Genomic DNA, 57,127 nt, shown 5'->3' with positions numbered 1-57,127 from the left:
GTTGCACCGAGCGGTCGGTTTTGGCGTCCATGCCCGGCGTGTAGCCGCCGAGTGGGATCAGCTCTTTGATTTTTTCAAAGGTGCTGTACAACTCTTTGAAATTTCGCGCCGCGCGCTGCTGGGGCATGGCGCTGACCTGGTTCATGCAGCGGCTTACCGAGGCGCTGATGTCAATGGCCGGGTAATGCCCGACATCGGCCAGCCGGCGCGACAGCACAATGTGCCCGTCGAGAATGGCGCGGGCGCAGTCAACGATCGGATCTTGCTGGTCGTCGCCCTCGGCCAGCACGGTGTACAAGGCACTCAGGCTGCCGCGCGCATCGGCGCCGTTGCCGGCGCTTTCCACCAGTTCCGGAAGCATGCCGAAAACCGAGGGTGGGTAGCCTTTGGTGGCCGGCGGTTCGCCGAGGGCCAGGGCGATTTCACGCTGGGCCATGGCGTAACGGGTGAGCGAGTCGACCAGCAGCAACACATCATTGCCCTGGTCGCGAAAATAGGCAGCGATGCTGTGGCACAGCTCGGCGGCCTTGAGGCGCATCAGCGGCGATTCATTGGCTGGCGCGACCACCACCACGGCCTTGCGCAGCCCTTCTTCACCCAAGGAATGCAGAATAAATTCCTGCACCTCGCGGCCCCGTTCGCCGATCAAGCCGACCACCACCACATCGGCTTTGGTCTGACGGGTAATCATGCCGAGCAACACGCTTTTGCCCACGCCGCTGCCGGCAAACAAGCCGACGCGCTGGCCTTTCCCGACGGTAAGCAAGGCATTTATGGCGCGCACGCCGACGTCCAGCGCTTCAGTGACGGGCCGGCGTTTGAGTGGGTTGACCCGTGGCAACTCGGTGGGCAGCAGGTCGCGACCGGTGAGTTTGCCCAGCTCATCCAGCGGCTCGCCGAGGCCATTGACCACCCGGCCCAACCACGAGTCGTCGATGCGCAGCGCGGTTTCTTCTTCGGCGGGAAATACCCGCGAGCCAGCGGTCAGGCCCATGGGTTTTTTAAACGGCATGAGATAGGTGATATCGCGGTTAAAGCCTACGACCTGGGCCTCCAGCAAACTGCCATCGGCCTGTTCGACCAAACAACGCTGGCCGGTCATGCGCCGGCAGCCGAGGCTTTCCAGCAACATGCCGGACACCCGCACCAGGCGCCCGCTGACCTTGGCCAACTGCACCGCGTCGAGCGAGCGCAGCGCTTCGTCGAGTTTGAATGCGCCCAAGGCCATGGTTATTCGCCGCCCCGCACATGTTCAGTGAGCGTTTCCATGCAGCTGTCGAGCCGCTGCTGGCAACCGATATCGGCTTCGGCCTGGGCGGTGACCACCCGGCATTCGCCCAGCCCCAAACGTTCATCGGGAATCAGCCGCCAAGAGCTGGCGCGCTCGGGCGCCAGCTCTTTAATGCGCGCGCACTCTTCCGGACTTAGCAGAATCTGCACCTCGCCCTGCTCGCCCGGCATGGCCGCCAAGGCTTCTTCGGCCAGGCTCAAGAGCTGGGTGGGGTGCAGGGTCAGTTCGCAGCGGATCACTTGCTTGGCGACCTTTTCCACCAGTTCGAGCAATTGCTTTTGCTGCGAGCGTTCGACGTCTTCGGCGTAGCGGCGAAACTCGGCGGCCATGGCGTCCAGCGGCTTTGCCGCGGCGTCGAAGGACTGACGGCCATCGTTGCGACCACTGCGCAAACCGTCTTGGCGGCCCTGTTCAAAGCCTTCGCGCTGGCCGGCGTCCTGGCCTTGTTGCAGGCCGTCGAGGTAACCCTTTTCCAGGCCCTGCTGAAAGCCGTCGGCAACGGCGCGCTGCAATAGCGCCGGGTCGCCATTCCACTCGCCGCCGGGCAATGCGTTGCAGCGCGGCGGAAAGCGAAACGGCCGCCAGTTGCGCACATCGCCTTTCAGCACTTTGGCGTTCACCAGTGGCGGCTTCATTCGACGGTCGCCTCACGGAACAGCTGCACTTGCAGCTCGCCTTCGGCAGACATTTCGCGCACCACGGCCATGATGTCTTTTCGCACCTGCTCGACGCGGCTCAACGGCACCGGGCCCTGGCGACGGCTGATGGATTCCATCTGCTGCGCCTGACGCTTGGGCAACGCGCCCTGAATGGCTTTGACCAGCGCCGGCTCGGCGCCTTTGAGGGCTACCACCCACTCTTCCAGCGGGATGGTTTCCAGCAGCACCTGGAGCACATCCGGGTTTTGCCGTGAGAGGATAAAAAAATCGTACATCTCGTCTTCGATGCGCGTCACCAGGCCTTCGTTGTGCGCACGCAGCAGCTCGAACATCTGGTTCCGGTCGCCCTTGAAGCGGTTCATGATGTCCGCCGCCTGCTTCACCCCACGCACTTGCGAGCCCTGGGTGGACAGCACGCTCAGACTGCGGTCGATCAACTGCTCAAGCTCGGCGATCACATCGCTGTTCACCTCGCTCAGGTTGGCGATGCGGTACAACAGCTCGTCCTGGCGGTCCACCGGCATGCACTCGAGTACATCGGTGGCCATGCCCGGCGGCAAAAAGGCGAGAAACACCGCTTGCATCTGCGCATGTTCCTTGGCGATCAAGGCGGCGAACTGGCGTGGGTCAATCCACTCCATCTTGGCCATCTTGGCGCGAATTTCTTCGCCGTAGATGCTGTCCAGCAGGTTGCGGGTGATGTCACTGCCCAGCGCCTTGCCCAGCATGCCGGACAGGTAGTTGCGCGAAGCACCCTTGATGCTGCTCTGCTCTTTGTAGTCTTCGAAAAAGCGCCCGATCACGTCAGATACCATCGGCTGCTTGATATTGGACAAGCGCGCCATGGCCTGGCTGATGCCGACGATTTCTTCGCGGGTCAGGTGCTTTAGCACGCCAGCGGAAATATCGTCACCCATACTCAGCATCAGAATCGCCGCCTGTTCCATGGAATTGATCGCACGGGTGGCAGGGCGCGGCTTGAGGGCACGGCCGTCGTTAGGCGGGTTTGAGATCTCGGTCATTTCGGCCTATCCAGTGTTTGATCACTTCCGAGACGCGCTCGGGGTCGTTTTTCGCCAGCATTTGCAAATGTTCCACCTGCATTTCCAGGCCGGAGCCCGGCGCTGGCAGACGGATTTCCGAGAGCGGATTGAGCTCGCCGAGAATATTGATACCGTGCAGCGCGTCCTCGGCCCGCGGGGTCGGGTTGAGCTGCATACGGCGCTCGCCCTCGCGGGCCAGCATCAGGTCAGGGTCGCTGGCATCGGTCAGGGCGGGCAGCTGGCTGCGCTGGGTGAGGTTGCGCACCACAGGGCGCACCACCATCAGCAACAGCAGCAAGCTGATCAGGCCGAAAACGCCCAGCTTGATCAGCGCCAGCACTGACTCCTTCTCCCACCACGGCAAGGCTTCGGCAGGTGCCAGCTCGCTGGCGGTGAAGGGGAAGACGCTGAGGGTCACGCTGTCCCCGCGCTTTTCGTTAAAGCCGACGGCACTTTTGATCATGGCTTCGAGGTCGCTGCGCGCCTTGTCGGTCCAGCCGCCCTCGGGCGCGTTGGCGGCATTGAGCACCACCGCCACACTTTGCTGACGCAAGGCGAAGGCCGGGTATTTGATGTGGGTGACGCTCTGGTCGAAATCGTTGCTGCGCGTGCTTTCGTTACGCGTCGAGGTGGCGGCCTTGTTCTCGGTTTTCAGCGCTTCGGCGGTGTTCGCCTTTTTCGGGTCGGCAGCCTTGGGGTCGGTAGCTTTAGGGACCGCTGGCGGCGTGGGAGCCGGGCGGTTGCTCAGCGAACCAGGCACACCGAGGGCCAACTGGTCGAGGGTGGTTTCTTCGCGAAGCACCTCACTGCGCAAGCGCGGCGCCTCGCCGTAGGCCTGAAAGGTTTCTTCCTTCTGGCTGAAGTCGATGTCGGCGGCCACGCTGATGCGGTAGTTGTCGTTGCCCAGAATCGGCGCCAGCACCTGTTCGATATTGGCCACGGCTTTCTGCTGGTAGTCGTCGACCACTTCCCAGTTCTGCGACGGCCCGCTCCAGGCGCCGATGCCGCGCGAGAGCAGCGCACCGTGCTGGTCGACCACGCTGACGTCTTCGGGTTTTAACTGCGGCACGCTGGCGGCCACCAGGTTGACGATGGCGGCGACCTGCTCGGGCTTGAGTTTGTAGCCGGGGTCCAGCTGCAACATCACCGAAGCTTTGGCCGGAGCGCGGTGGCTGACCACAAAGGAGCTGGTTTCTTCCAGTGCCAGGTGCACGCGAGCCTGTTCGATGCCTTTAAGGGCCATCACGGTGCGCGCCAGTTCGCCTTCCAGGCTGCGCTTGAGGCGCACGTTCTGCACAAACTGGCTGGTGCCCAGCGGCTCTTCTTTATCGAACAGTTCGTAGCCTGCCGGCACTGCCACTCTCACGCCTTTGGCGGCGAGCAACATGCGCGCCCGCGCCAGGTCGGGCTCGCGCACCAATATTTGCCCGCTTTGTGGGTGCAGGTGATAGGGCACGGCTTCGGCGTCGAGCACCTGCATGGCTTCGGCAGCCGGAAAGTTTTCCCCGGCGCCGTACAGCGGGCGGAAGGAATCGTTGTCACGCCACAGCGAATAGACCACTGCCACGGCAATCAGCGCGGCAAGCGCGGCCATGCCCAGCAGCGACAGGCGCGGGTCAAGTTTGAAGTTGGCGGGTAACCGGCTTTTGATTTGAGCTAGCACGTTGTTTATCCCACCCCCCTTAAAGGGGCATTCTCATGATGTCGTCGAAGGCACCGCTGAGCTTGTTGCGCACTTGCAACAAGGCGGTAAAGGACAGGCTGGCTTTCTGGCTGTCGATCATGGCGCCGACCAGGTTTTCGCTTTCACCGCTGTCAACTGCGGCCATCGATTCGCTGGCTTTTATCTGCTCGGCATCCACTGCGCGCAGCGCCTGTTCAAACGAGGCGCCGATGCCGGGTTGCTGTTGGGTACCGGGAAGTTGAAGCGCCGTTTTGATCGCCTCGCCCTCGGCAATCTGGCTTAGCTGATTAAGCTGGCTGAGCAAGCCCTGTTGAACCGTACTGATCGCACTCATGGTGTTTCTCCCTTGGGTTTAAACCGGCACCTGCACGCCCTGCTCACGCATGGCATTCAGGCGATACCGCAGCGCGCGGGTGGTCATGCCCAGGCACGCTGCGGCACGGGTTTTATGGCCGCCGCAACGGCGGATGGTGTCGATCACATGCTGGTATTCGGCCCACTTGCCGCTGGCGCGCAGGGCCGCCTTGCCGACCTCGCCGGGCGGCAGAATGGCGAACAGCGGCTCAGCGGCAGGCAGGCTGTCGAGGTTCAGGCCCAAGTCGCGCGGCTGAATAAACAAGCCGTTGCGCAGCACCAGGGCGCGTTGCAGGGTGTTTTCCAGTTCGCGCGCATTGCCCGGCCATTCGTAGCTGAGCAGCGCCTGGCAAGCGTCGCTGGTGAGCAGGTTATCGCTGGTTTCCTGCGGCGCGTATTGGCGGATAAACCGCCGCGCAAGGGGCAGCACGTCTTCTTTGCGCTCACGCAGCGGGCTGATGTGCAGGGGCAGTACGTCGAGGCGAAACATCAGGTCGGCGCGAAACCGCCCGGCGGCCACTTCGGCCTGCAGGTCGCGGTTGGTGGCGGCGACGATGCGCACGTTCAGTTCAATTTCCTTGCGCCCGCCGAGGCGCTCCACACGCTGCTCTTGCAGCACGCGCAGTAATTTGGCTTGCAGGCCGAGGGGTAACTCGCCAATTTCATCGAGCAGCAAGGTGCCGCCATTGGCCAATTCGAATTTGCCCGGCTGGGCAGTCACGGCGCCGGTAAATGCACCGCGCTCGTGACCAAACAAAATTGACTCGAGCATCTGCTCGGGAATGGCCGCGCAGTTCACGGCAATAAAAGGTGCGTCGGCCTTGGCCGTGGAGAAGCGGTGGATATAGCGCGCCATCAATTCCTTGCCGGTGCCGGTTTCGCCGGTAATCAGGATTGGCGCGCGGGTCGACGCCACGCGTTGTGCCATGGCCAGTAAACGGCGGCCAGCCTGCGAACAGGAGACAAAACCTTCTTCGGCGTTGCTCGCGTGCTCCTGACGGAGCAGCAGCGCCGTCACCTGGCTTTCACTAAAGGGGGCGAGCAAGTAGTCGACACAGCCGAGCTCTAACAAAGCAGAGGCCTTTTCCTGGTCGGCGTATTCAACGATGGGCACCAGGCTGATGTTCCCGGTCTGGCGCAATAAGGCACCGGCCTGGGCATACAGGTCGGTCGCGTTCTGGCCACTGACAAACACAAACAGCAACCGCGCGCTTGCCAGCAACGGTGCGTCCAGCTCGGCAAAGCTTTCGCAGCGCCGCACACAGCAACGCTGCTCGGCCAATTGCTGGCGCAACAAGGCATAACTGGCTTCATCGCCCCGCCCTATCACCACCACTTGGCGATTGGCCGCGGGCGCATCAAAGTGCACTTGGGCTGGATATTGCTTCGCTTGGCTTAGACTGTTCAAGGTCAATTACCTGAGTTCGTCGCGCAGGCACTCGCTGCTGTTTATACACGCGGCGCAAGTGTGAACGGGCAGCACGAAATTATTTCTCCATAACCCTTTAATACCACTGCAATAGGGTCGCCTTTTACATCTGCCGCGGAACTATTTATATACTCGCTACGCCCGATGACGTGCGGGATCAGCTCGCAGGAAAAATCCTACACAAGAGTGTCGCCATTCACAAAATCACTTGTGCTTAATTAAAATCAAGCCGGCGCAAGGCCTGTCAAAAACAGCATTTGATTTCTATTGATTTAAATTTTCCCCCTTCCCACGCCATGCTGCGCCCCATGCCACAGCGTCCCCACGGGGTGTCCACGGCTAAGTCGCGTTTTCGCCACTGCAGCCTTGGTGGCAGCGCATCAGTCCCCCTGAAATCTTTTGCAGCGGGTTCTGCGGGCAATTCAGGACTATGGCCTTAACTATGACTGGTCACTCTAAAGTTCATCACCATGTACCTGTGGAAAGTCTCACGCGGCTAAAGCCGCAGAAGTTGGGGCGGCATTACCACAAGGTTCCGCAACACATTAAAGAAGTGGCCAGTAAATACCCCCGTATTATCGGCGACTACTTCCTGCGCAACTACCGCATCAACCTTGAACTGGTAAAAGTCGAGGTATTGGAAACGCGCGCCAGTGATCCGGACTGCTTATATAAGGCCATTTACGGCAAGGTCGGTTTTGCCATTGACCGGCCACTCTTGACCGAGGCCCTGGAGTGTTATTACGGCGGCACCGGGCTGCCCAACGAAGAGGCGCCGCCGATCAGCACGTCCGAGCAGCGCATGCGCAATCGCCTGGGTATCGACATCACCCAGATCTTCGCCCGCGCCCTGCTGTCCAGTACCACCCTGGGCAACCTAGCGCCGCACGAAAACGACTTTGACCCGGCGGTGTGGGAGTACGTGGCCGAGTTCACGTACCTCAGTCATCTGTCGGGCACGCAGTCGTCGATCTTTTTGTATCTGGACAACCAGTTGGTCGACGAGTTGACTGCGCGCTTGACCGGTCCGGCCAGCACAGGCCTGGCAAGCGACCCAGCCAAGCATATCCAGCACCTGCCGGTGCGTTTGGATTGCGTGGTGGCGGCGTTGCAAATGCCGCTTTCGCAAGTGTTGGCCTTGCAGGTCAACGACATCCTCATGGTGCGCCTGCTGGAGCACGCCGAGGTACGAATCAACCAGCACAAACTGTTCCGCGGCACGCTCTTCGAAGAAGACGGCTCCCTCTTTGTTACCTCGCTTGAGAGTGTGAAAAACCCATGAACGGCCAACTTTCCGATAACGAATTCGAGTCCTTGATCAACGACGACGACCTGGCGGCCCCCAGCTCCAACGCTGACACCAGCACCCAGGACAGCGGCGCACACTTACCGCAACAAGACCTGAGTTTTTTCGGCCGCATTCCGGTGAACGTCACGCTGGAAGTGGCGTCCACCGAGATCTCGCTCAAGGAGTTGATGGACGTCGACGCCAGCAGCGTAATTGTGCTCGACAAGCTGGCCGGCGAACCGCTGGATGTAAAGGTCAATGGCGCGCTGTTCGCCAAGGCCGAAGTGGTGGTAATGAATGGCAGCTACGGTTTGCGCATCGTTGAGCTGTGCGGCAACGGCATAGGCGATATCACACCATGACAGCCCGCCACGTCTTCGCCTTGTTCGGCCTGCTGCTGGCGGGTCTGTGCCCGTTGATGGCACAGGCCGCCGGGGGCGAGATTTCGCTGCTGAGTCTGAGCGACACGGCCAACGGCCAGGAAGTCAGCGTCAAGCTGCAGATTTTGATCGTCATGACCTTGCTCGGCGTTTTGCCGGCCATGTTGATGATGATGACCTGCTTTACCCGCTTCATTATTGTGTTGGCGATTCTGCGCCAGGCCATCGGCTTGCAGCAGAGCCCGCCGAATAATGTGCTGATCGGCATTGCCCTGTGCCTGACCATGTTGGTAATGCGGCCGGTGTGGCAGGAGGTATACAGCACCGCCTACGTGCCGTTCGAAGCCGACCAGATCAACCTCACCCAAGGCCTGGAAAACGGCAAAGCCATCCTGTCCAAGTTCATGCTCGCGCAAACCAGCAAAAGCGCGCTGGACACCATGGTCACCCTGGCCGGCGAAACCGTGCCAGACGACCTCAACACCCTCGACTTCAGCCTATTGCTGCCCTCCTTTGTCCTCAGCGAACTGAAAACCGCGTTTCAGCTGGGCTTTATGATTTTTATCCCCTTTCTGGTCATCGACCTGGTGGTAGCCAGTGTGCTGATGGCTATGGGCATGATGATGCTCTCGCCCATGATGATTTCCCTGCCCTTCAAGCTGATGATTTTTGTGCTGGTCGATGGCTGGGCATTAACCATGGGTACGCTGGCTTCCAGCGTGCAGCCGTTTTAGGGACGCCCCGATGATTACTCCAGAAAGCGCCGTCGAGATCGTCGCCAACGCTGTGCATGTAGTGGCATTGATCGTCTGCGTGCTGGTGGTGCCCAGCCTGATTGGCGGGCTGATTGTCAGCGTGTTCCAGGCCGCCACGCAGATTAACGAGCAGATGCTCAGCTTTCTGCCGCGCCTGCTGATCACCCTGGGCATGCTGGTGTTTGCCGGCCACTGGATTGTGCGCACGCTGTGCGATCTGTTTATCCAGACGTTCAAAAATGCCGGCGGCATGGTCAGCTGACGGCCATGCCCGCGAGCGAATCGATTTTCCAGGCCGGCCATTACTTGCAGCAGTTGCAGGTGTACTGGTGGCCGTTCTGCCGAATTCTGGCCCTGTTCAGCATGGCGCCGATTTTCAGCCACAAAGCCTTGCCCAAGCAGGTGCGCATTCTGCTAGCGCTGGCCGTGACCCTGGCGCTGTCCAGCGCATTGCCAAGCATGGAGCGCATCGACCCGCTGTCGGCTAAAGGCCTGCTCACCACGCTGGAACAAATCGCTACCGGTATCTTGCTTGGCGTGGCATTGCAGCTGGTGTTCACCGTCTTCACCCTGATTGGCGATGTGGTGTCGACCCAACTGGGCCTGAGCATGGCGGTGTTCAACGACCCAATTAATGGCGTGTCGTCAAGTTCGATCATGTTCCAGCTGTATTTCGTGCTGCTGGTGTTTTTGTTTTTCGCCATCGACGGCCACCTGCTCGCCGTCAGCGTGCTGTACCAGAGCTTTGTCTATTGGCCGGTAGGCAGCGGCCTGCATTACGACGGTTTTGAAACGCTGATTTATGCGCTGTCGTGGGTGCTCGCCGCGGCCGTGCTGATCACCTTACCGCTGGTCTTTTGCATGCTGCTGGTGCAATTCTGTTTTGGCTTGCTGAACCGCGTGTCGCCGACCCTCAACCTGTTTTCCTTAGGCTTTCCGATGTCGATTCTGGTGGGTCTGCTGTGCATTTACCTGACCCTGCCCAACCTGCCCGACAGTTACCTACATCTAAGCCGTGAACTGCTGAATAGCATCGGCCAATTGCTGCGTGGAGGTGCGCGTGTCTGAGCAAAACAGCGCCCAGGAAAAGACCGAAGACGCCTCCCAGCAGAAGCTGAAAAAGAGCACGCAGGATGGCCAGAGCGCGCGCTCCAAAGACCTATCGACCACCATCTCGCTGCTGGTGACGTTGGTGACACTGAAGTTCAGCGCCATGTACTTCTATGAAGGTATTCGCCAGAGCTTTTCCCTGGCTTACCTGGACCTGCGCCACAGCGAAATGGGCCTGGACGACCTTGACCTGATCATGGGCCACAACCTGCTGCTGTTTATTCAGATTCTGCTGCCGCTGATGCTCACGCCGGTGTTGGTGGTGCTGTTCAGCCTGGTGCCGGGCGGCTGGGTGTTTTCGGCGAAAAACTTCAGCCCCAAGCTGAGCAAGCTCAACCCCATCAGCGGGCTGGGCCGTATGTTCGGCATGCAGAACTGGGTGGAGCTGCTCAAATCACTGGCCAAGATTGCCGTGCTGGTAGCGGTGGCTTATCTGCAGATTATTCATGTGGTGCCGGAGCTGATTGCCCTGCAACGCAGCGACTTGCCTACCGCCATCGGCAGCGCGTTCAGCATGACGTACGACCTGATTATGGTGCTGATGGCGGTGTTCATTCTGTTCGCCGTGATCGACATTCCGCTGCAGTTTTTCTTCTTTCGCAAAAAGCTGCGCATGACCAAGCAAGAGCGTAAGCAAGAACACAAAACCCAGGAAGGCCGCCCCGAGGTCAAGGCGCGGATCAAGCAGGTGCAACGCCAACTGGCGCAGCGCCAGATCAACCGCGTGATCAAAAACGCCGACGTGGTGGTGGTCAACCCGGTGCACTTTGCCGTGGTGCTCAAGTACGAGCCGAAAAAAGCCCAGGCGCCGTATGTGCTGGCCAAGGGCATGGACGAGACGGCGCTCTATATCCGCAAGATGGCCAACGCCCATCACCTGGACGTGATCGAAGCGCCGCCACTGGCGCGCGCGATTTACTTCACCACGCAGGTCAACCAACAGATACCTGCCCCGCTGTACAAGGCCGTGGCGCATGTTTTGACCTACATCCTGCAGCTCAAAGCGCACCGCCAGGGGCGCCGCAGTGCGCCAGTGTTGGCGCGCAACCTTGAAGTCCCCGATGAATTGCTGAGCCGAGCCCGACCATGACCCTACTGCAGCAACTGACCCTCACCCTGCGCAGCGGCCGCATTGCCATTCCGCTGCTGATTTTGGCCGTGCTGGCTATGATTATTCTGCCGCTGCCGCCCTTGATGCTGGACGTGTTGTTCACCTTCAACATCGGCCTGGCAATTTTGGTGCTGCTGGTCAGCGTGTCGTCACGCCGGCCGCTGGATTTCTCGCTGCTGCCCACGGTGATTCTGGTCACCACCCTGCTGCGCCTTTGCCTGAACGTGGCCTCCACGCGGGTGGTGTTGCTCAGCGGCCACACTGGCACCGACGCAGCCGGCAAGGTGATTGAAGCCTTTGGTGAGGTGGTGGTTGGCGGCAATTTTATTGTCGGCATGATCGTGTTCGTGATCCTGATGATCATCAACTTTATGGTGATCACCAAGGGCGGCGAGCGCATCTCGGAAGTGACCGCGCGCTTTACGTTGGACGCCCTGCCCGGCAAACAGATGGCTATCGACGCCGACCTGAATGCCGGCCTGATTACCCAGGATGAAGCCAAGCAGCGCCGCGCTGATGTGTCCAAGGAAGCCGACTTTTACGGCGCCATGGACGGAGCCTCGAAGTTTGTGCGTGGCGACGCGGTGGCCGGCATTCTGATTTTACTGATTAACCTGTTCGGCGGCGTGGCCATTGGCGTGCTGATGTACGACCTGCCGGCTGGCGAGGCCTTTCGCCAATACGCGCTGCTGACCATTGGCGACGGCCTGGCGGGGCAGATTCCGGCACTGCTACTTTCCACGGCGGCCGCGATTATCGTAACGCGGGTCAACGAGTCGGCGGAAATCACCAGCCTGGTGCAAAAGCAGATGCTGGCCTCACCGCCGTTGCTCTACACCGTGGCAGGCATTGTGCTGATTCTCGGCCTGGTGCCCGGCATGCCGCACATCGCTTTTATCGGCTTTGCCGCGCTCATCGGTTTTATCGCTTGGCGCGTGGCGCGTGCAGAGCCGCCTCTGGAAGCGGCGACCCTGGAACAGACCGAAGCCATCAGCAAGGCCATGTACCAGGAGCGCACGCAGAACCTGGCCTGGGACGATATTCCGCTGGTAGAACGCCTGTCGATTTCGCTAGGCTACAAACTGGTGGGGCTGGTCAACGAAGCCTCGGGTTCGCCGTTGCCGCAACGGGTGCGCGGCGTTCGTCAAACGCTGTCGGAAAGCCTTGGCTTTCTGCTGCCCGAAGTTCAAATCCGCGATAGCCTGCGGCTCAAGGCCGCGCAGTACAACATTCATATCAATGGCGAGCGCATCGACGGCGCCGAGCTGCATGCCGACCGTTTGATGGCGATTCCCGGCGTCGAACTGTATGGCGAAATCGACGGCATTCTGGGCACCGACCCGGCCTACCGCATGCAGGTGGTGTGGATTCTGCCCGCCGACAAACCGCGCGCGTTGAACCTCGGTTACCAGGTGATCGACTGCTCGAGTGTGATTGCCACGCACCTGAACAAAGTGGTGCGCGAACACCTGCCGGAAATCTTCAAGCACGATGACGTCGAGCACCTGATGCAACGCCTGGCGGCGCAGGCGCCCAAGCTGGCCGAACACCTCAAAGGCGCGCTGAGCTTTACCCAGCAGCACAAGGTGTACCGACAATTGCTGCTCGAAGAAGTGCCGCTCAAAGACATCGTGACCATCGCAACCACCTTGCTAGAAGGCAGCGAAACCACCAAAGACGCAGTGCTGCTGGCCTCGGATGTGCGTTACGCGCTACGCCGCAGCATTGTTGGCGGCATTGCCGGCGAGCGGCGTGAGCTGTCGGTGTTTGTGCTGGAGAACGCCCTGGAAAACACCCTGCTCAGCGCCCTGAGCATCGCCCAGCAAGCCGGGCCGGTTAGCCTGGATAATATTCCGGTGGAGCCCAATTTGCTCAACCAGCTGCAGAACGCCATGCCGGTGGTGAAAGAGAAACTGCGCAAGGATGGCCACCCGCCGATTCTGACCGTGATGCCGCAATTGCGGCCGTTGCTAGCGCGGTATGCGCGGGTGTTTAGCCCGGGGTTGCATGTGTTGTCGCAGAACGAGATTCCGGAAAAAATCGCGGTGAATATTCTCGGTAGTTTGGGGTAATCACCGTTTCGCGAAATCGGCGTAACGGCGGATATCGCCCAAGGCGATATTCGCCCTAAGGATGTTTGTTCAACCGCTGGCTACACCTTTTTGCTACGCGACAACACCAGGGTCGCCATCAACGAATCCACCAGATCGGTGTAAACCTGCGCGGGCGCTTCGAGTGCAAATCCCTGTTCAAAGCGCCCCGAGCGCCCGGTCTTGCGTGACCATTGGCAGATCACCGACACATCCACCAAACGAAACCGCGAAGCGCTGATCGGCACCTCAATGCTGAGCCCATAAACCTGGCCGACCAAAATCGGCAGCTCGGACATGAGCCGAAAACCACCCGCCGAAATATCGGCAATCAACCCCAGCGGCTCTTCTTGGCCCTGCAGCAGCACCTGCATACGGTTGGCTGGACGAAAGGTGACACGAGTTTGTTGGCGCATGCTCTGCTCTTATATTGCCCACCAGTCCGCCTTCCTGGCAGCACCGCACGGCAGTCTGTGACGACACCCCGCTGGCCGCGAGGACCCTGTGGCCTGAGCGAAACAACAGGCCCCAGGGAAATAGGCGACCCAACCGGCGCAGCATTTAAGCGCGCACGGAAAAATAATGGGCCGGCGTCGCTAGGGGTAAATGCGGATATAGCTTGTCACCAGGCGGGGCACCCGCTCTTTGCTCCAGACACCGTCCTCAATGCGCGTGCCTTTGGCGTCGGTCAAGCTCCGCACGCGAGCAGTGTCCCGCCGTCGAATGGAAGTGAGCAGTATCGATGGCTTGATGAGCACTTCTGACCGGACAAAAAACGTAGCTATAGTCCCAGAGCAGCGGGCCGAAGATCGGCGTGAGCTGTTGCAGCAACGCCTCTTGGATTAGGCGAAGGACGTAATCAAGTAGCTATTCGGTGATTTTTTAAGAGCTTGGGCCAGAACGATGCGCACAAATCGAGGCGGTCCCCATGGACATGTATACGGCCCCTATTAGACGGGCTAAAGCGTTGCCCGGATAATTTAATGTCGCGTCGCTACTGTGAGCATTAGCGCGACAGGGGCTAGGTGACCCGTATTTCAAGCTAGCGAAGAAATATTTTGTTGCAATGGCAAATACTGTCTATTTACTGAACAAAAATCTTTTTTGCGTACTCGGAGGCTGTTTGATGCTCGTAACAGTACCCTATCTCGCTCTGCCAGTGCGACGCCATATCGAACGAAGTTTTCAAAACCTTTCATTCAAGGTGGCAGCAGGAACTTCCTATACGCACATAAAGGATTCTAGAATTTCGCAATCGCAAGCTATTCATGACGCTCTTGAAAACAGGCATAGAGCCTAAACCAAAACAGACTGCGTTGATCACTCAGATTGCCGGTTGGGAAAGAGGTAACCGTCTGCCGAGCTGACCTCACAAGCTAGAAAGGACTCCAGTTAACCGTCCTGTGGTATCACTACCCTTCGCGGTAGTTTCTATAGAGACGCCGCCCTGCCAGTTGAATCAACGCCCAGGGCAGTCTTTGCCACAAAATCCGCTTTGCTTCCCCAGGTGCAACTCGTTATTGATCGCGTCGTTGACATCGCAGTATGCCGCCTTGGAGTCCACACGCTTAGTCGTTTGAAAGAAAAATAATGGCGCGCCAGGAAGGGCTTCTTCATTCTTTTTGAGCTCGTAATACACAAAGTGCACGGCCTCAGGGTCAAGGTAGCTGTTCCTCGGATCGCGCTTGGCAACAAGCAGTTGGGCGTCGCTACCATCTGATGAAACCAGCATACGAAAATCTTGCAGACGACAATCAGCGCCGCCACCGGCGGTAAGCTCCAGCTTCTCGTTACCCTTCGATTCATCGAATAGCGATACCAGTCCCCACGTGTCGTTGTTGCGGGAGTAGAAGGTCACCACATCAAATCCATGGGCGTTGTAGTTCTCCCGCCAGGCCCGGAACACTTGAAAGTCCGTGCCCAGGACTTTCAGCGTGTTGATGCCATTATTGATAAGTACTGGCGATCACTCGCTGCCCACGCACTACCCATGACCAAGGCCAGTAGCAAGCTTGCCGTTCGCTTCATTGTTTTCATCGTTGCCTCCTGCTCAACGTGTGTTAATCGGAAAGCGGAATCTACTGATCAGTTGAACTCACTAATCCAATTGGTTCATAAAGCAACGTGCACCTATCATTTCAAATTTGCCAATGCCGTTTCGCCCACTGAATTCAGCCGGGCTTCTCTCCGTGCTATGAGGTTGGTTCCACGCAATGATCGTGACTACCTGAAAAATTTGACCGTTCTGCAGCTCCGGTCGCAGCAGGGCCGGATACGACTGTGTTTCGTTCCGCAGAGATCGAAGCACAGTCGCTGATCGATAATATGCAGCAGCAAGCAATCTCTGTTCGAAGCGGAGGGATGCAGGTCAGTCCTAAATAGTGATGTGCTTTTGTTGTCCCAAGGAGACAGGAGGTATGTGGGCCGCCCGCGATGCGCATTGTTTGTTGGTGCCGCATCGGGTTCACGTTTGACTATGGCCCTGATCAACTTCCGGGGCACGCGACATGCCAGCATCTTCCTCCAGGTTCGCGTCAGGCTGGCGAATTTTTGGCCTGGCCGTGGCGCTGCCAGCTTCCCTGGCCGCATTCAGCCCGGCCACCTTTGCCACAGATGTGGTGGTCGTCACCGACAGCCGCCACCCGGTCAAGGCCATGGGCGGTGAGCGGCTGATCGAGCTGGACCAGGCACCCCGGATCGAAGCTGAGCTTTCTGCTGATCTGCCAACCGACCCGGAGCGGGCAGCAGCCATCGTCCGGCAGCGCTTAAACCAAGGCGGCACTTACCTTCAGCGCCGCATCGCCCTCGCATACCAGGGCGTCACCGACGCATGGAGCCTTGGCATCACCACCATCCCTGCCGTCGTGGTGGACCGGCGCTATGTGGTCTATGGCGAGCCGGACGTCGCGCGTGCCGTAGCGCGCATCGAACAGCATCGGAGGACACAGCCGTGATTCGCCCATTCGACCTGTTGCGCCGCCTGCGTGTCGCGCTGGCCTCGCTGCTGTTGGTCAGCGCCACAGCGAGCTACGCCCTGAATACCGCGACCATCGTCGGTTCAGTGGCATCGCCAGATTGCCTGGAGTACCAGGTGGTGGGCATCTGCTACTGGCTCTATTGCACCGTGACCGGCTGCACGGTGCGCACGTCCGTCAAAGTGCGGCATTACATCCCCGATGCGGTCGTCACCAGCTACAACAACACTGGCGAAAACCCTTGGGCCGAGGTACGGGCGATGAGCATGCCCAACTCATCGGCCCAGGCAGGTGGCGACGGTACCGCCAGCAACGACCACGAAAACAACCTCGCTAAGTTCAAGAACGCCGATGTCATCGGTCATCCCGGCGTTGAGGTGTTCAACCGGTTCGTATCGTCATCGGGCTACTTCTGCGAAGGCGCGGGCACGGCGTTCATGCCGTATCTGCTCAGCACCTTGGACACGCTCGCCTGGCGCTACAACGTGCCCGAGATGGCCTACCCGGAGGCACTGATCCCTGGGATGCGTGAGGTCGGCGCACGCTCGACGTTGAACCTCTGGGGCAATGTCTATCCGCGCGGCGGCTTCCTGCACCAAACGGACGACCACAAGACTGGTGCCGTGGTGGCCCAGCGTGCGGGCGATGTGGTCACGCGTCGCGGGCAGATCCACGTCTATCAGCCGCTGCTGGCGAATTCGCGGCCCGGCTACTGGCCTGCCGGCGCGCTGATGGAGGGTGATGCCTCGACCGGCAAGTGGCAGGAACTCACGCCCGCCCCGTCCTCGTCCTGCACGGTCTTCCCACGCGGCGGTTCCCTGACACAGGCCCAGCAAGGCGACTACGCCTGGGCGCTCTGGCGGCCCTATGCGTGCTGCGAACGCCGGGGCCAGGTGTTCCTCGGCAGCGTCGATTTCTATTGAGGAGACGGCGATGAAGCGTCCTGAACTGATGAACCTCTCCACCAAGGCACGCCGCCTGCTGCGCCCCACGGCGCTGGTTGGCGCGCTCGCCCTGGGATCCGGCCTGGCAGGGGCGCAGACTGGCTTCCAGACCGGCGGGCCCGTCATCGGCGATGAGGTGATGTACTCGATCGGCGGTGGCAGCGCGGTGTCCATGGGCCGCGCGGCAGGCATGCGTTCGATCGGCGTCGGTGCGGGCTGGAATAGCAACCTGATCTGCGGCGACATGAGCATCCAGACCACGCTGAAAAATCAGCTCAACGGTGTCACGAACGGTTTCCAACAGATCATGAGCAACGTGATCCAGAGCGCTACGAGTGCCGTGGCGTCCCTGCCTGCGCTGATCATCCAGCGCGCCGATCCAGGCTTGTACAACCTGCTCACCAATGGCGTGCTGCAAGCGCGGCTGGACTACGATCGCTCGAAGCTGACGTGTCGCGCTATGGCCGAAAAGATGGCCGACAAGGCGGGAGGACAGCTTGGATGGAGCCAGATGGCGGAAAGCATGGCGCTGCGCGATGCGGTGTCGAGTACAGACGCCGTGTCGGCGATCGAGCGGGCGGAAACCAAGCGCGGCAACGATGGCGTGCCCTGGGTGGGTGGCAGCAACGCCGGCGGCGCGGGCCAGCCGGCCATCCGAGTGGTCGGCGATGTCACTCGGGCGGGCTACAACCTGGTCAATGGCCGCGGCGTGACCGACACGTCATCCATCGATCAGACGAGTTGCTCCACTCTGTCCTGCCAGACCTGGAACTCACCACAACAGGCGATCGAATGGGCTACGCGGGTCCTGGGCGAGAAGGAGCAGCGCACTTGCGATGCTTGCACCAAGACCGAGACAGTGCCCGGCGTAGGGCTAACGCCGCTGATCCAGGAGGAGTACGAAGCCAAGCTCGTAGCCTTGCAGGAGCTGATCTCGGGGACGCGCAACACGACCTTCGGGAACCTGCGCGTAGCTGGCAGCACCTCGCTGCCTATCACCCGCGGCGTCATCGAGGCGCTACGCGACGAGCCGGATCAAGACCTGCTGGCGCGGCGCCTGGCGTCCGAGGTGGCGCTGTCGTCGGTGCTGGAGAAGGCATTGCTGCTCCAGCGGACCCTGCTGACGGGCAAGAAGGAGCCCAACGTGGCGGCCAACGAGTTGGCGGTCGAGGCCGTGAACCACGAGAGCGACGCGCTCAATGGGGAGATCCAGAACCTCAAGTCCGAGCTGGAACTGCGCCGCGAGTTGGCCAACAACTCGCCGATGGCCATCATCCAGCGCCACGGCACGCGGGCGGCGGGTTCGCGCGGCATCTACGAAGGCGACCCAGTGCCAGACCGCCTCGATCAATTGCAGAAGGGTAATTCGGGAGGCGGGCCATGAGCATGACTTGGCTGCGGCCGCGCTGGCTGTTCAGCCGGCGCGCGGCGAAGGTGCTGCTGTGGACAGTGGTGAGCATCGCGGTTGCCGTTGGGGCCAACGTTGCCGGCATCTACCTGGTCGGCAGTGTTGCCGGCTGGGAGCAGTGGCTGACCGCCTCCGCAGGCTATTTCCTGATATGGCGGCTGTGCCTGTACGGGGCGACGACCTTCGGATGGGTCTGGATGCGCCGCCGGCTGCTGGTGCGCGAGGCCGACGCGCAGGCGAGGCGACGCCTGGTGCGCAGCGAGATCGCCGGCGTCCTCGCCATCGTGGCGCTGGAAACCAGCCTGCTCATGCAGGGCTAAGAGGAGAGTCAGGCAATGACGCTTTTCACGACCGACTACCTGGAGTACTACCTCACCCTTGTCTCCTGGATCGTCAATAACGGCATCTGGGCCGTGTTGGTATCCAGCGGGGTGTTCGCCCTCCCCTTCGTGGCGATCATCGTGCAGGAATGGCTCAAGGCGCGCACGGAAGGTGCCGACGAAGGCAACAAGGGTGTGCTCTCGGCTGCGCGCATCGAGAACCGGGTGTTCGTCGCCATCGTGGTGGTGATGTTTGCCGGCATCCCTTTCATCGACATCGACCTCAACACCATCCAGTACGACAGCTCACGCTCCGCGCAGTGCCAGGTCAGCGTGCCGCAGCCTGCCGATACAGGCTGGTCGCAGTCCTTCTCGACCCTCAACAACCAAAGCGCGAAGTTGCCGGTGTGGTGGGCCTTCATGCACGCGCTCTCGCGCGCTGTCACGGGCGCGTCTGTTGCAGCAATCCCCTGCGGCACCGATCTGCGGCAGATGCGGATGGAGATCGACGCCACGCGCATCAACGATCCAGTGCTGGCCCAGGAAGTGGCAGATTTCAGCCACGATTGCTACGGGCCGGCCCGTGCCAAGCTGTTCATGCAGCGCCCGCAACTTGACGAAGAGCAGATGCACGATGTCACCTGGATCGGCTCGCGCTTCTTCACGGACACGGCCGGCTACTACGACAGCTATCGCTCCAGCACCCCGCGCGAGGACTGGCCCTACGACAGCAACCGCGATGCAGGGCTTGCGCAGGTGTCCAGCGGCGGCGGCTACCCGAACTGCCGGCAATGGTGGGCCGATGGCAGCAACGGCCTACGGGCACGACTGCTGGGCCAAGTGGATCCCAACCTGCTTACCCGGCTGGCAGGCTGGGCTGGATTCCTGAGCCGCAACCAAGTGGACGATTCGGTGATCCGCGCAATCGCCTCGCCGCGGCAACAGAAGCTCAATCAGGGCTCGGTCTATACGGACTACGGTGGCCAAATCGACAAGACTTTGCCGAACATCGTGACGCGTGCGGCAGGCGACGTGGGAATGGCCGTTGGGGGGATCGCAGCATTCCCCGCCATGGACGTGGTGCGCCAAGCGCTGCCCATGGTGCTCGCGCTGCTCAAGATGGCATTGGTGATCTGCATTCCGCTGGTATTGGTCGTGGGCACCTACGACCTCAAGACTGTAATCACCGTCAGCGTTGTGCAGTTCGCGCTGTTCTTCGTCGACTTTTGGCTCCAGTTGGGCCGCTGGATCGACAGCACCATCCTCGATGCCCTCTATGGATGGGGCTGGGGCTGGAACCGGCCGCACAACAACTTCGATCCGCTGGTCGGCTTGAACAATGCGTTTGGCGACATGCTGCTGAACTTCGTCACGGGCACGATGTTTTTGGTCTTGCCGACATTTTGGGTCGCGGCCCTGGGGTGGGTCGGTGTCAAGGCCGGGGTGATCGCTCAGAACCTTGCCGTAGGTTCCAAGGAAGCACGTGATAGCGCAGGGGCAGGTGTAAACAAGGTAGCCGGCAAAGTGCTGTGACAGACCGGCCAAACCTCAGTCATCGAAAGGATCGTTCGGATTGTGAGGGTCGATCCTCTGACCGGTGGACGAATACAAGCCAAAGCCCGCCTCGCCATTGCGCAGTTCATCCTGTTGCGCCCAGCGGTGGTCTTTTGTAGCCGAATTGCCAACCATCCACGCCGCCGCAACTCCCAACAGGAGCAACACTACCAGCCAGAAGGCAAAGTAGAGCAGCAGTCCCAGCACAGCCAGCTTGACCACCCACAACGCCAAGGCGGCTCCAACGACCGGCACCCCCTTGGAGACGAGCCAGTTCGACAACCTTCGCTCGCTGCGCGCATAGGCGCGCCATCCACGGCCAACGCTGCGGCCGAGGCGTTCTGCGGTGCTGATGCGGGTTGTCGTGTTCATGGTCGTCTCCTGCTACACGAGGATGCCTATTCCAGTTTGGTCCAATTGATTCTGCTTGGGCTTCAATATGCTCTCTTGCTGCTTCAGGACGCTTCGTCATCCGCTTCCACCGGGCCAGGGTCGGGCTCCACTCCAATGCGATACGTGGCAACGAAACCCGGCCAGTCCACATGGTCAACCAAGTCGAGGTCTTTGATAACCCTGACCTTCGCTTTCGCACGCTCAAATAGGGCGATGCTCTTGGCGGGATAGTTGTTGCGCGACGGATAGAGCACCCCGTCGAACAGTGGCTGGCCGTCGTCGCCGAGCATCGCATGCACCTGGGCGGACACCTGCTGCGTGTGCGTGTAGTCGCGGCTGGCCAATTGCTCCAGGTTCAAGCCGAAGTAGCCTGCCATGACGCCCGGTGCAGTGAGATCGGCCAGGCGCACACCGTATAGAACGCCCACGGCGCGCACCATCCGACCCTGGACTTCTTTCAGCGCGATCGAGCGCGACGTGTCCGCAAGCCACTGATGCTTATGAAACACCGATTCCATCAGCACCGTGGGTAGGTCGCGGCCCAGGTAGAGCACGCCGTAGGCCCGCGTTGGGTCATCGTAGCGGTTGGTGCTGCTGCGGCCGTAGTACAACGGGCTGCCCCGGTAGACAACGCGACTCACATGCTGGAGCAGTTCACCCGCATCGATCAGGAACGACGGCAGCTCGTAACTCATTGCAGTCTCACTTCAATGCACCTGAACGCCCAGCACGTTGAACACGGCCTCGCTCACCTTGTCGATCGAGTCTGGCGTCACCGCATCCACCGGCGAGCGCCCGCCCAAACCTTCGAGCGGTTCGGATAGCGCACCGTAGATCGTCCAGTTGTCGATGCCCTCGACCTCCTGAAGCACGGCTTGGGTCAACTGCTGCTTGACCGGGTCGAGTTGCCAGTCGGGCAGCTTCTGGCCGCGCGGCCCTACGTTCAGTGCCAGCAATCGACGGGCGAGGATGTCCTTGTAGATCTGCTGACGCGACTTATCTGCCAACTTGGCGAATTCGGGGATCGGCAGGTTATGCGGCTGGTTAAAGTTCTCCAGCAACAGGGTGCGGCCCCGCTGGACTTCGGTTTCCTTCGGTGCCCAGTGTGTGTCGGCGTGCAGGGCGGACGCCTTGCGCTCCAAGGTCCGCTCCATCGTCTCCATTTCCTGGCGGACGGGAAGTTCCACCGCCTCTACACGCTCGTGGACGAATGCCTGCAACTCTGCCGCGAAAGCCCAGGCATCTCGAATATCGACAGTGGCGGAGAAGCGGCGCACATCCTCCACCGTGACGCGCGGCAGACGGTCTGCAATGAATTCAACGGAATTGGACATGATCTTTTCCCAGGCAGGTTTGAGACAGAATCAACCCTAGTCTCGTTTGTCTCCTTTGTCAACTTTGTCGCCTTAGTGAGAGCGCGCCTGCCTTAAACGGCGTCCGCGCAGCATAGGCCGAGCGGGCACAGAGGATCCCCGCCCAATCCACATAAGCGGGTTCCACATTGACGCTGGAACCGCAACCTACGCCCCGCTATACCGAAACGGTTAAAGGCCAAAGGGCAGAAATGGCAAGGGAATGGGGGTGTAAGGGGAAAGGCCCTACCTCGAAAAGGCCAAAAGGCCTCCCGGCCGGCCCGCCACCAGGACACCCGCATGCTCTCCCTGTTCCAGCGAAAACAGGCCTCGGTCGCTGCCGCCCCGTCGCCAGCCCCCGCCACCGACCTCCCGAAAGGGCTGACGCGACCGGAGACGGCCGCGTCTTTGCTCGCCACCCCGCGCCGACAGAAGTTGTTGGAACACATCTGGCAGCGCACGTCGCTGTCTCGCCAGCAATTCGACACGCTGTACCGCACGCCTTTGGAGCGCTACGCCGCACTTGTGCAGCAATTCCCCGCCTCCGAGAGCCACCACCATGCCTACCACGGCGGCATGCTCGACCATGGGCTTGAGATCGTTGCCTACGCGCTCAAGCTGCGGCAGTCCTATCTGCTGCCAGCTGGCACAACACCCGAAGACCAGGCCGCTCAAGCCGAAGCCTGGACAGCCGCCACCGCCTACGCCGCGCTGCTTCACGACATCGGCAAGATCGCGGTTGATCTGCATGTCGAACATGCCGACGGCAGTGTCTGGAACCCCTGGCATGGTCCGCTAGAGCAAGCCTACCGATTCCGCTACCGCGAGGATCGCGATTACCGCCTGCACAGTGCAGCTACCGGCCTGCTGTACCACCAGGTGATCGATCGCTTCATCCTTGACTGGCTCAGCGGTTTCCCATCGCTATGGGCGGCGCTATTGTACATCATGGCAGGACAGTACGAGCATGCCGGGGTGCTCGGGGAACTGGTAATCAAAGCCGACCGTGCCTCCGTCGCCCAGGAGCTGGGCGGTGATCCGGCCAAGGCGATGGCCGCACCGAAACACGCTTTGCAGCGCAAGTTGCTGGACGGCCTGCGCTATCTGCTCAGGGAAGAGCTGGCGCTCAATCAGCCCCAGGCGTCAGATGGCTGGCTGACGCAGGATGCGCTGTGGCTCGTCAGCAAGACCGTCTCCGACAAGCTGCGCGCGCACTTGCTGGCGCAGGGCATTGATGGCATTCCTTCAAACAACACCGCCGTATTCAATGTGCTGCAAGATCACGGCATCCTCCAGGCAACGCCCGAAGGCAAAGCCATCTGGAAAGCCACGGTCACCAGCGAGACCGGCTGGTCGCATAGCTTCACGCTGCTGCGCTTAGCCCCAGCCCTGATCTGGGAAGCCGCAGAACGCCCACAGCCCTTCAGCGGCACCGTGGTCGAAGAAGCATCCGGCAGCGAGCCAGTCGAGGACAACCTCCCCACCCCTCCCCCTTCGCCCGGTCCCGTTGCCCCGCCCTCGTTTGTGGACGCGGTTTCAGCGACAGTCGCCGACATCGCGTCGGCTCAAGTCGATGCGATGGAAGACTTGCTGTCGTTGATCAGCGATCCGTCTGCTCCGGTAACACCTCCTGTCGAAGATACAACTGCCAGCCTGCCGCCAGGCGAGGAGGAATCCACCGCCACGCTGAAGCAAACGCCCGACCCAACTGAAGGCCAGCCGTCGCAGACACTGCCCTGCGCCAAACACTTCATCGCCTGGCTGAAGCAGGGCATCGAATCACGCAAGCTGATCATCAACGACGCCAAGGCGCTGGTGCATACGGTCGCCGACACCGTTTACCTGGTCAGTCCCGGCATCTTCCAGCGCTACGCCCAAGAACACCCGCAGATCACGGCTCTGGCCAAGCAGGAGAAAGTGCAGGAATGGCAATGGGTACAAAAGCACTTCGAGAAGCTGCTGCTACACCGCAAACAAGACAATGGATTGAACATCTGGACCTGCCAGGTGACCGGTCCACGCAAATCACGGCAGTTGCACGGCTATTTGTTGCAGGATCCCAGGCACCTGTTTGATGAGGTCCCGCCGAACAACCCATATCTGCGCGTTTACTAATGCCATTGGCCCGGCTTCTGGATCCGGGCCTACCTGCTTCGCTTTGCCCGATCCGCCGGGGAGCCGGTCAGCCGGATCGTCGAGTGCGCGGGCCTGCGCAACGAACCCCTTGCAGCGGGCCGGGAATTGCCGTGGTGGGGTGTCAGATTTTTCCTACACGCCCTGCCATACCCTTGAACCGGCAAGCGGCGGGCGATGACCGTACTGGCCGATGGTGGCCGGCAGTGGAAATTTGATCTCGTCTATGCCAGAGTTTGCCCAACCCGCCTCAACTGCACATAAGGACGATGGCCGCAGCAGGCTCCAATCTGATTGATGCCTTGCGGTTCAATCGCCCGCTCGGGCAGCCATGTCTGAACGAGACGGCCGAGCGCTGTCCCGATTCACCCCCTTCTCGTATTCCCCCGCACATGCCTTCTCCATCTGGCCGGCTCCTCGCTAGCCAGCTAGCGCCGCCTATTTCCGCATCGTTGTTCCGCCATCCATCTGCACCGAACAAGACCGACGAGACCCGCCATGACTGAACATTCCCGCCGCCCGCGCCTTCTGTTTCCGCGTCTCGTTGTCGGTGTGTTGCTTGCCGGCGGGCTCTGCGCCGGCCAGGCCAACGCACAGGTGATCGTCAATGACCCCATGTCGATGGGAAAGGCGCTGCAGGAATACGCCGAGCAGGCCAAGCGCTGGACCGATACGCTGAAGCAATACCAGCAACAGCTGGACCACTATAAGCAGCAGCTCATCCAGTTGCAGCGGTTGAATCTCGGCGAATCGACCATGGCCTACAACTTTGCAGAGCGCCCGCACGACTTCGGTCTGGAGGAGCTGCCCAGGGCCAGCGGCAGTGGTCTCACGGGCCTGCTGCAGCAGTTCAAGTCGCTTGTCCCCCAATATGCAGGACGACGTGGTCCAGGAACAGCTGAAGGTTTGCGCATGCGTGGTGCTAGCCCAGAACACGCAGTACAACGATTCGGTGCGCATTCTCAAGGGCTTGATCCAACGCAACGACCAGTTAGCGCAGCGCGACAGCGGCGGTACCAGCCAGGGCGCGCCGGCGGCCAACGACAAAGAAGTTCAACGCTTCGTCGCGCAGAACGCTATGGACTTGGACTACTGGCAGGCTCAGATGAAGGCATACGACAGCACATCGTCGGGCTCATGGACAATCAATCGCGTTTGTCCCGAAAGGCTCTGAATGACGACAAGAGCAGCTGGCTCGCCCCGTTGGGCAAATTGTGCAAGCCGCCACGTTGGCAATAGCGCTAAAGAACTGAATCGCCGGGTACGTGAGCCCCCGTCAAGACAAACAGGTAGGCGGCAAGGGACGGGAGTTTCCACGGAGCAATGAGCTGGTTAACGAACGCCCAAGGTTCCCATGCCGATGATGCCTTTTGAAACACCGCATGTGGCTGAGCAATGAGATTACTTCGCTAATAGCTTGTCCATATAAGAAGTTTCGCTAATAGAATAGGGACTCCAGATTATAGTAAATCCATTTGGATTATCGTTTTCACTACGTTATCTTTTGGACAATCCATGAAAACGGGAATAATTACTGGTTGTTTCCCCGGCTACGGCCTCGAAACCGCGCGATACTTCTTAGCCTAGAGCCGGAACGTCATCCATTACATAAGTCAGTCCTGCTTTTATCAAATGTCTACGAAATAATGCAAAAAGTCTTGTGACTAATGGAACAACGCTTCGCCGTGGATATCATAAAATGGCGACGTCCCAGCATTAGGTAATGTTGATCAGCGTCACAGAGGGTGAGCAGGGACGCTTGAGGGCGTTGAGTAAAGGTGCCTCAAAGGGTTGAACCCCAGAGGCACGTCTCCCGCGTATAAAATGCTGAATCGGTCTCGTATCGGATTCAGATCCCGTTATCGGAAGTGAATGCTCCGATGGTCATTAAGCTCCTTCGCCCAATTGAGGCCAAAGGCAGCCTCGAGACGGTTAAGCGAGTGAGCCAACGCCTTAACGAGATCATGACCTATGGGGTCAATTCTGGGATGATCTTTGCCAACCCCCTCAGCGGCATTCGGGCGGTTTTCAAGAAACCCAAGAAAGAGAATATGGCCGCGCTAGCACCTGACGAGCTTGCGGAGCTCATGATGGAAATCGCGAACGCCAGCGTCAAGCGGACCACCCGCTGCCTGATCGAATGGCAGCTTCATACCATGACCCGCCCCTCCGAAGCGGCGACCACCCGATGGGCAGATATCGACTTCCACAAACGCATCTAGACAATCCCTGCGGAGCAAATGAAAAAGCGTCGCCCCCACACGATCCCGCTGAACGAACATGCACTCTCGTTATTGGAGACGCTTAAGTCCCATAGCGGCCACAGGGAATATGTGTTCCCGTCAGATAGGAACCCGCGCACCCACGCGAATAGCCAAACAGCCAACATGGCGTTGAAACGAATGGGCTTTCAGGACCGTTTGGTCAGCCACGGCATGCGCTCCATGGCCAGCACCATCCTGAACGAGCATGAATGGGATCCGGAGCTAATCGAAGTCGCACTTGCGCATGTCGATAAAGACGAAGTACGGAGCGCCTACAACCGGGCGGATTACATAGAACGCCGGCGTCCGATGATGGTCTGGTGGAGTGGACATATCCAGAAGGCGGCAATGGGCAGCCTATCGGTATCTGCCATTAACCAAACCCGGGACCGCAATGTTCTCCCGATACGCTGAAGACTCACGTGATGATCATGGAGCTCGCGGCTGGCGCCGAATCCTTTCCTTGCCTGTGCTGCTCATGCTAAGCCCCTAAACATGGGAAGGCTCCGCATTCCCATGTTTAGGGGCTCATTGGTGAAGGACGCGGATCGGTCTAGTAGTAATTGACTCACTGCTTGCCTTTACCCACTGAACAGCACTGAAAATCCGATCTGTTCTTATAAATAATTACTACTCATTGGCTGCTGGAAATTACCTGGCTCCACGAGCCACATCATCCCACTACCCAATGAACACGCTTCACCCGAAAGGCGACTAGCCATCGCCTCAGACCTGCTAATCCTCTGTTTACGTGGGCCACAGCATGAGACACGCTTGGATAGCAAGAAATTATGCTGTTAGGACCTCCGTGATCCCTCGTACGCACGAACGTCCTGAGATATTGACGCAATTGGAAAGCTGCATTATAAATTGGTTCCAGGATCCAATGAGAAAAATGAGAACACATTGAAATCAACAGCAGACCTTAAAAATGCTTTCCCTGAAATAAATGCTCAGGTCCCGCTATCAAGAAATCTTGTGGAGGAAACGTTAAGGGATGGGATTTTGAACGGTCGCCTGGCGGGCGGTACAGCCTTACGGCAGGAGGAGCTAGCCCGCATGTTCGGCGTTAGCCGTATGCCTGTCCGCGAGGCGCTGTTGAAACTTGAGGCTCAAGGACTGGTACGAAATGTACCCAACAAAGGCGCCATCGTACTTCAGATGAATGTTGACGATGCCGTCGAAACATATGCCATACGCCTGTTGCTTGAGCCGGAGGCGTTACGCCAATCAATTCCCAATCTGTGCAAGGAGGATTTCAAACAAGCTAGGGAACACATTGTTGCTATGGAAAGTGAAACAGATTTGGAGAGCCTTGGACGCCTCAACAGGCTATTCCACATGTCTCTATATCGACGCACGCCCAACAAGAAGCTGCTGCGTCTGATCGACATTGAATTGCAGGAAGAGGAGCGCTTCTTGCGACTTCACCTCTCGGCTATGGGGCTGGGAGAAATGGCACAGGACGACCACAAGGCATTAGTGTCGCTTGCTGAAGCCAGAGCCCCCGAAGAGGCGGCCTCTGTGTTGCGCCAGCACCTACAGCGGGCTTGCGACACATTCAAAAACTATCTGGAAAAACAGATGACCAGTTAAAGCACGACCCACAAACCCGTGAGGTGTCAAATGGAAGAACAGGTACGTTCCCCTGACCTAGATTTTAGTCTCAGCCAGAATGAATTGGAGAAGTGCCACCGTGACGGTTACATAGGGCCTTTCGACCTTTATCACAAGGACGAAATGGAGCGCAGCTTACAAGCTCTACGGCCCAAACTGCTCAACACCAAGAAAGCGATCTAGAGCCAGGACAAGGCGGTGTCAGGGATAACGAACCTGTCCAACTATGACCGTCACCTGGACGTCGACTTCCTCGCAGAGCACATTACCCGTCCAGAAATCGTTGATCGGGTGTCGAGCATCCTTGGGCGTGACACACTTTGCTGGCGCACCGAGTTCTTTCCCAAGTACCCCGGCGACGAAGGCACCGACTGGCACCAAGCCGACAATTTTTCTAACGTTGCCGGCTCCAAGCATCCTCAAATAGTCTGGCCGGAAGACGCCCAGTTCGGCGGCACCATCACCGTCTGGGCCGCATTCACCGATGCCACCATTGAAAATGGTTGTCTGCAGTTCATTCCCGGTACTCACCGGACCATGAACTACGACGAATCGAAGACCATGGATTACCAATCCGACGCCATCAATAAGATGGAAAAGGACGGCGTCCGTCGGGGCTTCTTCGGTTATGACTATCGACAACTGCAGAAAGACCCGAACTGGAAGCCCGACGAGTCCCAGGCCAAATCCATGGTCATGCGCCAAGGCCAGTTCATCATTTTCTGGTCGACCCTTATGCATGCCTCGCACCCGCACAACGGCCTGACCGACCAGATGCGCCTGGGCTTCGCCGCCCGTTATCTGCCGACCTCAGTGCAAGTCTATCCGTACTCGAACACTCTCGAGGAATTCGGCGGCCAGGCCAGCCTGGACAAGTTCGGTTGCGTATTGGTGTCCGGGGATAATCGTTTCCCTCACAACCGTTTTGTCGATCGCACCTGCAACGGCTTCCCATTCCCTCGGCGCTGAGCCAGATAAAGAAGGAGAACAGAGCATGAGCAACGTAGGAGAAATCGGCAAAATCGAGTTCTGGCTGATTAATACCTGCCGCGAATTGGGGCTACGTGTGGAAAATGCCAGCAGCGACTTCTTCGCCGCAGGAGGCACGTCACTCAGCGCCATCCGCCTGATTGCGAAGGCTGAGGAGCATTTTGGCGAGGACAGTTTGCCCCCCGAGGATCTCTTCGCACAGAGCCTTGTAAGTGACATTGCTACCTGCATTCAACGTAACGCAAAACACTTTAACGCCCTGACGGAGATCTGAGGATATGTCCGGGCAAGCATACGATGAGCGCTGGCTTCTGGTGCCCCGCCCCCGGATTCGTCCGCGCTTGCGTCTGATCTGCTTCCCTTATGCGGGAGGTAACCCCGATCTATTTCGCAGTTGGGTAAATGGTTTGGACGCAGACGTGGAACTGCTCGCCGTACGCCTGCCCGGCCGAGGTTCCAGAATCAAGGAAACGCCGTATGAGGAATGGTCGCCACTGATCGAGGACTGCCTCGAGGTGCTGGCGCCCTACCTTAATGCCCCCATGCGCTCTATGGGCACAGCTTCGGCGGACGCCTGGCCTACGAACTGGCTCAGAAAATCCGCTATCGCCATCCCGGCCAGACCCACCGTTTGTTCGTCAGCGGCTGCCGCAGCCCGGCCAGCCGACAAGCGCGGCCTTATCTGCATCAACTCTGCGCCGAGGATTTCCATCAAGCCCTACACACCATGGGCGGGACGCCGCTGGCGGTACTACAGAGCGAGATTCTGATGCGCCTTATGCTCCCAGCGCTGCGCAGCGACATGCGGCTCTCGGAAGTTTGGAAAGACTGGCACGAGCAGCCGTTGGAGATTCCCATACACGCCTATTTCGGCCGCCACGACCCGATCGACCGACAAGCCAGCATGGCAGGTTGGTCCATGCATACCTCGAAAGAATTTGAGCTGATCGAGATCGATGGCGATCACTTTTTCCTCGACAGCCATCGCCATCAACTGCTGCACAGCTTGACCACTCGAATGAGGAATCAGCATGCAAACGCTTGAGCTAACCCCTTCAGCCTTGGCGCTGCACATACAAGTCAACCAAACCCACGTACCTTATCCGGACCACCTATCGGTCGGCGAGTTGTTCTCCCGCACCGCAGCGCGCCACCCGAACGCCATTGCCATATGGCATCAGGATCATGAGTGTAGCTATCAACAGTTGAACACCCACGCCAACCACTTGGCGTGGTACCTGCTCGCCAAGGGCGTGCAACCTGGCGATGTAATAGCCGTCAGCCTACCGCGCAGCACCGAACTGATCGTGGCGCTCTTGGCGATCCTGAAGGCTGGAGCGAGCTACCTGCCCATCGATGCGGGTTGGCCGGAGCAACGTATTCATGAAGTGCTAGGCCAAGCATGCTGCGACTACCTGATAGGAAGCGAAAACACCAGGCACGACACCCGATTTTCCCGCTACCACGTGTTGGCACCCAGTGCTGTTGCAGAAGCGACTGAGAATCGAGGCGACCCGCCGCTCATAATCGAAGCCGACGCCATCGCCTACATCAACTTTGCCTCCGGCTCCACAGGCAAGCCCAAAGGCGTGCCTGTCCCACACCGGGGCATTACCCGCCTGGTATACAACGCCCGCTACGCCTGCCTGGACGAGAACAGCAGGTTGCTGCAAATGGCGCCTGCGACCTTCGACGCGGCCACCTTCGAAATCTGGGGTGTCCTGCTGCTCGGCGGCACCTGTGTGCTTTACCCGGACGTGTACATTCGCGCTTCGCGGCTACAGCACATCCTGCAGACACAAAAGATCAGCGTGTTGTTTCTGACCACAGCCCTATTCAATACCCTGATCGACGAAATGCCACAGGCGTTGGACAGTGTCGGTACCGTCCTCACCGGCGGAGAAGCACACTCTCTGCGGCATATGGCCAAAGCCCTGGAGCGATACGGGCCGGGACGGATCGTCAGCGTCTATGGCCCGACAGAGAGCACAACATTCGCGACGTACTATCCGCTCTGCGAGCTGCGCGACGAGGATACCGCCCTCCCCATCGGCTTCCCGATCCAGAACACCCGCGTCTACCTGATTGACCAGGATCGCCTCTGCGAACAGGGTCAAAGCGGCGAGGTTTGTCTCGCCGGACCCGGCCTTTCGCCAGGCTACCTCGGACTGCCAGACGTCAACCGCGAGCGCTTCTTTGAATGCCTGATCGGCGAACGCCAGGAACGGCTCTATCGCACCGGGGACCGAGGCTACTTCCGCGAAGACGGTGCCATAGTGTTTCAAGGACGTACTGATGACCAGGTGAAGATCAACGGCTTTCGAATCGAACTGGGGGAAATTGCCTACCATCTCAACCGCCATCCGCAGGTGCGGCAAAGCGTCATTACCCTTACTGAATCACCGCAGGGCGAGAAGGCGCTGGTCGCTTTCGTGATCGCCGTCGACCCCTCGTGTTGCCCGGAGCAACTGCGTCTTAGCCTGGCCACGCAGCTGCCGGCCTACATGGTGCCACGCCACATCCAACTCTGCGAAATCCTGCCGCTGTCCGCCACCGGCAAGATCGATCATCGGCGACTGCTATCTACGCTTCATCCATCGGGAGAACCCGCTTATGACAATCAGTAAACGCGCTCAGCAATTCCAGGACACCCTTCACGAGCGCGGCCTCGACCTGACCGTTCAGGAGTTGCCGGACTCGACCCGCACTGCCGACGATGCCGCCCAAGCGCTGGGATGCGAAAAGGCCCAAATCGTCAAGTCGCTGATTTTTCGCACACGCGACAATATCCCGGTGCTGGTACTGGCAAGCGGGCCGAACCGAGTGAACGAAAAGACCATTTCGCAGCTGGTCGGCGACAAGATTTTCAAGGCAGATGCTGACTTCGTCAAAGAGGTGACCGGCTTCACCATCGGTGGCGTTCCGCCTCTCGGACATAAGCAAGAGCTGAAGCTGTTCGTCGATGAAGACCTGCTGACGTTCGACGAGATTTGGGCCGCAGCCGGTACCCCTAACGCCGTATTCAGAATTCCTGGCTGTCTGACAGACATCATCTCGGCACACCAAGTGATCTCGGTGAAATAAAAGCGAACCGACTATGCCCAGCCCCTATCTGAGCGACAGCCATCGCAACTTCGCCCTACAGGTGCGCCAGATCCTGCAGAGCCAGCTTCTGCCAATAGCAGACGCTGCCGAAGAACGTGGACATCTGTGCGAAAACGCCTGGCAGACCCTGGCCGAGCACGGCCTGCTAGGTTTGCCACAGCGTGGCGAAGGCTTTCTGGAAAGCGCTGTGTTCCTTGAAGAGCTGGGCGCGCTGGGGTACGCCGGTATCCGTGCGTCGGTTGGGGTGCATGCCTACATGGCCAGCGCCTACCTGGAGTTGTTCGGTAGCGAAGAACAAATCAAGCGCTACCTTCCTGGCATTCGCCAAGGACGGATCATTACCGCCTTGGCTATCAGCGAAGAACACGCCGGAAGCGATCTCAGCCAGATGCAATGCAGAGCGCTACCCTCGGCTAACGGTTTTATCGTTGAGGGCAGCAAACGCTATATCGCTAATGGTTCCCGCGCCTCCTTGATCGTGACCCTGGTGCGCAGCGGCGAAGGCCAGCACGCACTGGGCAGCAGCAGTCTGTTGCTGATCGATGGCGACAGCCCGGGGCTGGCGCGCACGCCGCACCCCATGCTTGGCTGGTGCAGCGCCGACGTCTGCGATCTCGACTTCACCCATCTGGTGGTGCCGGCCTGCAATGTGCTCGGCAAATCCGGCAAGGGCCTGCTCTACCTGATGCAGGGCCTGGATTTCGAACGCGTGGTCGCAGGTATTCTAGCCCTCGGTGGGGCCCACCACAGCATCCGTATACTCGACGGGTGCGTGCGTCGACATCAACTCCAGGGCAGGCCACTCAGCGACAAACAAAGTGTCCGGCACCGTCTGGCAGACCTCGTCGGCGAACAACAAATCCTACGGCACTACGCCTATCAGGTGGCATGGCAGCACAGCAAAGGCCAACTCGACACGCGCTCCGCCTGCATCCTCAAACTGCGCGCCACCGAACTCGCTCTCAGCGCCGCGCAGGCTTGCGCGCAACTGCATGGTGCGCAGGGCTATCAACTTAACTCCGAGGTGGCACGCGTGTATCGAGATGCCATGGCCGGCACTATAGCCGCCGGTGCGAGTGAACTCATGCGCGACATGATCTTCGACAGTACGCCAGCAAGTTGAATATCCAAAGAGGCAATCACCATGGACATGGTCAATTTTCTCGGACTTTCACTGCTGCCAATTTTATCGCCCGGCCCCTCGACGATCCTCGTGGTACGTAACAGTCTGCGTTACCGCTGGATGTTTGCCGTACGACGCCTGCTTGCCGACCTCGGCGGTACATTGATCACCGCCACTCTTCTGCTTTATGGCCTGGGCGCAGTGATTGCGGCTTCAAACCTGCTCGTCGTAGGCATCCAGTTAGCAGGTGCCTGCTACGTTCTCATCCTCGGCATAAGGATTTTGAGGCATGCATATTGGCCAAGCCCCTATAGCCTTGACACGGCACACCGTTTCCACGGTTCTTGGCTAGAGGCTTTTTTTGCGGGATTGCTCAATCCCAAGACCTTGGTATTTTTCTCCCTTCTGTTTCCCTTGCTACTCGTGGAAAACAGGTCCCATTTGACGATCGCATTACTATATTCACTAAGCTATAGCCTGCTCAAAGGACTGGTTTTAGCGGTTGCCTCTGGAGTTTTCCTGCTCGCTAAAAACCGGTTGCGCCCACACTTACGCCCAGCCAATGGGACTCTTGGTGCCATATTGATCGCTGCAAGCTCAATCTTTCTGGTGAAAATATCGATCAACCTGTGGTGAATAACTACCCTTAGAAAATCACCTACCCTATTCTGATGATAAGGACGATGTTCCCTATTTAAAAATATGCCCCCTCTTGGTCAGTCACGGCATCCGCTCCATGGCTAACACCATCCTGAACTAGCGTGGGTAGCGTCCTAATCGAAGTCGCGCTGGCGCATGTTGATAGAGATGAAGTCCGAAGCGCCATACCGGGCTAATACAGCGACCCCGACACCCAGTGAATATTGCGCACTCCATCCTCACGGGCTCACGCTTAAGGTTCTTGTCGACCATCTTGCGGCTAAGATCGGAGGTGGATCAGAAATTTTGCCGATGTCTCAGCCGGCCAACTAGCGGCACCTCATGCAACGGGTCAAATGGTGCAATGTTCACTCTGAGTGATAGGCGATGTAATCCCACTCGAAGCATGGTTCAAGAACGTCCACTTTGCGGCTCTCTGCGGATTATGGTTATGAAGCGAGCAGGTCAACTCCAAAATAATCGATGTTAAGCGGAGTCCAATTTCGCACGGTATTCCATTTGGTATTCCAGCCAAAAATCGAAATAAACGTTAATCATAAAAATCAATAAGATAAAAGCTATGTTCAAATTACCCCGGCAAACCATGCCTCGGTGCTTTTAACTCGTCAGATAAAGCGCCTCCCTTAGAAAAACATTCATAATCTGATCTTAAAAAAGCGAGTGAGTATAGGTCAGGTACAGCCGGTTTTCATCCAGGTCGCGCTGTGTGGTCACCGTGCTGCGCAGCATCGCGTTGCGCCACTGCACGCCAAACCCGGACAACGTCGGCCCCTGGAACGCATAGGTCAACACCAGGTCGCGCTCCCATTCATGCTGGCTGCCCTGGTCCGACTTGATGTCGCCACCGCGCTGGTAGATCACCTGTGAACTCAGCCCCGGCACACCGACCGTGGCGAAGTTAAACGCGTGCTGCGCGACCCAGGTGTTCTCGCCCGCACGCTGAAAACGCGCGCCGGTCTGGCGGTCGGTGATCAGGTACGTCGCCGAACCATCGCCCTGGTTGAGAAACGGGAAGTCACTGGAGCCATTCAGGTGTTGGTACCCCAGGCTGACCGCATGCCCCGCCAGGCTGTAAGTGAACAGCCCCGCCAGCACCCGGTTATCCACTTCACCGTTGTTGTGGTAACCGGTACTGCGATAGCCCTCGGCCCGCCCCGCGGCACTGCCGTTGCGGCCATCGGAGCTGCTGTCGAAAAACCGCAGGTCACTTTTGAAGCTGCCCACCGGCAAGGTCAGGTTATGCACCAGGCCGACAAAGTGCTGCTGATAGAAGTCTTCAAGGTCGCCGTAGTAGTACTGCAACAACAGGTCGGGGCGCGGGGTGTAGTCGACGCCGGCGTAATAGAACTGGTTGCTGCGCTTGCCGGTGGGGCCGCCCGCACCGCTGATGGCGAGGTCTTCGTTGTTCGAGGAGTTGCGGCTTTTGACCCCGCTCAAGCGCCCGCCGATCAGGGTGAGGTTGTCGAAATCCTTCGACGTGGCCTGCCAGCCCTGGAAGGTTTCTGGCAACAGGCGGCCGTCGTTGTAAACCACCACCGGCAGTTTCGGCATCAGGGTGCCGACCTTCAATTCAGTCTTGGCCACGCGCACCTTGCCGGTCACGCCCAGACTGCCAAAATCGCTCACCGCCCGGCCATCGCCGTCGGTGGGAAACACAAACCCGCCCTGGCTGACGCTGTTGGGATTGCCGTGGGTGCCGCGCCCGGAGTCCAGGCGGATGCCGAGCATACCCAGGGCGTCTACGCCAAACCCAACCGGGCCCTGGGTGTAGCCGGAGGTGAAGTTGAGCATGAAGCCCTGGCCCCACTCTTCCAGCTTGGAAGGCTGGGCCGGGCCGCTGCGATTGTCCTGATTGAAGTAGACGTTGCGCGCTTCTATTTTCGCGTGGGAATCGTCGATAAAACCTTCGGCGCAGGCGTTGGAAACAGCGACTACCGCGAACACCAAAGGCAAAACGCGCGCGCACGAAGGCGCCGATTTCAGTACGGAGTTTTTCATTGGGGGTACCCATTACTTTTATTGTTGTGTGGGAGTCATGTAGGAGCGAGCTTGCTCGCGAAGGTCGTCAACGATAACGCTGGCGCCCTGAATGAACGCGTTGCCTGGGCGTTCTTCGCGGGCAAGCCCGCTCCTACAGAAAAACCGTCAGGTTGGCAGCGCGGTGATCTCAGGTGCCTTGCGGCGCTCGGTCATGCGCTGCAGCGAAAAGATCGCAATCGAGCCCAGCAGCGCCGGTATCGCCAGCACGATGAAAAACACCGACGGCTGCCCCAGTTGCGCAATCAACCACGCCCCCAGCACCGAACCGATGATCGAGCCAACCCGCCCGTTGGCCATGGCCCAACTCACACCGGTGGCCCGCGCCGCTGTCGGGTAGATGCTGGCGGACAGCAGGTTCAAACCGTTCTGCGCACCCGCCACGCCGAAGCCCACCATGAACACCGTCAGCCCCAGCCAGAACGCGTCGGCCAGCGCGAAGCCCACCAGCGCAATCACCAGCGCCGAGCCCAGATAGGCCAGGCCCAGCACGCGATACGGACTCACGCGGTCCATCAGCAAGGCCATCAGAATCGCACCCACCGTGCCGCCCAGTGGCACCATCGCACCGATGCGTGCGGCACTGGCGATGTCGTAGCCGGCGTCCTTGAGAATGCTCGGCAGCCAGCTGGTCAGCAGGTAGAACACAAACAGCGAGCAGAAGAACGTGCCCCACAACAGCACCGTGCGCAGGGCGCGGCCTTCGATAAACAGTTGGGAGATCGGCGAGCGCACAGCCACCGCACTTTGCGGTTCGATGAAGGTGATGTCGTGCAGGTCGGTGCGGCCGGTGATCTTCCCCATCACCTTGCGCAGCGCCTCCGCATGCCGTGCGTGAGCCGCCATGAAGCGTACCGACTCCGGCAGCAGCCAGGCCAGCAATGGCAGCAACAGCAGCGGCACAATCCCGCCGATCATCAGCACCCCGCGCCAGCCGAACACCGGGATGATCTGGCTGGCCACCGCACCGCCAAGCGCCAGGCCGGTGGTGAACCCGCTGTAGCTCAAGGTGACCATGATCATCCGCCGCCGGGCCGGCGAGTATTCGGCGCTCAAGGTGATGCACGCCGGCATCGCCCCGCCCAGGCCGATCCCGGTGAGAAAGCGCAGTGCGGTGAGCATGTCGATGGAGGTGGAATACGCCGAAGCCAGGGTGCCGAGGCTGAAAATCAGCACCGACACCAGCAGCACCTTCTTGCGCCCGTAGGCGTCGGCCACCGGCCCGAAGATGAAGGCACCGACCATCAAGCCGAGCAAACCGGCGCCAAATGCCGGGGACAACTGGCTGGGTTGCAGCCCCCACTCCTGGCGCAGTGCCGGGGCGATGTAGCCTATGACGGCGGTGTCGAAACCGTCCACTAGCACCACCAGGAAGCACAGGACCAGCACCATGACCTGGTAGCCGGAAATCCTGTTGTTATCGATCATTGCGCCTATGTTGGCAGTCTTGCCGTTCATGGATGTTCCCCTTTTATTGGATTTGTCTGTGGGGTGAATCAAGTGCACTGCAACGCTGATTTTCCGATTTGAAATCCGATCAAGATGTGGGAGCTGGCTTGCCTGCGATGCAGGCGCCGCGGTATCTCAGGCACACCGCAGTGATGCCATCGCGGGCAAGCCCGACTCCCACAGGGAGGTCAGCGCTCCAAAAGATCCAGCGCCACATCAACAATCATGTCCTCCTGCCCGCCTACCATCCGGCGTTTGCCCAGCTCCACCAGAATGTCCACGGCCTTCAAGCCATACCGCGCCGCCGCCACTTCAGCGTGCCGCAAAAAGCTCGAATACACCCCGGCATAACCCAGCGCCAAGGTCTCGCGGTCGACCCGCACCGGGCGGTCCTGCAGCGGCCGTACGATGTCGTCGGCGGCGTCCATCAGTGCATACAGGTCGGTGCCGTGGTTCCAGCCCAGGCGGTCGGCTGCGGCGATGAATACTTCCAGCGGCGCATTGCCCGCACCCGCGCCCATGCCGGCGAGGCTCGCGTCGATACGGTCGCAGCCCTCCTCAACGGCCACGATGGAGTTGGCCACGCCCAGGGACAAGTTATGGTGCGCATGCATGCCGGTTTCAGTCTCGGGCTTGAGCACGGCTTTAACCGCACGAAAGCGCTCGCGAATGTCCTGCATGCTCATCGCGCCACCGGAGTCCACCACGTAGATGCAGGTAGCGCCGTAGCTCTCCATTTTTTTTGCTTCCAGCGCCAGGTTCTGCGGGCTAGTGAGGTGGCTCATCATCAGGAAGCCCACGGTGTCCATGCCCAAGGTGCGCGCGTATTCAATGTGCTGGCGGGCGCAGTCGGCCTCGGTGCAATGGGTGGCGACACGCACCACCCGTGCCCCAGCGTGGTATGCGGCCTTGAGGTTGTGCACGGTGCCGATGCCCGGCAGCAACAGCGTGGCCACCCTAGCGTGGCTGATCACGTCGCTGACGGCCTCGATCCACTCAAGGTCGGTATGGGCACCAAAGCCGTAGTTGAAACTGGAACCCTGCAGCCCGTCACCATGGGCCACTTCGATTGAGTCGACACGCGCCTTGTCCAGCGCGCGGGCGATGGTCTGCACGTTGTCGATCGAATACTGATGCCGCACCGCATGGCTGCCGTCACGCAGGGTGACGTCGCTGATATACAGCTTCTTGCCGGGATCAAAAGTCATGTCGTCTGCCTCACAAAGCCATCGACTGCGCCATGCGTTCGGCGGTGGCCAACGCAGCGGAGGTCATGATGTCGAGATTGCCGGCATACGCTGGCAGGTAATGGGCGGCGCCCTCGACTTCGAGGAACACCGTGGTCTTCAAGCCGCTGAAATGCCCCAGGCCCGGAATGTTCAAGGGTGCCTCGGCGAGGATCACTTCGAACTGGACCTTTTGCTTGAGGCGATAACCTGGCACATACGCGGTCACGGCGCTGGCCATGTCCTCGATCGAGGCTTCGATCTCGCCCTGGTCCGCCGCTTCCGACAATACGTACACCGTGTCGCGCATCATCAACGGCGGCTCGGCCGGGTTCAGCACGATGATCGCCTTGCCCTTGCCCGCCCCGCCTACGGCTTCGATGGCCTGGGCAGTGGTTTCGGTGAACTCGTCGATGTTCGCCCGGGTGCCGGGGCCGGCGGATTTGCTGCTGATGGAAGCGATGATTTCCGCGTAGTGCACCTTGGCCACGCGGGACACCGCCGCCACCATCGGGATCGTCGCCTGGCCACCGCAGGTCACCATGTTGACGTTGAGTGCCGACAGGTTGGCGTCGAGGTTCACCACCGGCACGCAGTACGGGCCGATGGCTGCCGGGGTCAAGTCGATCAGGCGGATGCCGGGTTTGTGCTGGCGCAAAAAGGCATCGTTCTGCACGTGGGCGGTGGCCGAAGTGGCGTCAAACACGAAATCGATATCGGCAAATTCCGGCAGCTTCACCAGCCCCTCGACGCCCTCGTGTGTGGTCGCCACGCCGAGGCGCCGCGCCCGTTCCAGGCCGTCGGAGGCGGCGTCGATACCGACCATCACCGCCATCTGCAAATGCTTACCGTGGCGCAGGATTTTGATCATCAGGTCGGTGCCGATATTGCCGGAGCCGATGATTGCGACTTTCTTCTTATGTTCACTCATCTTAGCGCCCCAAAGCCTTGGCGGTTATACCGGCGATACCGAATTGGGTTTTCGGCACTTCGGTGATGATCACCCGCACCGATTCCGGCGGGGCCTGGATCGACTCGATCGCGGCGTGGGTCAAGGCCTCGATCAGCCTCGCCTTCTGCTCGTCGTCACGGCCTTCCATCAGAAAAACTTGCATGATCGGCATGGTGGTTTCCTCACGAAGACTTGGAGGCAAAGCGCATGGAAACGCTGCCCAGGTGCTGGTAGCGCACGGTGATCTGATCACCCGCCTCTACCGCGATGGCTTCGGTAACGCCGCCGGTCATGACAAAGGCGCCGACGGGCAATTCCTTGCCTTGGGCGGCGAGCATGTTGGCAAGCATCGCCACGCTTTGGGCCGGGTGGCCGAGCACGGCGGCACCGGCGGCGGTGGCGACCACTTCACCGTTTTTCTCCATCACCACGCCGAGGCATTTCAGGTCGAGACCCAGCGGGCTGCGGGCCTGGCCACCGGTGACGAAGCGGGCGGACGAGGTGTTGTCGGCGATCACACTCTTGAGGTCGAAGCGGAAGTTTTCATACCGCGAGTCGATCACTTCAACAGCCGGCAGGATGAAGTCGGTGGCCGCCAATACATCGCCCACATGCACGCCCGGGCCTTTCAGCGGGTGCTTGAGCACGAAGACGATTTCCGCTTCAACCTTGGGATGAATCAGCGAGTCGACGTCGATCACCGAGCCATCTGCGCAAGAGCCGTAGTCGGTGATAAAGCCGTGGATCGGTTCGGTGACGCCCATCTGCTTCATCTTGGCAAACGAGGTGAGGCCCATTTTCAGGCCGACGATGCGCACGCCGCGTGCCTCTTTGTTGGCGCGGATCGCGTCCTGGATGGCATAGGCATCCTCCCAGTCCATGTCGGGGTGGGCGTCGGTGATCTTGGCCACGGCTTCGCGGTTAAGCTCGGCGCTTTCCAGGTGGGTGGCCAGTTCGGCGATGGTGGTTGCTGACAGATTCATGGGGGTGTCCTTCAAACAAAACGAACGGAAGCCGAGCCAATACCGCCCAGGCTCATGCGCAGTTGGTCACCGGGTTGCACCGGAACCATGGCGGCCAGGGAGCCGGACAAAATCACTTCACCTTTTTTCAAGCCGATGCCCAGTTGTCCCAGGGTGTTGGCCAGCCACACCACGGCATTCACCGGGTGGCCAAGGGCGGCGGCACCGGCACCGGTGGCGACGATTTCGCCGTTCTTTTCCAGGGTCATGCCGACGCAGGCCAGGTCGATATCCAGGGGATCGACCGCGCCGTCACCCAGCACAAACGCTGCGGCTGAAGCGTTGTCTGCCACGGTGTCCTGGATCTTGATTTTCCAGTCCTTGATCCGCGAGTCGACGATCTCGAAACACGGCATCACATACGCCGTGGCACGGATCACATCAGCCGCCGTCACACCGGGGCCGAGCAGGTCGTCCTTGAGCACGAAGGCAATCTCGCCCTCGGCCTTGGGCGCGATGAAGTCGGCGCAAGCCAATGCCGCACCGTCGTTGACCAGCATGCCGCTGAGCAGGTGGCCGAAGTCCGGCTGGTCGACGCCGAGCATGTCCATCACCACCTGGCTGGTGACTCCGATTTTCTTGCCGATCACGGTCTGCCCGGCATCCAGGCGCGGTTGCAGCATGGCCAGCTGGATCTGGTAGGCGTCGGCCACGGTCAATTCGGGGTATTGCTCGGTCAGCGGCGCTACGGGCTTTCTATCGGTGAGCGCTTGGTGCAACAGCGCGCCGAGGTGGTTGAGGTTCGTCATGGCGGTACTCACAGGCGGATGCACACGTTGCGCAGTTCGGTGTAGAACTCCAGGGAATGCACCCCGCCTTCGCGGCCGATGCCCGACTGCTTGGCGCCACCGAAGGCGGTGCGCAGGTCCCGCAGGAACCACGAGTTGATCCAGCAGATGCCTACGTCGAGTGCCGCGCCCATGCGGTGGGCGACTTGCAGGTTGGTGGTCCACACACTGGCGGCGAGGCCGTAGGGCGTGTCGTTGACCAGGCGTACCACTTCGTCTTCATCATCGAAAGGCGCGATGTGGCAGCACGGACCGAAGATTTCTTCGCGCACCACCGCCGAGTCTTCCGACAGGCCGGTCCAGATGGTCGGCTGTACCCAGGCGCCTTCGGCCAGTTCGGCAGGCATGTCCGGGATGCCGCCGCCGGTGACCACGGTGGCGCCGTCTTCGGCAGCCTGCTGGTAGTAGCTCAAGACTTTCTGCCGATGACCGACCGAGACCAGCGGGCCCATGGTCACGCCTGGTTCATTCGGCGGGCCGACCTTGATCGCTTCGGCGCGGGCCTTGAGGGCGGCAACAAAGGCTGCAAACAACGGGCGTTGCACGTAGACGCGCTCGGTGCCCAGGCACACTTGCCCGCTGTTTTCGAACACGGCGCGGGCGATGCCGGCCACGGCTTTGTCCAGGTCTGCATCGGCAAAAATCACCCCGGCGTTCTTGCCGCCTAGTTCCAGCGACACCGGGCGTACGCCCTTGGACGCGGCCTTCATAATCGCCTCGCCGGTGCCGGTTTCGCCGGTGAAGGTGATGCCGTCGACGTCCGGGTGTTCAGTGAGGAAGGCACCGGCGGAGTGCTCGCCAAGCCCGTGGACCACGTTGTACACGCCCGCCGGCACGCCGGCGTCGCGCATCACTTCGCCGAGCAAGGTGGCGGTGGCCGGGGTTTCTTCCGAGGGCTTGACCACCACGGTGTTGCCGCAGGCCAGGGCCGGGCCGACTTTCCAGGTCATCAGCAGCAGCGGCAGGTTCCAGGGGCAGATCACCCCGATCACCCCGCGTGGGTTGCGCACGGCGTAGTTGACCGCCTTGCCGCCGTCGGGGGTGTCCATGGTGAAGCTTTCGGTGGGCACGTTGCGGATCAGGTCGGCGAACACCTTGAAGTTGGCGGCGCCGCGCGGGATGTCTAGGTGGCTGGCCAGGGCATGGGGCTTGCCGGTGTCGGCCACTTCGGCGGCCACGAATTCTTCGGCGCGCTGTTCGATACCGTCGGCCACCTTGTGCAGCAAGGCGGTGCGCTGGGCAACGGTCATCTTGCCCCACGGGCCATTCAGCGCGGCACGGGCGGCGTTGACAGCGGCGTCCACTTGCTCGCGGCCGGCTTCGTGGACCTGGCCGATCACGCTGTTGTCGGCAGGGTTGCGGTTGTCGAAGGTGCGCACGCCTTCAACCCATTGGTTGTCGATAAAGTTGTGAAAATGCTTGGTCATGGTTGGCGCTCTTCTCTTGTTATCAGGTTCAGCTCGGCATCGCCGGCCGTCAGGTAGTCCCACATGCGTTCGAAGATGCAGCCGCTGTTGGTCGCCCGTTGCCGGGCCTCTTCGAGGCTCAGGCGTGGCGCCTGGTCGGCCAGACCGGCGGCCAGCAGTTGCAGTTCGATGCGGGCGGCATCTTCGAGGTAGAAGTTGAGGGTCAGCGCTTCCACCAGCGACCCGCCGACCACGATGGCGCCGTTGCCGCGCATCACCAGGGCCTGGGCGCTGCCCAGTTGCTCGGCGAGTGCCGCCGCTTGGCTGTCGTCGCGCAGCAGTTGCGGGTCATCCCACAGCGGCACGCCGTTTTTGAAATAGGCGCCCATGCCGTGACGCAACTGTGGTGTGAGGCCGGCGCACGACAGGCTCATCAGCTGAATCGGCATGCTTCGAATCACCGCCTGCACATCGGCGCGGCGCTGGTAGATCTGTTGATGGATGCGCACCTCGCCCAGCACGCCTTCCGGCAGCGGGCCGTGCACCGGCACCACCGTGCCGGGCTCGCCGGGCTGGATAAGGCCCATGGGTTTGGCGGCGCACACCAGGAAACTGTCGGCATCCAGGCGCAGGCTGCAATGGCCGTAGGCGTGGACAAAACCGGCCCGGGCCAACGCGCGGGCGGCAACCCGCACTTCAGCCTGTTGGCTTAACGTGGTCATAACTTGAACTCCGGGATATCCGGCTTCGAGCCCCAGGCGCAGAACGACGTGGTGGCCAGGGGAAACTGCCGGGGCTGGTGACTGGCGTCGTCTTCCGGTGCGATGTGGCTGACCCCGGTGGAGTATTCGTAGGTCATGCCGTCCGGGCCTTCGAAGTACAGGAACATCGCCCCCGACGTTGGGTGGCGACCCGGGCCGAACAGAATCTTGATCCCGCGCTCCTTCAGGAAGTACCAGGCACGCATCACGTCATCGATGCTTTCCACCTGGTGGTTGATGTGCTGCACGCCGGCATGGCTGGAGGGAAACAGGGCGATCTTGTGGTGCACGTCATCGATGCGCAGCAGCGGCGCTTCACCGATGCGGTCACTGACCCGGGCATTGGCCAGTTTGGTCCAGAAGGCTTCATCGCGCTTGGCATTGGTGGTGCGCAGGCCGATATGGCTGAAGCCGGTGATGCCGGCGTCGCGGCTGGCGAAATAGCGGCTACCGCTGGCGTGGGGGCGCAGCACCAGTTCAATGTTGTTGCCGCTGGGATCGCGAAAGTGGATCAGCTCGTTGACATGGCGCACCTCGGCCTCTTCGCGACTGCCGTGGCGCACGGCATAACCGTTGTCTTCAAGCAGTTGGGCGGCGTGGTCGAGTTCATTCCAGTTCGTGACTTCGAACGCGGTGGTGGTTTCCCGGGGGTCGCCTTCGTAGTAGCACAGGGTGTGGTCGCGGCTGTCGGAGCGAAAATAGAGAGCGCCGATGGCTTCCCGCGCTACTTGCAGGCCCAACATCTGCGTGGCGTACAACTTGGCCTGGGCAAGGTCCGCCGTGCCCAGACGCACGTAGCGGATGTCATGCAGATTGATCATGAAGGTGCCTATTGATTTTATTCTTGTCTGGACACAATCCTCGCTGTCGAGCACAAATAGCAGAAGCTAATTCTAATTATTAACTCTATTTGATTTGGTTATAGTCATGCGCACGGACCTGAATTTGTTACGCGTCTTGTTAGCAATCCACGACTGCAGCAACGTGACCGCCGCCGCCAAACGCCTGGGCATCAGCCAGCCCGCTGCCAGCGCCGCGCTGTCACGCCTGCGCCACTCCCTCGGCGATCCGTTGTTCGTTCGCAGCGGCACCACCATGGAACCCACGCCCCGGGCCCGCAGCATCGTGGAACGCACCCGCGAAGTGATCGCCACCATCGACCAGGAGATCCTCCCCAGCCCCATCTTCAACCCTGCCCAAAGCCGCGAAACCTTTACCTTCTGCCTCAGTGAAATCGGCGAGGTAGTGTTCCTACCCGCCCTCTTCGATTGCCTGCGCAACGCCGCGCCCCACGCCAGGATCCATTGCCTGAGCCTCGGCCCCAAAGACCTACACGATGCCCTGCGCGAAGGCCGCGTGGACTCGGCACTGGGCTACTTCCCAGACCTCGACGCGCCGAACATCTACCAGCAACGCCTGTTCTCTCACGACCTGGTCTGCCTGATCGGCCGCCATCACCGCGTCACCGGCCCACAGCTGACCATGGAGGAATTCTGCACCCTGGAACACCTGCAAGTGCGCGACGGCAGTCGTAGCCAGGAAATGTACGAAAGCTTCCTGGCGGAACAAGGCATCGCGCGCAACATCGTGCTGCAGATGTCCCACTACATGAGCATGTCAGCCATCATCGAACGCTCAGACCTGATAGCCGTGATGCCCCGGTCGGTGGCACACATCTTTGAAAAACACTCGGCGGTGCGGATGATCGAACCGCCGTTGGAGATCCCGCCGTATAGCTTGAAGCACCATTGGCATGCGCGGAATCAGAAGGATCCCAGGCATTTGTGGTTAAGAGCACAAATCGGGAATATATTCGGCGATTAAGCCCCACTCACATCTTGCAGGTAAGTTCTGAACGAGCTTGTCTATCAACTCTGGATACCCAGGCGACGGAGCCAAACAGAGTGCCGGGCTACTGACTGACAGCTTGGTAATTCGCTTTCAGAACCGATCAATGATCCTGCTACAGCGAGCCGACACACTCAATTTCAACCCCAGCGTCTCGGTCGAACTTCGTTCAATTACCAACCTATCGCGACCGTGAATAGATCAGTACCTGCTTGTTTAAGGGCGCACCTGAATGTCGAGCATCAGGCTCGTGTTTTCAGCGCATGCGGCCCGTCTCCCCCCGTATCGCCCGTTAGCAACTCAGGCGTGCTGTCCCTTTCATTCATCTGGACCGACAAATCTTGAAGGTTATGACCGGCCGCTTCACTCTGAAAAAGATTCAACAATTTCTTTCACATTCACCTTAAAGTTTGCGGTACATCAGTCGATAATCTCAGCTACCAATAAATCATTGTGGCCGCAGAGCTCAACTCATTTGTTGACAGATTCCGAACTTGAACCCTGAATAGGTCGCATTCAGATAGTTGCTGAGCGGTGCGCTTTCGCAGACTAAAGTCTCAGATGGGATAGCCCAGCTGGATACAACAATACCGAACGTCGGGAAACTCCATCATTAGAAATAAACTTGTAGGAAATTATGTAAAATAATGGCACAGTGCCACTTTTGGTGCTTGTTAATTCGCCATGAGTTGTGAGATGCCCAAATGTATTCTCTGTCACCCAAGCAACGAATAAGCGCGATTTCTTTCGCAATAATCGTGATTATTCCGCTCACAACATTCGCTGATGATATTCCAAAAATATCTAATGAGGCTAGCTTCGATGGACGGTGGCTCATACGCATGATGGGGCAACGGGTAACCCCCTCCGGGTTGTCGTCAAGCGTATCGTTAATAGGCGGGAGAGTTGATACTCGTCGCATCAATACAATCAGCTTCGATTTGAGCTATTTCGTAACAAGCCATTGGTCGATAGAGATGCTGGGTGGCCCATTCAAGCGCGATTACAAAATTCTTGATTCGAAAGTCGGTAGCTTTGATGTTGGGTCAATCTCCAGCTTCGCCGTCTCTTTGGGAGTGGCCTATCACATGTATCCATACCAAACTTTTAGCCCTTACGTCGGAATTGGTTTCAATCATGCTTGGGTAGAAAAAGTAGATCCTGCACCAGGTATACCGAAATTCGACGTGAAAAGTGTAACAAGCGGTATGTTTAGCGCCGGCTTAAATTACAATTTAAACCGAAGATGGCTTCTGAGTTTTGGGCTTAGGTACATAGTAACTCCAACGTATGTATTCAAGGGGGAGGAATTTGAGTCTACTGTGTCTACTAATACGCTCATAACGGGCGCGGGTCTTGGCTACCGGTTTTGAGCTTGTTACTCCCAATTGGTAGAACGTAGATTGTACGCGCTGCTGACTCAGTTATAGGTAAAACTACATGCTTGACATCGAGACCCTATATTATAGTAGTACTCTAAGTCGATTCACTATTCTCATTATTTTCGGGGTTCTGATTATCACTCAGCCACGAGCCAAGTATTTATGGCACTGGTGCATTGCACTGGCGAGCTCAGGTGTTGGAACATTGGTAAATGGTGCCACTAACGAGGACGCCACTACCGGCCATTTCTTCCCCCTTTTGGCCATGGTGTTATTTGCAATTAGCCTCATTGGATCATGGACTGGCTTACGCATTTTTTATGAACGGCAAACAAATCTGTATTGGTTCGGAGTGAGCCCGGTGCCGAGCCTGTTATTTTTCATTGGGATTGAACTTGGTGTTGCGGTCAAGGTGATTCTTCCATTTCTGTACTTGGCAGCCGCCGTGCTCGCTGCTTTGCCTTTATATGAGATTTTAAACGCAAAAGATAAACGCCTTCTTTCACAATATATTGTAGCATTTGCTTTTGCAGTTTACACGCTAATTTTGACATTCACCGCTTTTGTGGTATTAATGGGCAAAATCGGTGCAGATACTACCAATAATGCCTTAGTTTCAATGGCTTTTGACCAAGCTGCCAGTATTTTAGTGTACTTTGGTTACCTGGCGATGGCTGGGGAGAAAGCTGCCTTGGATTTACAGCTTCAAGCAGAGACCGATATTCTGACTGGATTAACCAATCGCCGGGGGGGAATTAGGATACTCGCTTCATTGCATGCCAAGAGCTCTGAGGACGATCAATATAGCCTAATAATAGCCGACATAGATTATTTCAAAAAGATTAACGATTCGTTCGGTCATGATTCAGGAGATTCAGTGCTCAGCCTTGTAGCTGATTGTTTGACAACTATAATGCGTAAGTGGGACGTGGCCATCCGCTGGGGAGGCGAAGAATTTCTTATAGTACTTCCCAGAACAAGCGGCAAGGATGCTCTAAAGTTAGCTGAGCGCCTACGGGAGAATGTCGCCCGTGAAACTTTCAAAGTTGACTCCAAAGACGTTTTCGTTACTCTTAGCTTAGGCGTTTCTATGCTTAGATCAAATGATGCAACATTCGACACAACCCTGCAGAGGGCTGACCAAGCACTCTATGAGGCGAAGCAGCAAGGTCGAAATCGAACGATTATAAACTTGTAATCTATAAGTTTAGCTTTTGTTGAGCAGACTCTAACTGCGATGCCTTAAGGATGGTCTGAAGTAGTCACGCTTTCTGGCTGACTTCAGCCTCCGCTGATTTTGAAAACGGCGAATCGACCAAAACGATCAGATCATCCGCTTATTTCTGAGCTTTTAGCCGCCACGAGCATCTCGCAACCGTCATTTCCCACATTACAGGCGCACCTCTCCTGTACTGGTCAGTAAATGTCGGCGTGCCATCCACAGATTCGACAGAGCGAATAGCGTCACCAGTTGCGCTGTGTTTTTGGCCAGGCCACGGAAGCGCGTTTTCACAAAAACCGAACTGGCGCTTGACCACCGAAAGGGATGCTCGACTTTGGCGCGTACCTGGGCCTTGGCCTTCTCGATCTTGCGCTTGGCTTTGTATAGAGCGCTACGCTTACCCAGCTTCTTGTAAGTACTGCGGCGTGCCGCGATCTGCCAAATCACCTCGCGCCCATGCCGGCAGCTAGCTCGTGTTTCTTCAGCAGTCGGCAGAAGTCGAGGATGGTGGTTTCGTCGGGAATACGCCCCAGATTCAGCCCGGCGAACTGCCGCAGGATGGTGGTGTCGTACAGCGCTTCCTCCATCGCTGGCTGTAACCGAACCAATTCTGCATCAAATGTACACACAGCATCGTCATCAACGGAAAAGCCGGACGACCGCCTTCACCCTTGATGCCATGTGGATAGCAGGGATGCGCTTTTCCCCCTCAAGCCACGAAGTGTGACCTCATGCCCTCGACTGATGATTTTCGTTTCAATGCCCACCACCTGTTGCTCGACCTTGACGCAACCACTAATCACCTCATGATGCTCGTCGTTTCACACGAAGTCATTGGCAGTCGATGGGATGAGGCGGTCGCTCGTCAGAAGCAAGCCTATGAAACCTGGATTTCCATCCTAACGGGCATTCAAATCGACCCGATGCCAGTGCTGGATGGCCGAGCGGTGGGCGGGAATAACCCCACTGTTGACTAATTTCCGGTATCGACTGTTTACGCGTGGTCTCCATCCCAAACGACTCTGACGAATTCCCGCCATTTCACGTCGGTCACGCCGAGGCGTTCAGCCATCAGCTTGGAAAAGCGCTTCGGTGGTGGACGGTCCGGCTTGGGTATGGGCGTAAGGCCCGCGTCACAATGCCCAAAACCTTCGGCCCGATCGGCGGAATGTAATGTATCGGCTACGGTGCTCGCCTGGGCAATGAATAAAGTTGCAGAACCAGTCTGCCGGTGTCTGGTCGTCCAGTGTAGGGAGGATTGATAGAGATACCCAACTGAAAAGGCCACCGCCCCGACGCAAGGTATGGGGCCTCTTCAACATAAACGGAATTATTAGCAAGCCGTGTATTTAGCGACAGGCTAACGGCGCTCCGCTCCATTGAGCATTTCAGCCGGCGGTGTATGCCGAGCCTCGAAATCTTCCCACTGCTCAGGCTTACGCTGCTCCCCACAACACATGCAGACATAGACATCCGAGCATAAGCCTAGGTAGCCTTTACGTATATAGGGGTGATCGAACTTGCCTAAGACATGTTCATCCGCACCAAAATCTTTACTAGACATTTCGCCTACACAGTAAGAAAGCCCACACTAGGTGCGGGCAAGACAAGAGACTGCATGAGTGAACAGTCTCACTATTGAGAAGTGCAGACCTTGGTGTCAGTTTTATTTTCTTGCGTACTTTTCCGACCAACGGATGAATAAATCGGCGAGACAAAGACTTATACGGAGCGGCGAAATTGTACAAGAAAAAATCTGAACCTTCCTTCTGACTCAGCCACAAAAAAATCAGGAGGAGCTAACATGAGCGCGCTATATATCATCGAGTATGAACTGCACCACATCCCTAAGTCTTTCATCATAAGAAGCGAGGTGATGAACAATGCCGAGGCATGGCACTGGGCTTGCTGCGATGCGGGAATAGGCGTCATCCCGAGATCACGTAATGACAAGCTTAAACGAATAAGCAAACCGGCTGCTGAGCGTTACGGGCTTGAAAACGTGAGATGGCGGCCGTCAGGCGACGTACCATTTCAGCCGAAGCCCTACATCCCTCCGCCATCCGAATAAGCGAAACAACCTCGATCTATCGTTACGATGTTATTTTCGATGAGCCGCAAGCATGCACATTCTCTCTACATTTTCGCGCAGCGCAGTTCAACAATCTTCGCCAAGTGTTTCCGCGTCCACCTGGGACAAAGTAAATCTAGCTTGGTAGGAACCATGTAAGTGGGCTCCGCGTCTGTAGCTGGCTCGTACGGCTTTTTGCACTTTTCGCATTTACGGCTCGCTTCATTGGCAGTCATGACGGCTCCATCCTTAAGTGATCAGACATATAAGATTGACCAAGCACGGTGGATTTTTCAAAAAATCAGAAACGGAAATTCAAATGAGCGCTTAATTGATACTCTGATACCATCAAAGTTACCAGCGTATTTTCTTGGGCCCCTACTACTCAGCAAGCCAACTATTTACATCGTCCTGATGATGCGTGAATCACATCGACACCTATTGCAGCCAATCGGACGAGATATAAAGCATTGGAACTGCACTACCCATGCTCATATTTCCCGGAGCATTCACCAAAACCCCGCCCACTGCAGCAAAAGCAGCCTGGGTGTAGCTGAGCCAAACACGATCCTCCCCTAAAGCCCCCTGCCTATTCCGTCCATACCCTGTCCTTTCGATTAGAAACATCTCCCGAGCGATTAGTATCAAACGCCAAATAAATCCCGATTTTCAGCTTAAATCCAGGGAATCTCCGAACAAGTTCCCAAATGAAATACGCTTGAGCACCTGATCCGAGCTGCCCGTGAGCCAGATGAGCCTTTTCCGATTTCGAATATGCCGGCAAGCGCAAGCAGACACGCCGGCCGAGATGGATCAGGTCGTGGCGTGGACAGGTCTGCTGGGCCTGATCGAGCCGTTCTACCCTAACAGGCCGTTGAAAAATTCGGGCCTATCTCCCCCAACCCGCCAAGTTTGAAGTTTTACGGCCTCTCAGACTCGGCGCTGCCCCTTATCCCGCCTCAATCAGCGGGGGGAAGGCCGATTCCAGCGCAAATAGTCGCCTTTGGGCGTTTGGGCGCACCTCGCCTAAACATGCGATCCGTGCCACCAGCCTGACAAGCTTCCCAACCGGAGCAGGTTGTACACCGAAAAGCCCAGCAGCAACTGGGCGCTGAGCTTTTCGCGGCCGATCAATTTGGTCTTGCGAAGGCCGCCCACAGTCTTTAACCAGCCAAACCCTTCCTCGATACGTTTACGTATTTTCATGCTGACGCCATAGCCCGGATGACGGGTCGTGCGGCCATCGATTGCGCTCTTGATGGCCTTCCTCGAAACATGCGGCGTCACCTTCAAATCACGCGCCATCTGGACAAAAAATTTCTGGTCGTAGCTTTTGTCCGCACCCACGGTACTGCCAGGTTTGGCCGTGCGCTCAAGCATCTTCAAGGCAGCACCCACTTCGGCGTGTCCATTAAATTCGGTGCATTCCACATCCACGATCAACCCATTACGGTTTTCCATCAGTGTATGGGCCATATGGGCCAGGCGACTGCCCTCGGCCGGCTCTTGCGGGCCAGCCGTGCCTGGGGATCAGTGGTTGTGATGAGTGGCGTTGCCGCGCTTTTCACCCTTGAAGTCGAGGTAGTTGTTGCGTGGACCACCCTCTGGCGGCTCATCGTCCGGCTTCTCGCTACTGCCCTTATTGACTAAGGATTTGTGCGAAGCCCAGGCATCGATCAGTGTGCCATCCACGCTGAAGTGCTCATCGCTGGCGTACTGCGACCATTGAGCCAACGACTTGATACGCTGGAAAAACAGACGCGCAATATCCTGGTTAAACAAGCGCTCACGGTTCTGGCTGAGGGTCGAGTGATCCCATACTCGTTCGTCCATCGACAGGCCGACGAACCAGCGAAAAAGCAGATTAAAGTCGATCTGCTCGACCAGTTGCCGCTCGGAGCGCACGGTATAAATCACCTGCAGCAGGGAGGCACGCAATAGCCGCTCCGGCGCAATCGAAGCCCGTTCCAGCGTGGAGTACAGCGCGTCGAAGTCGCGGTCCATCGAAGCTAGAACGGTATCGACCAGCTCACGCAATGGGCGTAGCGGGTGATCCTTTGGAATACGTTGTTCAAGCGTCTTGTAGCTGAAAAGGTCGTTTTGCTTGAGATCGGGTCCACGCATCGGCTCGGTCTTCCGCTGACATTGAAGAACATGACGGGTAGTTTGCCAGAACCCAATTCGGTCCGGCCTTTTTCAACGGCCTGCTAAGGCCGGTGGTGGCAGAAAACCTTATCCTCTGGAAACCATGCTGCGCATTCATCTGCTGCAAAACTGGTTCTTTTTTGAGCGACCCGGCCATGGAAGAGGCGCTCTACGAAATCACGCCCATGCGCCAGTTTGCACGCCTGACCTTGAGCGCCCCGTGTACCTGAAGACACCACGATCATGAACTTCCGGCACCTTCTGGAAAAGCATCAACTAGCCCCTGCAATCCTCGCGGTCATCAGCGTGTGGGCGCCGGCGCTGAATTGACCCAGTTACCGAGAGGCCACTGACCCAGTCTGATTCCTCGCGAACCATTTCCGTGCTGGATTTCTGCCGATTGGAGTTAGGTCAGTCTTGCGTCGGCACGTAGGTCAATTCGGCGTCGACGCCAACATCAGATGACCGTCTGAAAGGAGGTTTGCCAATCAATGTGTTCACTCTGGAGAATTTCGACGTGGCTGCGCGGATCGTTTGTAGTGCCCTGGACTAAAGCTGGGACGCTATCTTCGAGCAGGGAAAATGAATATAGCGGCTTACTTGAGTAAAACTGTTGCTGCTTTTGGGGGATTGAAATTTATAAGTTACCTATGGTTGGTGTTACAGAAGGCCGAAAAAGATTTCTATTGTGCGGGAAGACATCATTTGGCAATATATAGACGCCCGAGTCTCTTGTCAGCTCTCCATCCCTCTCATTTGGGGGCTGCCTTTTGAAGACCGGGTAAACCCGGCCTTCGTGCCGGGTTTTTTAGTTCTGCAGGCCTGGCTGGCGAAATATTTTGAATACTCCTGCTACGGAGCGAGGCACGATTAGGGATGGTCTGAAGTAGCCGCCTATTTTTTGGCGACTGAGCCATCGGCGCTTTCAAAAAAACGACAGCCGTTCAAAATCGGTCAAATCTGCCGACTATTTCATGTTTTTTTGCTGCTCCGAGTGCCTCCTAGCAGCCATTTCCCTCGTTACGGACGCACCTCTCCCACGCCGCAGAGTAAATGTCGACGTGCCATCCACAGGTTCGACAGGGCGAACAACGTCACCATCTGAGCAGTGTTTTTCACCAAGCCTCGGAAGCGCACTTTCGTATAGCCAAACTGACGCTTGATCACCCGAAATGGATGCTCAACCTTGGAGCGAACCTGAGCCTTGACTCTCTCGATCTTGCGTATTGCTTTGTACAACACGCTGCGTTTTCCGTGCTTCTTGTAGGTGCTGCGCCGGGCTGCAACCTGCCAGATGACTTGGCGTCCAGCATGCTCTTTGCGCTTCTCGACACCGGTATAGCCTGCATCGGCGCAGACCACGTTCTCAGCACCGTGTAGCAGTTTGTCGACTTGGGTCACGTCAGCCACGTTGGCCGCAGTGACCACCACGCTGTGCACCAGCCCCGAGTCATCGTCGACACCAATGTGCGCTTTGGCGCCGAAGTAATACTGGTTGCCCTTCTTCGTTTGGTGCATTTCCGGGTCGCGTTTACTGTCCTTGTTCTTGGTCGAAGTGGGCGCATGAATCAGTGTGGCATCGACGATGGTGCCTTGTCGCAGTGACAGGCCACGGTCGCCCAGATAGCCATTGATAACGCCGAGAACACCTGCGGCCAACGCGTGCTTTTCCAGCAGGCGACGGAAGTTGAGGGTGGTAGTTTCATCTGGGGATCCGCTCCAGGCTCAAACCGGAAAACTGGCGCAAGATCGTCGTCTCGTACAGCGCTTCTTCCATCGCAGGGTCGCTGTAACCGAACCAGTTCTGCATGAGATGAACCCGCAGCATCGCCATCAAAGGATAGGCCTAACGACCACCTTCGCCCTTCGAGTAATGAGTGTCGATCAGGGCAATCAAATACTGCTAGGGCACGACCCGATCCATCTCGATCAGGAACAATTCCTTGCGGATCTGCTTGCGCTTACGGGCGTACTCGGCATCGGCGAAGGTCATTTGCTTCATTGAAAAGCTCGGCGATTGTGTCCGGAGATTTGCCAAATCAGAAAGTCTTTTTCAGGATTTCCTTAGCGACATGGGACCCGAAAGGTGCTCTTCAAGGAAGCGCTTTATGAGATCCCGCAGTTGTCAATGGGGGGTGGCACAGCCTGGTCGAGGTTGCGTGCTCGCTCGATTACTCGTTCGGTGATCGAAGACGGCGCATTTAGAATGCATAGCACGTACGTGCTCAGATCGTTCACTGATCTCGCCAAGGGCAGCATCACTATGCCTAGCTTCCGCGCCGTATCGATGCGTGTTTTTCCTGCAAAGCCGATTCACTAGCTCCGCAGCGACAAGAACGGCTTCCAGTTCGAACGACTTCCCAGGTTCAACCACGGCGAGCTTCACCGATTCCATTCAGACTTGCACTTTTTGCCCCCCCCCCGCTGCTGCCCTCATGCCCCTTATTAAGGTGGGCTGGCATCATACGCCGACAGGAATGTCAGATGACCCAACGCATTCTTCTCGTTTTGACCAGCCATGACCGCAAAGGGCCTTCTGGCGCTACAGCCGCCCCGCCTAGCGACTTCTATCTTTCCGAAGTCACGCATCCTCACCGGGTGCTGGTCAACGCCGGCTATGCGGCCGATTTCGTCAGCCCCAAGGGGGCAAGGCGCTCGCCGATGGACTCGATGTGGACGCCCCGATCAACGCGGCGTGCGGGAACGATGGGGCATTGCGAAGCGCCACCGAAACCACGCTCGCGTCGTCCCAGGTGGATGCCGATGCCTACACCGCGATCTTCCAAGCAGGTGGCTACGCGATGATCTGGGACTTTCCGGACAACACCGCACTGGCCGGCATCGCGGCGCGCAACTATGAACGCGGCGGCGTGATCGCGGCGGTCTGCCATTGACCGGCCGGGCTGGTAAACGTCAAGTTGTCCAATGGTAGCTATGTGGCCGTTGGCAAGGACGTGTTGGCTTTCACCAATAACGATTAATATGCAGTTGGCCTGTTCGGCACCGGGCCGCTCCCGCTGGCGATGCTTTGCAGGAACGTGGCGGCCGGCACGTACCCGCGCCGAATTTTCAGACGCAAGTGGTGGTGAGCGAGTGGCTGGTGATGGGCCAGAACCCGGCTTCGGCAAAGGGCGTGGCCGAAGCGATGCTGCTAACTACGGCATCCGTGGGGAGGGCCTAAGCCATGAACGCACACGTGCCATTCGTCATCTGTGTTCGTACTTTGTGCGTTCGCCCTGGGTTTCACCGAGTTCGTCACTATCGGACTGGTGTCCATCATTTCAGCTGATCTTCCTGCCAGCGTAGCCCAGGTCGGCACGGCGGTCACGGCCTATGCGCTGGGCGCGGTGACCGGTACACCGGGGCGAACCGCGCTGGCAACTCGCTGACCACGCAAGCGTCTGCCGCTTGTGGCGATGGGGCTGTTCACGGTGGGCAACGCCGTAGTCAGCCTGTCCGATGTGCTGAGGCCCATGTTGGTCGCTCGCGTCGGGACCAGGGCATGGTGTGTTCCTCGTCGTGGCCTCCAGCGCGGGACTAAATTGGCAGGCCGGCATCGCGTCGGCGTGGCGGTGGCCGTGGTGTTTGGCGGCCTGAGGCTGGCATTGGCGCTGGGCGTAGCGCGCGGCACCTCCCTAGGCAGCATATTGAGCTAGCAGGTCATCTTCATGGCCGTGGCCGCAATAGGTGCCATTGGGTTGGTCGGCCTGCTGTCCTTGGTGCCGACAGGTCGCAACGATGCCTCGGCGCAGACTAATGCGATGGACGGCCTGAAAACCACATTCAATCCACGCCTGCTGGCCGGAGCTGGCATCACTGTGTTGAGTGTGTGGGGCGTTCGCGTTCTATACATACATCTTGCCGATCCTGCTGCACGTGACGGTCATCAGCGAAAGCACGGCCAGCCTGCTGAAGCTGGGCTACGGCGTGATGGCCGCCATCGGCAACTTCTGGGGCGGCCGGCTGCCCGATCGCAAGGGCGCCGATTATGCGGTGATGACCGTCCTGATCGGCTTGACGGTGGTGCTTCTAGCCATCTGGTTCTTGGTCTCTTTCTTGCCGCTGATGGTGTTGCTGACCGGCCTGCTGGGAGCGCTGAGGTATGAGGCGGTGTCCGCCTTGCAGGCGCGGGTAATCGGGCTGCCGTCTGTCCACACGCCCAGGTCCCCGCAGTCGCCGAGGGCCGCAGGTTTCAATGGCGGTATTACGCTCGGTTCGCTGCTGGGAGGGGCCAGCCTGGAAGCAATGCGCCTGACAAGTGCTGCTTGAGCCGGCGCGGTTGCTGTTAGTCTGGGTTTCGTCTGGATGGTTTGGCGGGTCCGCACGGCGTTGTTGCACAAAATCCAGGTCGCTGCGGCGGTAGGCTCGACGAATGAGTGAATCAAGCTGGGGGCGGCGGCGATACCGCACCACGAACTGGAGCGCGTAATACGCAGCCTTGAAGGCAGAGCCGACTTGATCATCTGGCTGGACATGAACATGAAGTGGTGGCTCCGCCCAGTGGCAAGCGTGGGCGTAGCAAGACCTTTTCTGATGCGACCATTCAGTTACGCTTAAGAATCAAATACTTGGTTGGCTTACCCCTGCGGCGGGCCCTGGGCTTGGTGCGATTGCTATTGCGTATGGCTGGACTGCCTTAGGTCCCGCCGACTACAGCACGGTGTGCCGAAGGCAAAAAAGTCTGCATGTTCAGGTGCGCTACCGCCCAAGCCTCAACGGCTTGCACATGCTCGCTGAATCCACGGGCATCAAGTTCTTGAGCGAAGATGAGTGGAAAACCTGCTAG

At 58.7% G+C, this 57,127-nt stretch carries 51 protein-coding genes and 10 pseudogenes (1 of these 61 cut by a window edge); 35 read left to right on the top strand and 26 right to left on the bottom strand.

Annotation, left to right across the window (positions count from 1 at the left end; translation table 11 throughout):
- The 6 genes in view from fliI to V3W40_RS32095 are tightly spaced (at most 19 nt apart) and all read right to left on the bottom strand, a layout consistent with a single transcriptional unit that may run on beyond the window.
- Positions 1-1,228, bottom strand: the 5' portion of a protein-coding gene (gene fliI, locus V3W40_RS32120) for a flagellar protein export ATPase FliI (protein ID WP_330208565.1). 95 nt of this gene lie to the left of the window's left edge; 1,228 of the gene's 1,323 nt are visible here — the first part of the coding sequence; the start codon lies at positions 1,226-1,228; its stop codon lies off the left edge, out of view.
- 2 nt (positions 1,229-1,230) lie between these two features.
- Positions 1,231-1,911 carry a flagellar assembly protein FliH gene (fliH, locus tag V3W40_RS32115; protein ID WP_330216360.1) on the bottom strand — a complete coding sequence of 227 codons (681 nt, stop codon included), beginning with the start codon at positions 1,909-1,911 and terminating at the stop codon, positions 1,231-1,233.
- A gap of 11 nt (positions 1,912-1,922) precedes the next feature.
- Positions 1,923-2,972, bottom strand: a complete 1,050-nt coding sequence (locus V3W40_RS32110) for a FliG C-terminal domain-containing protein (protein WP_330208566.1) — start codon at positions 2,970-2,972, stop codon at positions 1,923-1,925.
- Positions 2,947-4,656 carry a flagellar basal-body MS-ring/collar protein FliF gene (fliF, locus tag V3W40_RS32105; RefSeq protein WP_330208567.1) on the bottom strand — a complete coding sequence of 570 codons (1,710 nt, stop codon included), beginning with the start codon at positions 4,654-4,656 and terminating at the stop codon, positions 2,947-2,949. Before fliF ends, V3W40_RS32110 begins: the two co-directional genes overlap by 26 nt.
- Before the next feature lie 19 nt (positions 4,657-4,675).
- The gene (locus V3W40_RS32100; protein WP_330208568.1) at positions 4,676-5,011 is read right to left on the bottom strand and encodes a flagellar hook-basal body complex protein FliE; all 336 of its coding nucleotides are present in this window, start codon (positions 5,009-5,011) and stop codon (positions 4,676-4,678) included.
- An 18-nt stretch (positions 5,012-5,029) separates the two neighbouring features.
- Positions 5,030-6,400 carry a sigma-54 interaction domain-containing protein gene (locus tag V3W40_RS32095; RefSeq protein ID WP_330208624.1) on the bottom strand — a complete coding sequence of 457 codons (1,371 nt, stop codon included), beginning with the start codon at positions 6,398-6,400 and terminating at the stop codon, positions 5,030-5,032.
- A gap of 502 nt (positions 6,401-6,902) precedes the next feature.
- Here V3W40_RS32095 and V3W40_RS32090 point away from each other — a divergent pair.
- From V3W40_RS32090 to V3W40_RS32060, 7 genes are read left to right on the top strand one after another with little or no spacing between them, the layout of a single operon-like run.
- Positions 6,903-7,742, top strand: coding sequence for a FliM/FliN family flagellar motor C-terminal domain-containing protein (locus V3W40_RS32090; protein ID WP_330208569.1), 840 nt, complete (start codon positions 6,903-6,905; stop codon positions 7,740-7,742).
- Complete coding sequence (fliN, locus tag V3W40_RS32085) at positions 7,739-8,110, top strand: flagellar motor switch protein FliN (protein ID WP_330216352.1); 372 nt, start codon at positions 7,739-7,741, stop codon at positions 8,108-8,110. Before V3W40_RS32090 ends, fliN begins: the two co-directional genes overlap by 4 nt.
- The gene (gene fliP / locus V3W40_RS32080) at positions 8,107-8,862 is read left to right on the top strand and encodes a flagellar type III secretion system pore protein FliP (RefSeq protein WP_330208571.1); all 756 of its coding nucleotides are present in this window, start codon (positions 8,107-8,109) and stop codon (positions 8,860-8,862) included. Before fliN ends, fliP begins: the two co-directional genes overlap by 4 nt.
- A gap of 10 nt (positions 8,863-8,872) precedes the next feature.
- Entirely contained in the window at positions 8,873-9,145 is a 273-nt protein-coding gene (locus V3W40_RS32075) for a flagellar biosynthetic protein FliQ (protein WP_330208572.1), read from the top strand.
- A gap of 5 nt (positions 9,146-9,150) precedes the next feature.
- Complete coding sequence (gene fliR / locus V3W40_RS32070; RefSeq protein WP_330208573.1) at positions 9,151-9,951, top strand: flagellar biosynthetic protein FliR; 801 nt, start codon at positions 9,151-9,153, stop codon at positions 9,949-9,951.
- Positions 9,944-11,083 (top strand): EscU/YscU/HrcU family type III secretion system export apparatus switch protein, encoded by a 1,140-nt coding sequence (locus V3W40_RS32065; RefSeq protein WP_330216351.1) that lies wholly within the window; start codon positions 9,944-9,946, stop codon positions 11,081-11,083. The genes fliR and V3W40_RS32065 overlap by 8 nt, the downstream gene beginning before the upstream one ends.
- Entirely contained in the window at positions 11,080-13,176 is a 2,097-nt protein-coding gene (locus tag V3W40_RS32060; RefSeq protein ID WP_330208575.1) for a flagellar biosynthesis protein FlhA, read from the top strand. Before V3W40_RS32065 ends, V3W40_RS32060 begins: the two co-directional genes overlap by 4 nt.
- An 80-nt stretch (positions 13,177-13,256) precedes the next feature.
- On the opposite strand, the gene V3W40_RS32055 is transcribed toward V3W40_RS32060, so the two are convergent.
- From V3W40_RS32055 to V3W40_RS32045, 3 genes and pseudogenes are all read right to left on the bottom strand, one after another.
- Complete coding sequence (locus V3W40_RS32055; RefSeq protein ID WP_330208576.1) at positions 13,257-13,610, bottom strand: PilZ domain-containing protein; 354 nt, start codon at positions 13,608-13,610, stop codon at positions 13,257-13,259.
- Positions 13,611-13,881: 271 nt separating this feature from the next.
- Positions 13,882-14,043, bottom strand: a pseudogene (locus tag V3W40_RS32050) (group II intron reverse transcriptase/maturase); the annotation flags it as partial.
- A gap of 610 nt (positions 14,044-14,653) precedes the next feature.
- Positions 14,654-15,136: a carbapenem self-resistance protein CarG family protein gene (locus tag V3W40_RS32045; protein ID WP_442962889.1), complete on the bottom strand. Its 483-nt coding sequence runs from the start codon at positions 15,134-15,136 to the stop codon at positions 14,654-14,656.
- A 565-nt stretch (positions 15,137-15,701) separates the two neighbouring features.
- On the opposite strand from V3W40_RS32045, the gene V3W40_RS32040 reads away from it, so the two are divergent.
- The 5 genes from V3W40_RS32040 to V3W40_RS32020 are packed head-to-tail and all read left to right on the top strand — an operon-like array spanning position 15,702 to position 20,374.
- A complete protein-coding gene (locus tag V3W40_RS32040; protein ID WP_330208578.1) occupies positions 15,702-16,148 on the top strand; it encodes a TIGR03757 family integrating conjugative element protein in 447 nt (148 codons plus the stop codon).
- Positions 16,145-17,092: a TIGR03756 family integrating conjugative element protein gene (locus V3W40_RS32035; protein ID WP_330208579.1), complete on the top strand. Its 948-nt coding sequence runs from the start codon at positions 16,145-16,147 to the stop codon at positions 17,090-17,092. Before V3W40_RS32040 ends, V3W40_RS32035 begins: the two co-directional genes overlap by 4 nt.
- 10 nt (positions 17,093-17,102) lie before the next feature.
- Positions 17,103-18,497, top strand: a complete 1,395-nt coding sequence (locus V3W40_RS32030) for an integrating conjugative element protein (RefSeq protein ID WP_330208580.1) — start codon at positions 17,103-17,105, stop codon at positions 18,495-18,497.
- Entirely contained in the window at positions 18,494-18,841 is a 348-nt protein-coding gene (locus tag V3W40_RS32025) for a hypothetical protein (RefSeq protein ID WP_330208581.1), read from the top strand. Before V3W40_RS32030 ends, V3W40_RS32025 begins: the two co-directional genes overlap by 4 nt.
- A 15-nt stretch (positions 18,842-18,856) precedes the next feature.
- Complete coding sequence (locus V3W40_RS32020) at positions 18,857-20,374, top strand: conjugal transfer protein TraG N-terminal domain-containing protein (protein WP_330208582.1); 1,518 nt, start codon at positions 18,857-18,859, stop codon at positions 20,372-20,374.
- A gap of 15 nt (positions 20,375-20,389) precedes the next feature.
- Here the strand turns inward: V3W40_RS32020 and V3W40_RS32015 are convergent, their stop codons facing one another.
- From V3W40_RS32015 to V3W40_RS32005, 3 genes are all read right to left on the bottom strand, one after another.
- Positions 20,390-20,767, bottom strand: a complete 378-nt coding sequence (locus V3W40_RS32015) for a DUF3742 family protein (protein WP_330208583.1) — start codon at positions 20,765-20,767, stop codon at positions 20,390-20,392.
- A gap of 83 nt (positions 20,768-20,850) precedes the next feature.
- Positions 20,851-21,483 carry an RES family NAD+ phosphorylase gene (locus tag V3W40_RS32010; protein WP_330208584.1) on the bottom strand — a complete coding sequence of 211 codons (633 nt, stop codon included), beginning with the start codon at positions 21,481-21,483 and terminating at the stop codon, positions 20,851-20,853.
- Between the two features lie 12 nt (positions 21,484-21,495).
- A complete protein-coding gene (locus tag V3W40_RS32005; RefSeq protein WP_330208585.1) occupies positions 21,496-22,122 on the bottom strand; it encodes an integrase in 627 nt (208 codons plus the stop codon).
- Between the two features lie 318 nt (positions 22,123-22,440).
- On the opposite strand from V3W40_RS32005, the gene mobH reads away from it, so the two are divergent.
- From mobH to V3W40_RS31950, 12 genes and pseudogenes are all read left to right on the top strand, one after another.
- Positions 22,441-24,255: a MobH family relaxase gene (mobH, locus tag V3W40_RS32000; RefSeq protein WP_330216350.1), complete on the top strand. Its 1,815-nt coding sequence runs from the start codon at positions 22,441-22,443 to the stop codon at positions 24,253-24,255.
- A gap of 516 nt (positions 24,256-24,771) precedes the next feature.
- Positions 24,772-25,512: a hypothetical protein gene (locus V3W40_RS31995; protein ID WP_330208587.1), complete on the top strand. Its 741-nt coding sequence runs from the start codon at positions 24,772-24,774 to the stop codon at positions 25,510-25,512.
- A gap of 617 nt (positions 25,513-26,129) precedes the next feature.
- Positions 26,130-26,951: pseudogene (locus V3W40_RS31990) on the top strand (tyrosine-type recombinase/integrase); the annotation flags it as partial.
- A 492-nt stretch (positions 26,952-27,443) separates the two neighbouring features.
- Complete coding sequence (locus V3W40_RS31985; protein ID WP_330208588.1) at positions 27,444-28,133, top strand: GntR family transcriptional regulator; 690 nt, start codon at positions 27,444-27,446, stop codon at positions 28,131-28,133.
- A gap of 30 nt (positions 28,134-28,163) precedes the next feature.
- A pseudogene (locus V3W40_RS31980) lies at positions 28,164-29,123 on the top strand (chlorinating enzyme).
- Between the two features lie 25 nt (positions 29,124-29,148).
- Positions 29,149-29,418, top strand: a complete 270-nt coding sequence (locus V3W40_RS31975; RefSeq protein WP_179029042.1) for a phosphopantetheine-binding protein — start codon at positions 29,149-29,151, stop codon at positions 29,416-29,418.
- A 4-nt stretch (positions 29,419-29,422) separates the two neighbouring features.
- Positions 29,423-29,614: pseudogene (locus V3W40_RS35055) on the top strand (thioesterase domain-containing protein); the annotation flags it as partial.
- Positions 29,615-29,718: 104 nt separating this feature from the next.
- The gene (locus V3W40_RS35050; RefSeq protein ID WP_442962888.1) at positions 29,719-30,189 is read left to right on the top strand and encodes a thioesterase II family protein; all 471 of its coding nucleotides are present in this window, start codon (positions 29,719-29,721) and stop codon (positions 30,187-30,189) included.
- Positions 30,176-31,771 (top strand): amino acid adenylation domain-containing protein, encoded by a 1,596-nt coding sequence (locus tag V3W40_RS31965; protein ID WP_330208590.1) that lies wholly within the window; start codon positions 30,176-30,178, stop codon positions 31,769-31,771. The genes V3W40_RS35050 and V3W40_RS31965 overlap by 14 nt, the downstream gene beginning before the upstream one ends.
- Positions 31,758-32,228 carry a YbaK/EbsC family protein gene (locus tag V3W40_RS31960; RefSeq protein WP_330216349.1) on the top strand — a complete coding sequence of 157 codons (471 nt, stop codon included), beginning with the start codon at positions 31,758-31,760 and terminating at the stop codon, positions 32,226-32,228. The genes V3W40_RS31965 and V3W40_RS31960 overlap by 14 nt, the downstream gene beginning before the upstream one ends.
- Before the next feature lie 13 nt (positions 32,229-32,241).
- Complete coding sequence (locus V3W40_RS31955; protein ID WP_330216348.1) at positions 32,242-33,372, top strand: acyl-CoA dehydrogenase family protein; 1,131 nt, start codon at positions 32,242-32,244, stop codon at positions 33,370-33,372.
- 21 nt (positions 33,373-33,393) lie between these two features.
- Positions 33,394-34,008 (top strand): LysE family translocator, encoded by a 615-nt coding sequence (locus V3W40_RS31950; protein WP_330208593.1) that lies wholly within the window; start codon positions 33,394-33,396, stop codon positions 34,006-34,008.
- A 672-nt stretch (positions 34,009-34,680) separates the two neighbouring features.
- On the opposite strand, the gene V3W40_RS31945 is transcribed toward V3W40_RS31950, so the two are convergent.
- From V3W40_RS31945 to V3W40_RS31900, 10 genes are all read right to left on the bottom strand, one after another.
- The gene (locus V3W40_RS31945) at positions 34,681-36,030 is read right to left on the bottom strand and encodes an OprD family porin (RefSeq protein ID WP_330208594.1); all 1,350 of its coding nucleotides are present in this window, start codon (positions 36,028-36,030) and stop codon (positions 34,681-34,683) included.
- Positions 36,031-36,177: 147 nt separating this feature from the next.
- Positions 36,178-37,527, bottom strand: a complete 1,350-nt coding sequence (locus tag V3W40_RS31940; RefSeq protein WP_330208595.1) for an MFS transporter — start codon at positions 37,525-37,527, stop codon at positions 36,178-36,180.
- Positions 37,528-37,706: 179 nt separating this feature from the next.
- Positions 37,707-38,726: a 4-hydroxy-2-oxovalerate aldolase gene (gene dmpG / locus V3W40_RS31935; RefSeq protein WP_330208596.1), complete on the bottom strand. Its 1,020-nt coding sequence runs from the start codon at positions 38,724-38,726 to the stop codon at positions 37,707-37,709.
- A gap of 10 nt (positions 38,727-38,736) precedes the next feature.
- Positions 38,737-39,675, bottom strand: a complete 939-nt coding sequence (locus tag V3W40_RS31930; protein ID WP_330208597.1) for an acetaldehyde dehydrogenase (acetylating) — start codon at positions 39,673-39,675, stop codon at positions 38,737-38,739.
- Position 39,676: 1 nt separating this feature from the next.
- Positions 39,677-39,868: a tautomerase family protein gene (locus V3W40_RS31925; RefSeq protein WP_330208598.1), complete on the bottom strand. Its 192-nt coding sequence runs from the start codon at positions 39,866-39,868 to the stop codon at positions 39,677-39,679.
- 10 nt (positions 39,869-39,878) lie between these two features.
- Positions 39,879-40,679, bottom strand: coding sequence for a 2-oxo-3-hexenedioate decarboxylase (gene dmpH / locus V3W40_RS31920; RefSeq protein WP_330208599.1), 801 nt, complete (start codon positions 40,677-40,679; stop codon positions 39,879-39,881).
- A gap of 11 nt (positions 40,680-40,690) precedes the next feature.
- Complete coding sequence (dmpE, locus tag V3W40_RS31915; RefSeq protein ID WP_330208600.1) at positions 40,691-41,467, bottom strand: 2-oxopent-4-enoate hydratase; 777 nt, start codon at positions 41,465-41,467, stop codon at positions 40,691-40,693.
- Between the two features lie 8 nt (positions 41,468-41,475).
- The gene (locus V3W40_RS31910) at positions 41,476-42,933 is read right to left on the bottom strand and encodes a 2-hydroxymuconic semialdehyde dehydrogenase (protein WP_330208601.1); all 1,458 of its coding nucleotides are present in this window, start codon (positions 42,931-42,933) and stop codon (positions 41,476-41,478) included.
- A complete protein-coding gene (locus V3W40_RS31905) occupies positions 42,930-43,634 on the bottom strand; it encodes a class II aldolase/adducin family protein (RefSeq protein WP_330216347.1) in 705 nt (234 codons plus the stop codon). The genes V3W40_RS31910 and V3W40_RS31905 overlap by 4 nt, the downstream gene beginning before the upstream one ends.
- Positions 43,631-44,494 (bottom strand): VOC family protein, encoded by an 864-nt coding sequence (locus tag V3W40_RS31900; RefSeq protein WP_330208603.1) that lies wholly within the window; start codon positions 44,492-44,494, stop codon positions 43,631-43,633. The genes V3W40_RS31905 and V3W40_RS31900 overlap by 4 nt, the downstream gene beginning before the upstream one ends.
- A gap of 106 nt (positions 44,495-44,600) precedes the next feature.
- On the opposite strand from V3W40_RS31900, the gene V3W40_RS31895 reads away from it, so the two are divergent.
- From V3W40_RS31895 to V3W40_RS31890, 3 genes are all read left to right on the top strand, one after another.
- Complete coding sequence (locus tag V3W40_RS31895) at positions 44,601-45,497, top strand: LysR family transcriptional regulator (protein ID WP_330216346.1); 897 nt, start codon at positions 44,601-44,603, stop codon at positions 45,495-45,497.
- A gap of 728 nt (positions 45,498-46,225) precedes the next feature.
- Positions 46,226-46,894 carry an OmpW/AlkL family protein gene (locus V3W40_RS35045; RefSeq protein ID WP_442962887.1) on the top strand — a complete coding sequence of 223 codons (669 nt, stop codon included), beginning with the start codon at positions 46,226-46,228 and terminating at the stop codon, positions 46,892-46,894.
- A gap of 67 nt (positions 46,895-46,961) precedes the next feature.
- Entirely contained in the window at positions 46,962-48,101 is a 1,140-nt protein-coding gene (locus V3W40_RS31890; protein WP_330216345.1) for a GGDEF domain-containing protein, read from the top strand.
- A gap of 192 nt (positions 48,102-48,293) precedes the next feature.
- Here the strand turns inward: V3W40_RS31890 and V3W40_RS31885 are convergent.
- Positions 48,294-48,810: pseudogene (locus tag V3W40_RS31885) on the bottom strand (transposase); the annotation flags it as partial.
- A gap of 46 nt (positions 48,811-48,856) precedes the next feature.
- Between V3W40_RS31885 and V3W40_RS31880 the strand changes: the two are divergent.
- On the top strand, positions 48,857-49,102 hold the full coding sequence (locus V3W40_RS31880; RefSeq protein ID WP_330208606.1) for a hypothetical protein: 246 nt from the start codon (positions 48,857-48,859) through the stop codon (positions 49,100-49,102).
- 17 nt (positions 49,103-49,119) lie between these two features.
- Here the strand turns inward: V3W40_RS31880 and V3W40_RS31875 are convergent, their stop codons facing one another.
- Positions 49,120-49,413: a DUF6555 family protein gene (locus V3W40_RS31875; RefSeq protein WP_330208607.1), complete on the bottom strand. Its 294-nt coding sequence runs from the start codon at positions 49,411-49,413 to the stop codon at positions 49,120-49,122.
- Between the two features lie 516 nt (positions 49,414-49,929).
- On the opposite strand from V3W40_RS31875, the gene V3W40_RS31870 reads away from it, so the two are divergent.
- Positions 49,930-50,196 (top strand): DUF6555 family protein, encoded by a 267-nt coding sequence (locus V3W40_RS31870; RefSeq protein ID WP_330208608.1) that lies wholly within the window; start codon positions 49,930-49,932, stop codon positions 50,194-50,196.
- Positions 50,197-50,951: 755 nt separating this feature from the next.
- Positions 50,952-51,061 (top strand): annotated as a pseudogene (locus V3W40_RS31865) (IS5/IS1182 family transposase); the annotation flags it as partial.
- Positions 51,062-51,222: 161 nt separating this feature from the next.
- On the opposite strand, the pseudogene V3W40_RS31860 reads toward V3W40_RS31865, so the two are convergent.
- Positions 51,223-52,320, bottom strand: a pseudogene (locus V3W40_RS31860) (IS5 family transposase).
- 85 nt (positions 52,321-52,405) lie between these two features.
- Between V3W40_RS31860 and V3W40_RS31855 the strand changes: the two are divergent.
- Positions 52,406-52,647, top strand: a pseudogene (locus V3W40_RS31855) (transposase); the annotation flags it as partial.
- Between the two features lie 714 nt (positions 52,648-53,361).
- On the opposite strand, the pseudogene V3W40_RS31850 reads toward V3W40_RS31855, so the two are convergent.
- A pseudogene (locus V3W40_RS31850) lies at positions 53,362-54,343 on the bottom strand (IS5 family transposase).
- Between the two features lie 670 nt (positions 54,344-55,013).
- Between V3W40_RS31850 and V3W40_RS31845 the strand changes: the two are divergent.
- The 4 genes and pseudogenes from V3W40_RS31845 to V3W40_RS31830 form a co-directional block, all read left to right on the top strand.
- Positions 55,014-55,235 carry a hypothetical protein gene (locus V3W40_RS31845; protein ID WP_330208609.1) on the top strand — a complete coding sequence of 74 codons (222 nt, stop codon included), beginning with the start codon at positions 55,014-55,016 and terminating at the stop codon, positions 55,233-55,235.
- 318 nt (positions 55,236-55,553) lie between these two features.
- The gene (locus V3W40_RS31840) at positions 55,554-55,730 is read left to right on the top strand and encodes a hypothetical protein (RefSeq protein ID WP_330208610.1); all 177 of its coding nucleotides are present in this window, start codon (positions 55,554-55,556) and stop codon (positions 55,728-55,730) included.
- 469 nt (positions 55,731-56,199) lie between these two features.
- On the top strand, positions 56,200-56,610 hold the full coding sequence (locus V3W40_RS31835) for a hypothetical protein (protein ID WP_330216344.1): 411 nt from the start codon (positions 56,200-56,202) through the stop codon (positions 56,608-56,610).
- 103 nt (positions 56,611-56,713) lie between these two features.
- Positions 56,714-57,121, top strand: a pseudogene (locus V3W40_RS31830) (transposase); the annotation flags it as partial.
- Between the last annotated feature and the right edge of the window lie 6 nt (positions 57,122-57,127).

The sequence above is a fragment of the Pseudomonas sp. AM8 genome (assembly GCF_036346475.1).
GTDB classification, from domain to species: domain Bacteria; phylum Pseudomonadota; class Gammaproteobacteria; order Pseudomonadales; family Pseudomonadaceae; genus Aquipseudomonas; species Aquipseudomonas marginalis.
Note: the sequence above shows the minus strand (reverse complement) of the source record. Positions and strands in the feature narration are given on the sequence as shown.

Excerpts from the sequence above, each read along its gene's own strand:
- V3W40_RS32110 (WP_330208566.1), bottom strand. The coding sequence starts at position 2,972 with ATGACCGAGATCTCAAACCCGCCTAACGACGGCCGTGCCCTCAAGCCG.
- V3W40_RS32100 (WP_330208568.1), bottom strand. The coding sequence starts at position 5,011 with ATGAGTGCGATCAGTACGGTTCAACAGGGCTTGCTCAGCCAGCTTAAT.
- V3W40_RS32090 (WP_330208569.1), top strand. The coding sequence starts at position 6,903 with ATGACTGGTCACTCTAAAGTTCATCACCATGTACCTGTGGAAAGTCTC.
- fliN (WP_330216352.1), top strand. The coding sequence starts at position 7,739 with ATGAACGGCCAACTTTCCGATAACGAATTCGAGTCCTTGATCAACGAC.
- fliP (WP_330208571.1), top strand. The coding sequence starts at position 8,107 with ATGACAGCCCGCCACGTCTTCGCCTTGTTCGGCCTGCTGCTGGCGGGT.
- V3W40_RS32075 (WP_330208572.1), top strand. The coding sequence starts at position 8,873 with ATGATTACTCCAGAAAGCGCCGTCGAGATCGTCGCCAACGCTGTGCAT.
- fliR (WP_330208573.1), top strand. The coding sequence starts at position 9,151 with ATGCCCGCGAGCGAATCGATTTTCCAGGCCGGCCATTACTTGCAGCAG.
- V3W40_RS32060 (WP_330208575.1), top strand. The coding sequence starts at position 11,080 with ATGACCCTACTGCAGCAACTGACCCTCACCCTGCGCAGCGGCCGCATT.
- V3W40_RS32055 (WP_330208576.1), bottom strand. The coding sequence starts at position 13,610 with ATGCGCCAACAAACTCGTGTCACCTTTCGTCCAGCCAACCGTATGCAG.
- V3W40_RS32040 (WP_330208578.1), top strand. The coding sequence starts at position 15,702 with ATGCCAGCATCTTCCTCCAGGTTCGCGTCAGGCTGGCGAATTTTTGGC.
- V3W40_RS32030 (WP_330208580.1), top strand. The coding sequence starts at position 17,103 with ATGAAGCGTCCTGAACTGATGAACCTCTCCACCAAGGCACGCCGCCTG.
- V3W40_RS32025 (WP_330208581.1), top strand. The coding sequence starts at position 18,494 with ATGAGCATGACTTGGCTGCGGCCGCGCTGGCTGTTCAGCCGGCGCGCG.
- V3W40_RS32020 (WP_330208582.1), top strand. The coding sequence starts at position 18,857 with ATGACGCTTTTCACGACCGACTACCTGGAGTACTACCTCACCCTTGTC.
- V3W40_RS32015 (WP_330208583.1), bottom strand. The coding sequence starts at position 20,767 with ATGAACACGACAACCCGCATCAGCACCGCAGAACGCCTCGGCCGCAGC.
- V3W40_RS32010 (WP_330208584.1), bottom strand. The coding sequence starts at position 21,483 with ATGAGTTACGAGCTGCCGTCGTTCCTGATCGATGCGGGTGAACTGCTC.
- V3W40_RS32005 (WP_330208585.1), bottom strand. The coding sequence starts at position 22,122 with ATGTCCAATTCCGTTGAATTCATTGCAGACCGTCTGCCGCGCGTCACG.
- mobH (WP_330216350.1), top strand. The coding sequence starts at position 22,441 with ATGCTCTCCCTGTTCCAGCGAAAACAGGCCTCGGTCGCTGCCGCCCCG.
- V3W40_RS31995 (WP_330208587.1), top strand. The coding sequence starts at position 24,772 with ATGACTGAACATTCCCGCCGCCCGCGCCTTCTGTTTCCGCGTCTCGTT.
- V3W40_RS31975 (WP_179029042.1), top strand. The coding sequence starts at position 29,149 with ATGAGCAACGTAGGAGAAATCGGCAAAATCGAGTTCTGGCTGATTAAT.
- V3W40_RS31965 (WP_330208590.1), top strand. The coding sequence starts at position 30,176 with ATGCAAACGCTTGAGCTAACCCCTTCAGCCTTGGCGCTGCACATACAA.
- V3W40_RS31960 (WP_330216349.1), top strand. The coding sequence starts at position 31,758 with ATGACAATCAGTAAACGCGCTCAGCAATTCCAGGACACCCTTCACGAG.
- V3W40_RS31955 (WP_330216348.1), top strand. The coding sequence starts at position 32,242 with ATGCCCAGCCCCTATCTGAGCGACAGCCATCGCAACTTCGCCCTACAG.
- V3W40_RS31950 (WP_330208593.1), top strand. The coding sequence starts at position 33,394 with ATGGACATGGTCAATTTTCTCGGACTTTCACTGCTGCCAATTTTATCG.
- V3W40_RS31945 (WP_330208594.1), bottom strand. The coding sequence starts at position 36,030 with ATGAAAAACTCCGTACTGAAATCGGCGCCTTCGTGCGCGCGCGTTTTG.
- V3W40_RS31940 (WP_330208595.1), bottom strand. The coding sequence starts at position 37,527 with ATGAACGGCAAGACTGCCAACATAGGCGCAATGATCGATAACAACAGG.
- dmpG (WP_330208596.1), bottom strand. The coding sequence starts at position 38,726 with ATGACTTTTGATCCCGGCAAGAAGCTGTATATCAGCGACGTCACCCTG.
- V3W40_RS31930 (WP_330208597.1), bottom strand. The coding sequence starts at position 39,675 with ATGAGTGAACATAAGAAGAAAGTCGCAATCATCGGCTCCGGCAATATC.
- V3W40_RS31925 (WP_330208598.1), bottom strand. The coding sequence starts at position 39,868 with ATGCCGATCATGCAAGTTTTTCTGATGGAAGGCCGTGACGACGAGCAG.
- dmpH (WP_330208599.1), bottom strand. The coding sequence starts at position 40,679 with ATGAATCTGTCAGCAACCACCATCGCCGAACTGGCCACCCACCTGGAA.
- dmpE (WP_330208600.1), bottom strand. The coding sequence starts at position 41,467 with ATGACGAACCTCAACCACCTCGGCGCGCTGTTGCACCAAGCGCTCACC.
- V3W40_RS31910 (WP_330208601.1), bottom strand. The coding sequence starts at position 42,933 with ATGACCAAGCATTTTCACAACTTTATCGACAACCAATGGGTTGAAGGC.
- V3W40_RS31905 (WP_330216347.1), bottom strand. The coding sequence starts at position 43,634 with ATGACCACGTTAAGCCAACAGGCTGAAGTGCGGGTTGCCGCCCGCGCG.
- V3W40_RS31900 (WP_330208603.1), bottom strand. The coding sequence starts at position 44,494 with ATGATCAATCTGCATGACATCCGCTACGTGCGTCTGGGCACGGCGGAC.
- V3W40_RS31895 (WP_330216346.1), top strand. The coding sequence starts at position 44,601 with ATGCGCACGGACCTGAATTTGTTACGCGTCTTGTTAGCAATCCACGAC.
- V3W40_RS35045 (WP_442962887.1), top strand. The coding sequence starts at position 46,226 with ATGTATTCTCTGTCACCCAAGCAACGAATAAGCGCGATTTCTTTCGCA.
- V3W40_RS31890 (WP_330216345.1), top strand. The coding sequence starts at position 46,962 with ATGCTTGACATCGAGACCCTATATTATAGTAGTACTCTAAGTCGATTC.
- V3W40_RS31880 (WP_330208606.1), top strand. The coding sequence starts at position 48,857 with ATGCCCTCGACTGATGATTTTCGTTTCAATGCCCACCACCTGTTGCTC.
- V3W40_RS31870 (WP_330208608.1), top strand. The coding sequence starts at position 49,930 with ATGAGCGCGCTATATATCATCGAGTATGAACTGCACCACATCCCTAAG.